Raw genomic sequence first — 41,843 nt, forward strand, 5'->3', positions numbered from 1 at the left:
CGGCGCTTCGCTTGGGGCCGGCGTGTCAGAGGGAGGGGCAGTCACATCCTGCGCAGGCGGGCTTGGCAAGGCCGCTACTTCGGCCTGCACGTCGGTATCTGGCAAAGGTGCCAAAGCCGACATGTCGGGCTGCGTTTCCGTGGGCGGTTCCGGCACGGCCTCGGGCGGCGTGCTTTCAGGTGCCGCCGCTTCTGGCGTGGGCGGTGTCGGCTCGTTTATCTCGGGTGCAGGCGGTGTGGGAAGCGTTGGTTGTTCAACCACGGCGGGCGTTGCCACCACAGTTTCGAACATCGCGTCGAACTCCTGAGCCGAGATCAGTGTCACGCCGGTCAACTCGAACGGCTCTTCCTCCGTGTCGGTGAACAGACTTCCCCCGATCAGTGCCCAGATGAGCACGCCGAAGTGAAGTCCGCTGGAGGCATAGAGCGCACGCCGCATTGGCCGTCACTCCCCATCCTGTGCATCTAGACGCGGGCCACCAGCATCCGTGACCAATCCGATTTCTCGGAAGCCGCCAGCGTTCAGAGCACCCATGACCTGCATGACATCCGCATAGGGAATGGCCCCATCCGCACGCAGGAAGATCTGGTTGCTGTCCCGTTCGGCGGCGATCCCCTGAAGGCGCGTCACCAGTTCCTCCATCGGGACTGGTGTGGTCTGGATCATCACCTGCCCGTCAGCCGTCAGCGTCACAGCAAGAGGTTCCTCCTCCTCCTCACCCGGCAAAGGCTCTGCTGCGGTTTCCGGCAGCTCAATCGGGACTCCCACGGTCATCAGCGGGGCCGAAACCATGAACACGATCAGTAGAACCAGCATAACGTCCACGAAGGGCGTGACGTTGATCTCTGACATTGCGGCGTGGCGGGACCGGCGGTTGCCACGCCTGCTGCGCCCGCCAGTTTGCCCTTGTTTTACTCCGGCACCCATGGATCAGTCCAATTGCCGCGACAGGAGGGTAGAGAATTCATCCGCAAAGCCCTCGTACCCCGCAACCAGCCGGTCGGCATCGGCAGAGAGCTTGTTATAAAGGATCACCGCAGGAATAGCTGCCAGAAGGCCAAGCCCGGTCGCCAGCAGCGCCTCTGCGATGCCCGGTGCCACGACCGCAAGCGAGGTGTTGCCCGACATCGCAATCTGTTGGAATGACCGCATGATCCCCCAGACCGTTCCGAAAAGCCCGATGAACGGCGCGGTCGCACCGGTCGTGGCAAGGAAGTTGAGCCCGGAAGTCAGCCGCTCCGCCTCTCGTCCGATCGCTACGTCCATCGACCGATCGACGCGTTGCTGAACGCCGGGGATCAGCGCCCCGTCATCGCGCAAACTGCGCTGCCATTCGGTCATGCCCGCAACGAACACCCGTTCAGAGGCCGACCGGGGCCGTTCGGCCACCTTGTCAAACAGCTCGTCCAGCGGCTCACCCGACCAGAAGGCCGCGTCGAACTGCGCGGCCCGGCGGCGCGACAGCCGGTAGGTAGAGAATTTCTGGAAGGCAATCGCCCAGACCCAGATCGACGCGGCGAACAGCATCACCATGACGAGCTGGACGACAAAGCTTGCGCGGAAGAACAGGGCCAGCAGCGAGAAATCCATCTCCTGCGCCATGCTCAGCGTTTCGGTTTCCATGAAGTGCGTATCCTATCTGCCCGGCCTCTAGTCGGATGCCATCTTGCTTGCGGCATCTCATTTGGAAGGGAATTTAGCAAAGAGGAAGAGCAAACACCATTGGCTTGCTTCACTGTCGGTTTCACTGCTGAAACGTAACCAGCTTTTGGCGGATATCCGCCGGAATCCGCACCGCACGGCCGGAATCCGTCAGGCAAACCACCTGAACAGTGGACGCATAGAGCCTGTCATTGCCCCGATATACCACCTGTTCGAGGTCGAAACTGGCTCCTTTGACACCAGTCAGACGGGTTTCGACCCTCAGATCATCCTCGAATCGGGCGGGTGCAATAAAATCCATCTCCATCCGCCGGACGGCAAAAACGATCCCCCGCTCGGCCTTCAGCATTGTTTGCGAAATCCCCGCCTCGCGCACCATCTCGGACCGGGCCCGTTCGATGAACTTGAGGTAATTGGCGTGATAGACGATGCCCGCCAGATCGGTGTCTTCATAATAGACGCGGGTGTGGAAAAGATGGGTCATGCGATTTCCTGCAACGTTAACGCCTGTGGCCATGTGGCGAGACATAGTACATTGCGGTAGGCAAAGGCGAGCGGCGCGTAATGCAGTGACGGAAGTCAGGCCTCAATCCGGTCTACTGGGCTTCGCGTATGGGAATGGATGCCATGTCGGGCACCCAGGGCAGGGCCGATTTGCACCATACCTGCACTTTCGGGGTCAGCACCGCGCGCTGCCGGATGGTGCCGACGCGTAGCCCGAAAAACGCTGTCGGGTCGTCTTCGGTGCAAGCGTGAATACGGGTGCCGCAGGTTGGGCAGAAACTGAGCTTTCGGATGCGCCCGCTTTCCGCGATCTTATTATACGACGCCAGTTCCCCGCACAGCAGCGTGAACGCGCCACCTACAACCCCTGCCACAAGACCGAACGCAGCGCCGGAATTCACCTGACAATCCTGGCAATGACAAATCGCCACCCGGTCGGCATCGATCTCAGCTTCGTAGCGGATGTATCCGCATAAGCATCCCCCATCCACCCGCATGGTGCCCCTCTCTGGCTCGATCTTGGGGATCAGGGTGGCACATTCAGGCTTTGAACGCGACGATTTCTTGGCGGATCACTCGGATCAGCCTCCATGGCCGAGCGCCCCTACCCGTGCCGCCAGTCGCAGCCCGTGGCTTGGGTCGTTGGCACACACCGGCATCACCGGGTCGTAGCCTGCGCGGATCACGTTGGCGATCTCGGGTTTCAGCACCGCAGGCTGGCCCGGCGCGGCAGCGAGGGGGGAGCTATCGGTAAAGGCGCTGTCTGACCAAAGCAGGATCACCTGAATAACCTGGCTGAGCGCGATGGTTTCCGCAGGGACTTTCGACATCTCCTCATCCATGCGGATAAAGACGAACGCCGCCTGAATGGCGCCGGTGTCATCGAAGCGGAAGCTGCGATACTGGTTGGCGTCCACCGCTTTTAGCCGGTCCACGGTGGCGGGCAGGTCGGGGATCAGCCGGTCGAGATTTGGCGTTGCCGTCAGTTCGTCCCAGTCCCGGAAGAAGAACACCATCAGGTTCGCGCCAAGTTCCGGGTCGGTTTCGGCCATCTTGTGGCCGGCCAGTGCCACCACCGCCTCGATCGCGCCTTTCAGGATGCTGACTGTCGCATCCTCCACCCCGAAAACCACCGGCACAATGGGCCTGCCCCACCGGGCAAAGAGGTATCGTCCGTCAGACCGGGTAAAAAGGCGCGTAACCGCGTCGGCATCCATTCCTGGGGCTCCTTACAGATTGTTTTCCGCCATCCAGCCCGCGAATACCGGATCATAAGCGGCAGGGCCATAGACCTGCGGGGCTGTGCCAGACTCGTAAATCGCCGCGGCGGCCGCCCCGTCAGAAATGCGGATGCCCCAGGCCCCCGCCGAGATATTGCACGCATGCGCCATGCAGCCCGCACCAAGCACCCAATCGCCGCGTTGGATGACGCTGTTGGCCGGGCCGATCCGGTCAGAAAGGTCACGGATCTGATCCTCGGTCATAATGGTCAGAAAGCGGGCACGTTCACCGGGATCGCGGAAGATGGAATAGGGGTGCTCGCCCACCCAACGGGTCGCATCCGCGCCGGGACCAGCGGGGGTGCCCGCGAAGGGTTGCTCGCCTGGCGTGGTTTCCATGCCGGCATCGCTGAACCGATAGGTGGTGAATTGCTGCCGCATTCCGTCAGCGAAAATATCCAGTTCCAGCGCGTCGGGCAGAACCCGCATATCGCTGACCGCGCCTTCACAAGCCCCAGTTTCGCCCATCACCTGGACCGTACCCTGCGCAACGCGGATCACAGTCACCCCCGGCCCACACATATTGCCGCCATGGTGATGCGTGGCCAGCAGCCAGTCATGATCCGCGCCCTCAAGGGCCCAGGCCCCGAGGATTTCCCACATATAATCCAGCTCAACCGGCAGGGTCGCGCCAGAGACCACCAGCCCTTGACTGGGGCGTTCGCCCACGACCGAGGCCGCGCCGAAACGGGTCTGGAACTGATCATAGCTGCCGAACTGGACATCGGCGCTTGCTGTGCTGGCCGACAGGGCAACAATGGCTGCACTGAGAAAACGGATCATGGCAATACTCCCGCAAGGGTCAGATCAGGCTGCCCTGTTCGGGGGGCACCGGGGCTGCAAGACCCAGATGCGACCAGCCTTTGGATGCCAGCATCCTTCCGCGCGGCGTGCGGGCAATCAAGCCCTGTTGAAGCAGAAAGGGCTCGATCACCTCCTCAATCGCGTCCCGGCTTTCCGACAGGGCGGCGGCCATGGTTTCCACACCCACGGGGCCACCACCGTAATTCTCTGCCATCAGCAACATGTAACGCCGGTCGGCCCCGTCGAGGCCGAGGTGATCCACCCCAAGCCGGGTCAGGGCGCTGTCGGCAATCTCTCTCGTCAGGCGACCGTCGCCTTCCACAAGCGCGAAATCCACCACCCTGCGCAGCAATCGGCCCGCGATGCGGGGGGTGCCGCGGGCGCGGCGGGCAATTTCCAACGCACCTTCGGGATCAGAAGGAATACCCAACATCCGAGAGCCGCGTGTCACGATCTCATGCAGTTCCGGTACCGTGTAGAACTGCAACCGGGTCGGAATGCCAAAGCGGTCGCGCAATGGGGTGGTCAATAGGCCAAGCCGGGTCGTCGCCCCGACCAGAGTAAACGGCTGCAACTCGATCCGAACCGTTCGCGCGGCGGGGCCTTCACCGATCACCAGATCAAGCTCGAAATCCTCAAGCGCCGGATAAAGCACTTCCTCCACCGCCGGGTTCAGCCGGTGAATCTCGTCGATGAACAGAACATCGCGCGCCTCCAGATTTGTCAGGATCGCAGCGAGGTCGCCAGCCTTGGCCAGAACGGGACCTGAAGTCATCCGAAAGTTCACGCCCAGTTCCCGTGCCATGATTTGCGCCAGTGTCGTCTTGCCAAGACCGGGGGGGCCGTGGAACAGCACATGGTCCATCGCCTCTTCCCGCCGCCGGGCGCTTTCGATGAACACCCGCAGATTGGCGCGCGCCTCTTCCTGGCCGATGAATTCCCTCAGTTCCTGCGGTCGCAGGGCGCGATCTGGGCTTTGATCCTCGGGCAAGGGCGTCGCGCGCAAGGTTGGGTCGGGGTCTGTCATCTCAATCCTTCGGGGCCAGCAGACGCAGAGCGGCGCGGATCACGGCTGGGGTTTCGGCAGCCGGGTCATCCCCTGCCGCCTGCGCCACCGCCATCGCGGCCTCTGCCGGGGCATAGCCCAGGTTCTTCAGCGCCGAAAGGGCCTCGGCCTGAGAGGATGAGGATGGGCGCGCCTTGGCCGGTGCGGTTATGTCGGGTTGTCCGGCGGGCGTCGCCGCGGGGGCATCGCCCAAAGCCTCCAGCACGTCACCGCCCATGGCCATGACACCTGGCGCCTTGTCCTTAAGCTCCATCACCACCCTTTGCGCCAGTTTTGGTCCGACACCCTGTGCGGCCTTGACCGCCGCCGCATCTCCCAATGAAATAGCGCGCGCCACACCTTCCGCACCCAATGTGCCCAGAATGGCCATCGCGGCCTTGGCCCCCACGCCCTGCACGGAGATCAGCAGCCGGTGCCATTCCCGGTCATAGAGCGTCGGAAAGCCGAAAAGCTGCAACAGATCCTCGCGGACCAGCAATTCGGTAAACAGCGCCGCGACCTCACCCCGCCCCGGCAGGCCCGCCAGCGTTCGGTCGGAACAATAGACGACATAGCCCACGCCATTCACATCCAGCAGCACGTGATCGCTGCCCTTGTAGTCCACCCGGCCTGTCAGTTTGCCGATCATCGCCCTGCCTCCACTGCCGCGGCCAAACGGCCCGCGGTCTGCGCATGAAAGGCATGACAGATGGCAATGGCAAGCGCATCCGCCGCATCGGGGCTGGAGGGGTTCGCACCGGGCAGTTGCATCTTCACCATATGCTCGACCTGCCGCTTTTCCGCGTGGCCCACGCCCACCACCGTCTTCTTGACCGCGTTCGGCGCATATTCAGCCACGCTGAGCCCCGCCTGCGCCGGAACCAACAGCGCAATCCCGCGTGCCTGCCCCAGTTTCAGCGTCGCCACCGCGTCGCGGTTCACGAAGGTCTGTTCCACGGCGGCCTGGTCCGGCTGCCAGCGGTCCAGCACCTCTGACAATTGCCGGTGCAGCGACAACAACCGCGCAGCAAGATCCTTGCCCTCGCTGTGACAGGTGCCATTCGCCACATGGCTGAGTCGCGATCCCCGCGACTCGATCACGCCCCAGCCCATGTTTCTAAGCCCTGGATCGATCCCGATGATCCTCATGCTGCCCGACCCCACAAAATTCTTGCGACTTTTTTGCAGCACTAGCACGAAACAAGAACATTGACCAGACAAAGTCGATTTTCGCCCTCTGCTAAAACAAATGCGACACGCGCTGGCGGTGATGTCGATTTCGGACAAATTGCTAATCCGGTTCCGACAGAAATAATGGCGAATTTTCGTCGAAATTTCATGCCGTTACGTCAGATTTCGACCTATGCAAAAACTGCATATGACCCATGCGAAAATCAGTATTGCTCAGTGCGGATCACCCTCCTAAGTGCCGCTTCAGAAAGCGAACACTTCGCAACTCAACCCCTTATCTGGAAGGAACATTCAGATGGCTACCGTGACCAACCGTACCGTTGACGCCGGCTTCAGCGTCGCCTCGATCCTCTCCGTTTTCGTGGGTCGGATTGCAGCCTGGAACGACGCCCGCGTGACCCGCAAAGCGCTGGAGGCTCTCTCCGATCGTGAACTGGACGATCTGGGCCTGCACCGTGGCGATATCGACGCGATTGCCACCGGCATCTATCGCTGAGATTTCTCTCTTTTCTCTCTCCGTCTGAAGCCGCTCCATATCGGGGCGGCTTCTTTCGTTTCGGGATCAGACCGGCGGACGGCCAAGCGTGTCTGTCAGGGCCATGCCGATCCAGCTGGACACCGGATCCATCGACAGAATCCAGGCCGCAGCCTGATGACCGGCGGTCTGATCAGAGAGATCCGCGAGACGCGCAGAATACTGAGCTTCACCCTGATGCCAGATCATGAACCCTTTTAGCAGAAAGCAGCAGATCACCGCCAATGCCAGGCTTCGCCACGGAAAAGACAGGCGGATCTGTCGCCGCCGCGGCACCACAAGACCATCAGGCAGAACGACAACGCCGCGATCATCGGCCAGCGACGAATGATCGAGCCTGCGAAGTCGTTCCTGAAACCGATTGTAGTTGGCATCCATGGGGCACCTCTTGCGCCGACCCCACCCACGCACGGATTATACATCAAATTAAGTCAAAACTGTGCCGATCAGCGCCGCAGGGTCAGCGTTGTCCATTCACCTAGCTCCGCCCGGTGCTCCAGGGTCAGTCCCTGGGCTTCGTAGGCCGCCACTACGTCATCACCCTGCTCATTCAGTAGCCCCGACAGAATGACATGCCCACCTTCGGCACAATGCGCGGCCACATCGGGGGCAAGTTCTACCAGAGGGCCCTTAAGGATATTGGCGAAGATCAGGTCAAAAGGCCCAGCTGCATGAAGCTCGGCATGATCAAATCCGGTCGCTTCCAGGCAGCGCACCCGACCGGCTTCACCATTGGCCGCGACATTGGCCTCGGCCACGTCAACCGCGACCTCGTCGATATCCGACGCCATCACCGGCGCGGGCCAGACCTTGGCCGCCGCCAGCGCAAGCACGGCAGTGCCACACCCGATATCGACGGTGTTCTGCTTGACCTCACCGGCCTGTATGAGCCGTTCCAGAGCCTCAAGGCAGCCTTTCGTCGTGCCATGATGCCCGGTTCCGAATGCCATCGCCGCCTCGATCAGCAAAGGCACGCAATCTTCCGGCACTTTGTCCGCATCATGGCTGCCATAGACAAAGAACCGCCCGGCCTCCACCGGATGCAATTCCCGCTTCACATGCGCGACCCAATCGGTCTCTGGCAGTTCCGACACGACGAAGGGTTTCGCGTCATGGGCCGCTGCCAGCAGCGCAAGCGCGACGTCATCCGGCGCTTCGGTGAAATAGGCCCCGACTTCCCACAGGCCCGATCCATCTTCCATCTCGAAGACCCCCACGCCGGTTGCTTCGGGCTCGATCTCCTCAAGCGCAAGGCCAAGGGCTTCGGCATTTTCGCGGGCTTTCAGGGTGGTCAGGGCGGTGAAGGTGGGCATTGGCGATCTCCTGGCGGTCGCCTCGACTTAGGCCCACGTCCGGCAAAACACAATCGCCCTTCTTCTTTGCGCAGATACTCACCACCGCCGTGGCGGCCAGCAAGGCCATCTCATTCCCGCACCAACCTCTCACCCATTCTGCGGCAGCACGGGGCGGCGAGGGCCCCCGGAAGGGGGCTTGAGCTGGCCCGTTCCCCGATCGGCGCCGTCAGGCGTCGAGACCGATGGGGCAGGTCACGCCCGTGCCACCAATCCCACAATAGCCCGACGGGTTCTTGGCCAGGTATTGCTGGTGATAATCCTCGGCAAAGTAGAACTCCGGCGCGGGCAGGATCTCGGTGGTGATCGCGCCGAACCCCGCTGCTTTCAGCCGCGCCTGCATGGCAGGCAGGCTGTCTGTGGCCGCCTGCTGCTGCGCCTCCGAAAACGTATAGATCCCGGACCGGTACTGGGTGCCCATATCATTGCCCTGCCGCATACCCTGGGTCGGGTCGTGGTTTTCCCAGAACACTTTCAGAAGGGCTTCATAGCTGATGACCGCGGGGTCATAGACCACCCGCACCACCTCGTTATGGCCGGTGCGCGCTGTGCAGACTTCTTCATAGGTTGCATTGGGCGTATGTCCGCCCGCATAGCCCACCATGGTCAGCCAGACACCATCGAGCTTCCAGAACATCCGCTCGACACCCCAGAAACAGCCCATGCCGAACATGGCAACGTCCATTCCCTCGGGCACCTTTGCTGTGAGCGGGCGACCGGACACGAAATGAGTCTCCGCGGTCGGGATCGCGGTTGCGCGTCCCGGCAGGGCCTCGGCAGCCGTGACCATTTCCATCTTTTTCGTTCTGAAACCGAACATCGCGCATCTCCCTTTCGCTTCGATCACCATGCATCCGTCCATAGATGGGGCGCAAGCCATCCCGCGACCAGATAGACCACTGCTTGCAATGGATCACGACACCGCGATCACGAAGATCATTGCAACCGCATCGTTTCGCTTCCCAATCCCCGAAACCACGCCTAACGTCCACGCCATGACGCCCGCCTCCACCCTCGACTCGCGCGCCTCCTGGCTGCGGCTTTCCATTTCACTGACCATCGGGCTGGTGGGCAATGTCGGTATGTGGGCGATCATCGTCATCCTTCCTGCCGTGCAAGCCGAATTCAATGTCGACCGGGGAGATGCGTCCCTGCCTTACACGCTGACCATGATCGGGTTCGCCCTTGGCAACTATTTCATCGGGCGGGCCGTGGACCGGTGGGGGATCACAACCTCGATGATCGCGGCGTCCGGTTTGATTGCAGCCGGGTTTGCCGGGGCGGCCATCGCCCCCAACATTGCCACGCTTTCAGCTTTGCAGCTGCTGATCGGGTTTGGCACTGCCACCTGTTTTGGACCGCTGATCGCCGATGTCTCGCACTGGTTCCTGCGCCGCAGGGGGATCGCCGTGGCCATCGCCGCATCCTCCAACTACCTTTCCGGTGCGATCTGGCCCCTGATCCTGGCCGATATCCTGGCCACCCAGGGCTGGCGCAGCGCCTATCTTGTGTTGGCCGTTGTGACGTTGGTCGTGATGATCCCCCTTTCGCTGCTTTTGCGCGCCCGCGTGCCCGAGGCCGCCCGCGCGGAGGCCGAACAGTCCGCTGCGTTGCGCGCCCGTGCAGTCAGCTTCTCGCCCAACACATTGACCCTGTTGCTGGCGATCGCGGGGATCGGCTGTTGCGTGGCAATGTCTATGCCCCAGGTTCATATCGTTGCCTACTGCACAGACCTTGGTTACGGGCCTGCCATCGGGGCCGAGATGCTGTCGCTTATGCTGTTTGGCGGTGTCGCCTCGCGGTTGGTCTCCGGGGCGCTGGCCGATTGGTTTGGCGGCGTGACGACGCTGCTTATTGGCTCTACCCTTCAATGCATCGCGCTGTTTCTTTACCTGCCGACATCTGGGCTTACTTCGCTGTATATCGTCAGCCTTGTGTTCGGGCTCAGCCAGGGTGGGATCGTGCCGAGCTACGCGATCATCGTGCGTGAATACCTGCCCCCGAGAGAGGCCGGTGCACGGGTCGGGCTGGTGATGATGTCGACCATCGGCGGGATGGCCATCGGCGGCTGGATGTCAGGCTGGATCTACGATGTCACCGGCAATTACCAATGGGCGTTCATAAATGGCATCGTTTTCAATGTCCTGAACATTGGCATAATGCTTCTGATCCTGCTGCAATCGCGCCCGCGCCGCACGGCTCCTGTAGCGGCCTGACGCCTGAGAAACGCGCCAGAGTCGACCGGAGCGGGAAATTCCGTTAACTTACTGTCACCAAAATTTGAAATGGCTACGCGACACCCACATCTTTGATGCGAGGGACCGGGCCTGACCGGCCCCTCCGAACAAACAGAGAAGAGACCGGTTTGATGTCGATACGAGAAGTCACCCGCGCCTACTGCGAGCGCAGCGACGCGCTTGCCTCGGCCAGTTATTTCGGCACCTTTGCCGTATATTTCCTGACACTCTACCTTGCCGTTTACTCTTATGATGCATGGGCACTGGTGGTCCCCTTGGTGGTCATCAACGCGCTCGCGGGTGTCCGGCTCTATGTGCTGCAGCACGATTGCGGGCACAGGTCGCTGTTCTCTCAAAGATGGATGAACGATTGGGCGGGCTATGGGCTGTCCACCTTCACACTGACGCCGTACCGTGCGATGCAGTACAATCATAATGAACACCACAAGTTTCTTGGCGATCTGGAAGAACGGCGGTCAGGCGAAATCCACACCATGACCTTGCGGGAATGGAACGAGGCGAATTGGAAATCCCGCCTGTTCTACCGGCTTTACCGCAACCCACTGATCCTGATCCCAATCGGGGGCATCTTCGTTTACGCTTTGCGCTATCGCTGGCCCAAGAACACCATGAAAGTGGGCCCTGCCGGTGTGCTTGTGCATGACGCCCTGCTACTGGGCTGGATCGGGCTGCTCTATTGGCTCGGCGGGACACCTGCCTTGATGGTCTATCTCGCAACCGTCTTCGTAGCGGCCTGTTCCGGGGTCTTCCTGGTCTATCTTCAGCATAATTTTGAAGACACCTACTGGGATCGCCGCCCCGATCTCCGCCATGACATGGCGGCGCTTCAAGGATCCTCGGCACTGGATCTTGGCTGCTGGTTTGACCTTGCAACAGGCAACATCGCCTATCATGACATCCACCATTTCAACGCCAATATCCCCAGCTACCGTCTGCGAAAATGCCATAGGGCGATCCGGGATCAGTTCGGGCTGCCGACGATCAACTGGCCCGAGGCGCTTCGGAGCTTTTCCCTGAAGCTGTGGGACGAGGACCAGGAAAGGCTTGTGCCGTTTCCGCGGAACCAACGATCCATCTGGCGGCTGTCGGAATGGATGCCTGGCTAGGCGGTATAGGCGGCGAGTGCGGCTTCGACGCCTTTCGCGCCAATCAGCTCCATCCAGCCCACAAATTCCGAGGCGAAACGCGCATCATTGGCCAGATCGCCATAGATCGCAGGCATTTCCAGCCAGGCCTGCGGTCGGGTTGCGGCTTCTTGCGCGCGGGCGGTCAGAGAGCTCCACTGCGGATCATTCGCGGCGATGACCGCACCCGCTTCAGTCACCCCAAGGCAGTAGCGGGCCCAAAGCGCCTCAGCCAGGGCAAGGCCCGAAAACTCTCCGCCAACGGCCAACGCATCGCGCAGCGAGGGCAGCACAAAGCCTGGATGGCGGCTGGAGCCGTCAAAAGCGACGCGCCGGGTGGTGTCGACAATGGAAGGGTTGGAGAAGCGGCGATTGATCAGGGTGATGTACTGCGCCGGGGTGAACTCGGCCACGGACGGCACATGAGGGGCGACCTCGGTGCTCAGCACCTTGTTCAGGAACGCTCCGACCGCCGGATGGGTCGTCGCCTCGGCGATCGTCTCCAATCCAAGCAGCGCACCTGCATTCGCAACCACCTGATGGCCTGCATTCAAGATGCGCAACTTCATCATCTCATAGTCATGAACCGAGTCCGAGAACGTCACGCCAGCCTGTTCCAGTGGCGGGCGTCCGGCACAGAAATCGTCCTCGATCACCCATTGCCGGAATGCTTCATGCGACACCGGAACAGCGTCACCAATTCCGAAGGCACGGGCGAAGTCCAGCTCGCGTTCGCCGGTCGCGGGCACGATGCAATCCACCATTGAATTGGGGAAACTGCACTGGTGCTCGATCCAGTCGGCCAAGGCCGGGTCAGACATCCGGGCCAGCCCCAGGACAACACGGCGAAGAATGGCGCCGTTGCCCTGAAGGTTGTCACAGCTTAACGCCGTAAACGGCCCGGCACCTGCATCACGTCGCAGACGCAGCGCCGCGATAATCGCGCCGAAGGCCGTGCGAGGCCGATTGGGATGGGTTGCGTCGTGGACAATGTCAGGATGACCGGTATCAAGACCTTCAGCCGTCTGGAAATACCCGCTTTCTGTCACCGTCATGGCAACGATGCGAATGGCAGGGTCGGCCATGGCCGCAACCAGAGGGGCGTTGTCTTCGGCCACAGGGACATAGTCGATCATCGACCCGATGACCTCTGCCGAGCGGTGATCTGCATCAAGCTCGATCAGCGTTGTCAGGCAATCCTGCGCCAACAGCTTATCCCGCATCGTCGCGTCGTAGGGTCGAACGCCAGCGCCAACAATCGCCCAATCCTGCGCCAGCCCCGCCTTCATAAGCCGGTTCAGATACCACGCCTGATGCGCACGGTGGAAATTGCCGACACCGATGTGAACGATCCCTGGCGACAGCGTGGATCGGTCAAAACCGGGACGCACCACGTTTTCTGGCAGATCAGACAGCGTCGCGTTTGACAGGGCCGTCAATCCCGATGTGGTCTTATGTACAGCGCTGGCCATGGCCGACCCCCTCAGCTCATCCAGTTGCCGCCGTCGACATTGTATGTCTGAGCGACGATATATTCGGCTTCGGCAGAGGCCAGGAAGATGGCCATGCCGGTCAGGTCTTCTGCGGTGCCCATGCGTCCAAAGGGGACGGCTTCGCCGACCTCTCGCTTTTTCTGGCCGGGCGCCTTGTTTTCATATTTGGCGAAGAAGGCATCGACGCCGTCCCAATGTTCACCATCCACGACACCGGGGGCGATGGAATTCACGTTGATCCCGTGCTCGATCAGGTTCAGTCCCGCCGATTGGGTCAGGCTGATGATGGCGGCCTTGGATGCGCAATAGACCCCGACAAGGGCCTCTCCGCGACGCCCCGCCTGGCTGGCCATGTTGATGATCCTGCCGCCCTGACCGCGCGCAATCATATGCTTTGCCACGGCCTGTAGGGTGAACAGCGCACCCGCGACGTTGATCTGAAACACCCGTTCATAGTCCGCCCGGGTGATGTCCACGATCGGCGCAGCGGTAAAGATCGCGGCGTTGTTGATCAGAATGTCGATCTTGCCAAGCGCCCCGACGGTTTCTGCAACGGCTGCTTCAATGCTGGACTGATCGGATAAATCCATCTTAACGGCAATCGCCGCATCACCGATCTCGGCAGCCGAGGCGTGCGCGCGCTCGATGTCGATATCGGCAATGGCCACCCGCGCGCCCTCAGCCACATAGGCCCTGGCAAATGCCAGACCGATGCCCCGCGCCGCGCCGGTGATCAACGCCGTCTTTCCTGCCAGTCGGGTCATGCGATGCGCAACCCCTGAGCATCAAACCTGTGGATCTGATCTTCCTGCGGGGTCAGCCAGACGGTGTCGCCGTGCTTGGCCCCGAACTCTCCGTCTACGCGGACGGTCATCGGATCGCCGCCAATGTCGCGATGGACATGCAGGAAAGTGTCTGACCCCAGATGTTCGGCAACGCCGACGGTTCCTTTCCAGGCCCCGTCCGTGGTCGAAATCGAGATATGTTCAGGCCGGACACCGATGGTCGTGGCGTTGCGCTTGGCGGCCTCTTCGCCGGTCAGGATGTTCATGCTCGGCGAGCCGATGAAGCCCGCCACAAACAGATTGCGTGGGGCACGATAGAGCTCCAGCGGGCTGCCAACCTGTTCGATGACACCGGCCTGAAGGACCACAATCTTGTCGGCCATGGTCATCGCTTCGACCTGGTCGTGGGTGACATAGATCATCGTGGTATCCAGCCGCTTGTGCAGCTCACTGATTTCCAGCCGCATTCCGTGGCGCAAGGCCGCGTCAAGGTTGGACAGCGGTTCATCAAAGAGGAAGGCCGCCGGTTCACGCACGATGGCGCGACCGATGGCGACGCGCTGGCGCTGACCGCCAGAAAGTTGACCAGGGCGGCGGTCCAGATAATCAGTGAGGTTCAGTGCCTTGGCAGCGGCCTCGATCCGACGCTCCTGTTCGTCCTGCGGCAGTCCCGCCATCTTCATCGGGAAGGCAATGTTCTTGCGCACCGACATATGCGGGTAAAGCGCGTAGGACTGGAACACCATGGCAAGACCGCGCTTGGCGGGCGGCACCATCGTGGCGTCTTCACCGTCGATACGGATTTGACCATCGGTGACGTCCTCCAGCCCCGCAATCAGGCGTAGAAGGGTGGACTTGCCGCAACCCGAGGGGCCGACGAAGACAACGAATTCACCGTCTTCAATAGTCAGGTCCAGCGGCGGGATGACTTCGACTTCGCCGAAGGCCTTGCGGACTTTATCAAGCGTAATGCGTCCCATGTTCTTGGTTCCTTATTTGACGGCGCCGAAGGTCAGGCCACGGACAAGTTGTTTCTGGCTGAACCAGCCAAGGATGAGGATCGGAGCGATGGCCATTGTGGACGCCGCACTCAGCTTGGCGAAGAACAGGCCTTCCGGGCTGGAATAGCTGGCGATGAAGGCCGTCAGCGGTGCCGCATCGACCGCGGTCAGGTTCAGCGTCCAGAACGCCTCATTCCAGGCCAGGATGAAGTTCAGCAGCAGGGTGGATGCGATACCCGGCACGGCCATGGGCGTCAGGACATAAAGGATTTCCTCTTTCAGAGAGGCTCCGTCCATCCGCGCGGCTTCGAGGATCTCGCCGGGGATTTCCTTAAAGTAGGTGTACAACATCCAAACGATGATCGGCAGGTTGATCAGCATCAGGATCACGACAAGCGCGAACCGGTTGTCCAGAACCCCAAGCTGAATGCACAACAGGTAGATCGGGTAAAGCACCCCAACAGCGGGCAGCATCTTGGTCGAAAGCATCCACATCAGGATGTCCTTGGTCCTCCTCGAGGGCACGAAAGCCATGGACCAGGCCGCCGGAACCGCAATGATCACCCCAAGGATGGTCGAGCCACCCGCAATGAACACAGAGTTCCACAGGAAGCGCATGTAGTTCGACCGCTCCTGCACGACGGCATAGTTTTCCAGCGTCCAGTCGAAGGCCAGGAAGACCGGCGGGTTCGCGATGGCCTCTGCCTCTGTTTTGAAGCTGGTCAGGATGGTCCACAGGATCGGGAAGAAGATCAGCAGACCGATACCCCAGGCGATTGCGGTGTTCAGCGCCTTGCGCGGATTGGAAACGGCACGTGCCATGGTCAGGTCCTCCTCAGGCGTCCAGGTTCTTGCCGACGATGCGCATCAGGAACAGCGCAACGATATTGGCGAGGATGATGGCGTAGACACCACCGGCACTGCCGAGACCCACATTCTGGCTTTCCAGCACACGCTGGTAGATCAGGTAGGTCAGGGTCCGCGATCCAAAGGCCCCGCCTGTCGTCACGAAGATTTCCGCGAAGATCGACAGCAGGAAGATCGTCTGGATCAGGATGACAATGGTGATGGCGCGGCTCATATGCGGCAAGATGATGTAGCCGAAGCGGGACAGGCGCCCTGCACCATCCATCTCGGCGGCTTCCAGTTGTTCGCTGTCGAGCGACTGGATCGCGGTCAGCAGAATGAGCGTCGCGAAGGGCAACCATTGCCAGGACACGATCAGGATGATGGAAAACAGGGGCGCATCGCTAAGCCAGACCACCGGATCGGCCCCGAACGCGCGCCACAGATGGGCAAACAGGCCATTCGTCGGGTCCATGAACATGTTCTTCCAGACCAGGGCAGATACGGTCGGCATCACAAAGAAAGGCGCAATCACGAGGATCCGGACAACCCCCTGCCCCCACATCGGCTGATCCAGCAGCAGCGCCAGAAGAATGCCGAAGACGACAGAGATCAGCAGGATGCCACCGACGATGATCAGCGTTGTCTGAACCGAAGGCCAGAAGGCACTGGAAGAGATGAAGCGGGTGTAGTTCTCGAACCAGACAAATCCCTGGTCGCCGCCGCGAAGCGGAAGGAAACGCCGCATCGAGAACCAGAGGGTCATCGACAGCGGGACAAGCATCCAGACCAGAAGCAGGAAAACCGCAGGGGCCATCATCAGTCGGGCGGCGGAGCGGGAATGCTGGGTAGCCATGACGGGATCCTCTCTTTCTGACCGTGCGCGATGCGTCTTCGGTTCAGAATGCCAAGGGGAATGGAGGTCGGCCAGTCGCGCGCCGACAATTCGGGAAAGAAGGGGTTGGGGGGCGGATGAGGGCCGCCCCCCAGGGAGGAAGTAACCGGCCTTAGTAGCCCGCAGCTTCCATTGCTTCGCTGGTGATCGCCTGTGCGTTCGCAAGGGCTTCTTCGACGGTCTGCTGACCGGCGTAGAAGGCCGAGAACTCTTGGCTCACCTCAGAGGCAATGCCTGCAAATTCCGGGATCGCCGCGAACTGGATGCCGACATACGGGCTGGGTTCAACGGTGGAGTTGTTCGGATCAGCCGACAGGATCGAGTCCAGCGTCATTTGCGCGAAAGGAACCGAGATGTAGTTCGGGTTTTCATAGAGCGAGGTGCGTGCACCCGGCGGGACATTCGCCCAACCTTCGTTCTCGGCAACCAGTTCGATGTAGTCGGCCGAGGTGGCCCATTCGATGAACTGAAGCGCCGCATCCGCCTGCTGCGTACCGGCGGGGATCGCCAGCGCCCAGGCCCACAGCCAGTTGGACCGCACACCCAGACCGTTATCGGGCGCCAGCGCGAAGCCGACGGAGTCCGCGACTTCCGAGTCGTTGGGATTGGTCACAAAGGACGCTGCAACGGTGGCGTCGATCCACATGCCGCACAGACCCTGCTGGAACAGCGACAGGTTCTCGTTAAACCCATTGGTGGCATAACCGGCAGGGCCGCTTTCGCTCATCATGCCTTCGAAGAAGGTCAGCGTGTCGAGCCAGGGCTGCGTGTCGAACTGGGCGTTCCAGTCCATGTCGAACCAACGGGCCCCGAAAGAGTTGGACATCGCGGTGATGAAGGCACCGCCCTCACCCCAACCGGGCTTGCCGCGCAGGCAGATCCCGTTCACGTCATTCTCGCGGTCGGTCATTGCAGCCGCAGCTTCGCGGATGAATTCCCAGGTCGGTGCCTCGGGCATCTCAAGGCCAGCAGCCTCCATCAGGTCAGTGCGGTACATGACCATTGAGCTTTCGCCGTAGAAGGGCGCAGCATAGAGGGTGCCTTCATGGCTCAGACCGCCGCGCATGGCGGGCAGAATGTCGTCGACGTTGTATTCTTCCGACAGGCCATCCAGCGGCACGAGCCAACCATTGGCACCCCAGATCGGGGTTTCGTACATGCCGATGGTCATGATGTCGAACTGACCGCCATTGGTGGTGATGTCTGTGGTCACACGCTGGCGAAGAACGTTTTCTTCCAGCGTCACCCATTCAACCGCGATACCGGTCGCTTCGGTGAACTGGTCGGTGTAGCCCTGCATACGGATCATGTCACCGTTGTTCACGGTGGCGATGGTGATGGTCGCGCCATGACCATCTGCCAGGGCCGCAGACGCGGTCAGGCAAAGCGAAAGCGCACTGGTGGCGCGAATAAGAGTCTTCAAAGACATCCTGTCCTCCCTTGATGGATGTAATGCGCTGCACCATGAGAGAGAATCATACGCGCGTCAACATAAATTTTACGCGCGTAAATTTTTGACTGATCAGGCAGACGCCCGGACAACCAAATGTGCGGAAAACAATCTTTCCCTTCGGGTCGCAAACCGGCCCCCACTATCGATCAGCTCCAAGAGAGTCTCGACGCTATTGCCCGCAACATTGGCATAGTCATGCGCCGCCGTGGTCAAAGCCGGGCAGGTAAACCGGGAAAACGGATGGTCATCATGGGATGCAACCCGCAGGTCGCAATCCGCGCCGCGCCCCACTTTCAGCCCCCGTTCATAGCAGGCTGACAAAACTCCAATGGCCAGTCGGTCGTTCGAGCACAGGATGGTATCGGTTCTGAAATCTCCGGCCGAAATGGCCGCATGAGTCCCCTGCCGCCCGATTTCTTCAAAGGCCCAACCATCGCCTTCGATCCCGACCACAACCGGTTCCTGGCCGTGCCGCTCCATGGCGGCGATATATGCAATTCGGCGTTTGTTGGCGTTCGGGTTTGCCGGGGTGCGCATTTCCAGAAAACAGGGCGGTGAGCCGCTGCGCATCAGATAATCAACGGTCTGATTGACGAAACTGACATTGTCGGACCCAACAAAAGCCTCGCCCATTCCTTCGATATTACTGTCGAACAGGACCGTCGGCACATCTTTGCAGAACCGCTCGATCGTGGACTTGTCCGACGCCCGACCAAGCGGAGCTAAAAGGACACCGGCAGGTTTCAACGACCGGAGACTGTCCAGATTATCGATCTCTTGGGACCGTTCCCCGTGCGAGCTGAGAAGGATCGGTCGAAACCCGGCCTCGATGCACAGTGTTTCGATATTGCGGGCGATCTCTGCAAAGAACGGGTCGGCCAGGTAGGGCACTACGATTCCGAGGTTCTTGGTCAGTCGACGGTTCTGATTGATGGCATAGACATTTGGGCGGTAGTCATACTGCTCCAGCGCCGCCTCGATCCGGGCGCGCGTGGTCTGACGAACGCTGTCAGGATCGTTGAAATACTTGGAAACGGTTGGCCGCGAGATGCCACTGACGGCGGCGAACTCTTCCATATTCCTGATCTTGCGGTCACTCATTCGCCGGTATTTCCCTTTAAACCCAAGCCGGGCTCCAGACCCCAGGTTCATGCAGACAGCAGAGCATCAAACATGCCGCGCGTAAAAATTTCTGCTAATTAAGGTAGGCAGCCCCGCCATGAAACGTCAAGCTGGTGCGCGCGATTTGCTCACCAATGCGGGGGCTTCTGGTCGGCCAGTGGCACAGTGCCGCCCTGATCCAGCTCCCGCTCCGCCTCGCGGTTCATCAGCATCTCGACCCGGCGGGTCAGCACGGCAATCTCGCGGTCCTGCCGGGCAATGACGTCAGACAGGTCCTCGACCTGACGGGTCAGGTGGGCCAGTGTTTCTTCAAGATGTGTTGTGTCGCTCATATGCTCTTCCTACAGGGTTTTAGCCGAAAGGCCAGCCCGCCGCCTTGCCCCCAAGCGCCCCCCAAGCTAAACGCCCGGTGAACCCCGGATCCGAACGGATGGCAGACATGGCCAAGCAAAAGAAACAGCCCCGCCCCAAGGCAGAGACGCCCAAGGGATTCCGCGACTATTTCGGCGCGGAAGTGACCGAGCGCAACCAGATGCTGAACGCAATCGCCGAGGTCTATCATCGCTACGGTTTCGATCCGCTGGAAACCTCTGCCGTGGAAACCGTGGAAGCGCTTGGCAAGTTCCTGCCCGACGTGGATCGCCCCAATGCGGGCGTGTTCGCGTGGCAAGAGGAAGACGACGGAAAATGGCTGGCGCTGCGCTATGACATGACCGCGCCCCTGGCCCGCGTTGCCGCGCAGTTCCGCAACGACCTGCCCGCGCCCTACCGCCGCTTCACCATGGGGCCGGTGTGGCGGAATGAGAAACCGGGGCCGGGCCGTTTCCGCCAGTTCTACCAATGCGACGCGGATACCGTGGGCGCGCCCTCCGTCGCCGCCGACGCCGAGATCTGCGCGATGCTCGCCGACACGCTGGAGGCCGTGGGCATCCCGCGCGGGGATTACATCGTGCGGGTGAACAACCGGAAGGTTCTGACCGGTGTGCTGGAAACCATGGGCGTGGGGGATGAAGAAGACACTCGCAACAACGTTCTGCGCACCATTGATAAGTTCGATAAGGTGGGTGAAGCAGGCGTCCGGGAACTGCTTGGCAAGGGTCGGCTCGATGCGTCGGGCGCTTATATCGACGGTGTGGGGCTGAGCGACGAACAGGCTGAACCGGTGATCGCGTTCCTGACATCTAAGGGAGCAAACGCAGAGGAAACTCTGGCAAATCTCCGTGCCGCAATCGGTGAGTCCACCACCGGCGCCGAAGGCGTCGAGGAGCTCGAAACCATCGCCTCCCTGCTCGACGCCCAAGGCTACGGCCCCGACCGCATCGTCATCGACCCCTCGGTCGTGCGTGGGCTCGGCTATTACACCGGCCCGGTCTACGAGGCGGAGCTGACCTTCGAGGTGCTCGACGACAAGGGCCGCCCGCGCCAGTTCGGCAGCGTTGCAGGCGGCGGGCGCTATGACGATCTGGTCAAGCGCTTCACCGGGCAGGCGGTGCCTGCGACGGGTGTCTCCATCGGGGTCGACCGGCTGCTGGCCGCGCTGCGCGAAAAGGGCCGGATCGGCGGCACCGCGCAAGGCCCCGTGGTCGTGACCGTGATGGATCGCGACCGGATGGCGGAATATCAGCGCATGGCGACCGAGTTGCGCAATGCGGGCATCCGGGCCGAGGTCTATCTGGGCAACCCCAAGAATTTCGGCAACCAGTTGAAATACGCGGACAAACGCGAAAGCCCGGTGGCGGTTATCCAAGGCTCGGACGAGGCGGCGCGTGGCGTCGTGCAGATCAAGGACCTGATCCTTGGCGCACAGATCGCACAGGAAGCCAGCCTTGAGGAATGGAAATCCCAACCCGCGCAGCGGGAGGTTCCGCGCGAGGATCTCGTCATGGAAGTCCGCGCCATTCTGGACCGGGGCAAATGACCGATAAGATCACCGTCCGGGCCGAAGCTGAGCGGCTCTTTGCATTCTTCAAAGCGTCCGGTGCAATGCCGGTCGACGCTGATCTGCTGCAACCGGCGGATACGCTGCTGGACCTTTATGGCGAGGACATCCGCGCGCGGGCCTATGTCACCCAAGACCCCAACCGGGGCGAGATGATGCTGCGCCCCGACTTCACGGTGCCGGTGGTGCAGACCCATATGGAACATGGCGGTGAACCGGCGCGCTACACCTATCTGGGCGAGGTCTTCCGCAAACAGCAGGCCGATTCTGGTCGCGCCTCCGAGTATCTCCAAGTGGGATACGAGCTTTTCGACCGCGAAGACCCCGAACGCGCGGATGCCGAGGTGTTTTCGCTGTTCAACGAAGTGCTGTCGCCTCTCGGGCTGCGCCCCGCGACCGGCGATATCGGCATTCTGAAAGCTGCCGTCGAAACCCTGACCACAACCGAACGCCGCAAGGGTGCATTGATGCGCCATATCTGGCGGCCGCGCCGCTTCCGTGCATTGTTGGACCGGTTCACCGGCCGGGTCGATATGGACGCTGCCCGCAAGACGCTGTTGGATCGCGTCACCGAAAACGGGGCCGAAGCCAGTATCGATGGGGCTGGCCCCGAAATCGGCTTGCGCAGTCGCGACGACGTGCTCGCTCGTATCGCCCATCTTCAAGCCGATGCCGCAGAGCCGCCTATCAGCCGCAGTGAGGCAGAAGTCCTCGACGTCATCCTCGGCCTTCGGGAAACCCTGCCGAACGCGCACCAACATCTGCGGGACATCACTGTCGATCTGCCGGGCATGGCCCCGTCCGTAGATCGCATGGCGCGACGCATGGATGCGCTTGCGGTTGCCGGGATCAGCATCGAGGATCTGCCCTTCGAGGCAAGCTTCGGTCGCACGACACTGGAATATTATGACGGCTTTGTCTTTGGCTTCATCGCCGAGGGCCGCCCCGACCTGCCCCCTGTTGCCACCGGCGGGCGCTATGACGCGCTGACGCGCGTGCTTGGGCGCGGGCAGGAAATCCCGGCAGTCGGCGGCGTCATCCGTCCTGAACTGGTGCAGCAATTGCGGGAGGGTCTGGCATGACCCTGAAACTCGGGGTGCCTTCCAAGGGCCGACTGATGGAAAAGACCTTCGACTGGTTCGCGGACCGGGGCATAGAGATGCGCCGCAGCGGATCGGACCGGGAATATGCGGCGCAGGTCGAAGGGGCGGATGTGGATCTCGTGCTGCTCAGCGCCGGTGAAATCCCACGCGAATTGCAGGCAGGGCGCATTCACCTGGGCGTCACTGGCAGCGACCTCGTGCGCGAACGCATCCCGGCTTGGCAGGATGTGGTGAAGGAATTGCAGCCGTTGGGCTTCGGCTATGCCGACCTGATCATCGCGGTGCCGGCCTTCTGGGTGGATGTAAACTCGCTCGACGATCTCGATGCGGCGGCCGCAGATTTCCGCCGCCGTCACGGTCACCGCCTGCGAATCGCCACCAAGTACCACCGGCTGGTGAGAGAGTTCCTGCGCGATGCGGGGGTGGCGGACTACCAGCTTGTCGACAGCCAGGGCGCAACCGAAGGCACCGTCAAGAACCTGACGGCCGAGGCCATCGCAGACATCACTTCGACCGGCGAAACCCTTCGCGCCAATCACCTGAAGATCCTGCCTGGCGGGTTGATCCATCGCAGCCAGGCCGTGCTGTTCAAGTCGCGCATGGCAGATTGGTCCAACGGAAACAAAGAGATACTGGAAGAGCTGGTGGGCCACCTGCACGGGTGAAGCAATCAGCTGCAGCACCGCCTGCAGACCAGTCACGCTCTTTCTCAGCTTTGATCAGCGCTCTCACATCGGGAGCGCTTTTTTATTTGAGTTTTCTCTCGAGCGCTCTAGTTGAAATCAGTTTGCAACACATCCGAGAGAAACATGGGCTCGTTTGCGCGGAAGTGTATCAATTAGTTTGTTGCCAGTGTTAACTTTGGTTAACGGGGTTATTCGGCCTCGTGCTCTGAGGGGACATGGACGGCAATTATCGCCCCTGCCCAGAAGTTCCCCTTATTTTGGAAAGGAAGCACCAATGAGCATTCGCACCCTGCTCGCCACCGCCGCCATCATCGCCCTTCCTGGCGCTGCCCTGGCTCAGAGCGCACCGACCATGAGTTCTACAATCACCTTGGGCTTTTCCAGCACGTCGTTGGATGCACTCGGAACGGGCATTGACCTGACCACGACGACCCTTGACGTGGATTCCGACATCGCCTTTGGCCCGAACGTGAATGTTGCCCTCGACTTCGGCATCTCGATGACAGACGTGGACACGCCCTTGCCGATCGGCATCGAGGCCGATCTGATGAGCTTCGCCTTCGAACCGTCCTATCACTTTGGCAACGGTGCCTATGTCGGCGCCTATTATCGCATGGGGGATCTGGATATTTCGGTCTCACTGCTGCCGATCACGCTTGGCGTGGATACCCGTCAGGTCGGGATCTTCGCAGGCTAAGAGAGCGGGCCCGTCTGGGTTGAAGTCTTCTATGGTACGTCCGACACGTCGCCAGGTCTGCCCGGCGGCATAGACATTACAGACTACGGTCTGGCGGCCTCTTATGACGTGATGCCAAACCTGGAACTGTTCGGCAGCTACACACGCACCGATATCAGCGCGGGTGGCACTGGCATCGACCTGAGCCTGCTGGCCATCGGCGTGGACTATGACTTCGGTAACGGACTGTCGCTGTATGGTTCCGTGGGACACCTTGATGTGGGAACGCCCCTCCCGATCACAATTGACGCCACTCAGGTGTCGCTCGGCTTGTCCTACGACCTGTCGCAGTCAGGCGGCGGCTTCCCCGGCATCATTGCGCTGGAAGTGTCTAGCACCGATTTCGGTCTTGGGCCGATCTCGGCGGATGCCACTTCGGTTGGCCTGAGCTTGACCATCCCGCTTGGCAACAATGCATCGGCCACACCGCTCAACTCCTCGACCCAGATTGCACGCGGATCCTACCGCTCGGCGATCGCGGGCGGGCTTGCTGCGCTGCGCTAAGCGCGAACAGGTTGAAACAAAATTGGCCGGGTGCATCAGCGCCCGGCCTTTTTCGTTGCACCGACGAGTCACAAGTCAGGCTACCGCACCCCGATATCGGCAAGGGCGTTTTGCAGATCGAGCGGCAATGCTTCTTCATGCGCGCGGGCGGCAGACAAATCACGAGGGGCATCTGTTGGCGCAAGATAGCGCCAGCCCTGAAAGGCGCGCTTGGGCGTCGCTTCGACCCGGATCAGCGCCTTGTCCAATACGATGCCACAGCGGCGAATGCCGTCCTGCCCAATCACCTCGTCCAGACGCAGCACCTTCTGACGCGCCTGGATGAAACCCTTGATCACCCAATAGATCGACCCGCCGTCCAGAACCTCTGCCTCACGTTTGGGCCACATGCGGGTGACGTGGCGGGGCTGTCCGTCGGGCCAGCTTTCATGGGCCGTGGCTTGCCATGCGGCCAGATCCTCGACGCTTTCCGTGCCAACACTAAGCTTGATGAGATGGGTGAATTTGGTTGCCATTGTGTCTCCCTGAGGAGGACAATTTAGGACGTGGAAACCGGAAAGCCAACGTTGACCCGAGCAGGTCTTGTGGGTATCTTCCTTCGTCCCCCCTACCAATATGGATATTGACCAATGAGCCGCTTCTCCGCCCCGATTGCCGAAGCCATCTGGGACATGAAATACCGGCTCAAACAGGCCGATGGCACGCCCAGTGACCAATCCATCGAGGATACATGGCGCCGAATCGCGCGCGCGCTGTCAGAGGTCGAAAGTGACCCTGCCCTATGGGAAGACCGGTTCTATGCCGCGCTTGAGGATTTCAAATACTTGCCAGCCGGCCGCATCACCGCTGGCGCGGGCACCGGGCGCAACGTCACCCTGTTCAACTGCTTTGTCATGGGAACCATCCCTGACAGCCTGGCGGGCATTTTCGAAAGCCTGAAAGAGGCGGCCCTGACCATGCAACAGGGCGGCGGGATCGGATATGATTTCTCGACCATTCGCCCCAAGGGCGCGGATGTGCATGGCGTGGCGGCCGATGCCTCGGGCCCGCTCAGCTTCATGGATGTCTGGGATGCGATGTGCCGCACGATCATGTCAGCTGGCAGCCGCCGGGGCGCGATGATGGCCACCATGCGCTGCGACCATCCGGATATCGAGGCATTCATCACCGCTAAATCCGACCCCGCCCGCCTTCGCATGTTCAACATGTCGGTGCTTGTGACCGACCCGTTCATGGAGGCTGTTAAGGCCAATGGCCCCTGGGAACTGACCTTTGGTGGCAAGATCTATCAGACCGTGCAGGCGCGCGATCTGTGGAACAAGATCATGCAGTCGACCTATGATTATGCCGAACCCGGCGTGATCTTCATCGACCGCATCAACGATGCCAATAACCTTGGATACGCTGAAACCATCGCGGCGACCAACCCCTGTGGCGAACAGCCCCTGCCCCCCTACGGCGCCTGCCTGCTTGGCTCAATCAACCTGGCGAAGCTGATCTGGCATCCCTTCGACGCGGAAAAGGCGCATCTGTGTAATACGCAGCTAACCGAACTGGTCACCACTGCGGTCCGCATGATGGACAACGTCGTCGATGCCAGCCGCTTCCCGCTAGAGGCGCAGGCGCAGGAAGCCGCTGCCAAGCGCCGGATCGGGCTTGGGGTGACGGGGCTTGCCGATGCGCTGTTGATGCTGGGGCTGCGCTATGGGTCGGACGAGGCCGCCGCACAAACCAAGGAATGGATGAAGCAGATCGCCCATGTGGCCTATCGCGCTTCTGTGGATCTGGCGAAGGAACGCGGGGCCTTCCCACTGTTCGACGCAGACGCCTTCCTGGCATCCGGCAATATGAAGAACATGGACGAGGACCTGCGCGCCGACATCCGCGAGCACGGCATCCGCAACGCGCTTTTGACATCCATCGCGCCGACGGGGACCATTTCCCTCTATGCAGGCAATGTCAGCTCAGGCATCGAGCCGGTCTTTGCCTATGCCTATACCCGCAAGGTGCTGCAACGCGACGGCAGCCGGACGGAAGAGGAAGTGGTGGATTACGCCGTCAAGCTGTGGCGCGACCTGAAAGGCGATGCACCCCTGCCCGACTATTTCGTCAACGCCCAGACCCTGCCGCCCGCCGATCACGTCAAGATGCAGGCCGCCGCGCAGAAGTGGGTGGATTCGAGCATCTCCAAGACGATCAACTGCCCCGAAGATATCAGCTTTGAGGCGTTCAAGGACGTCTACATGCAGGCCTGGGACACGGGCTGTAAGGGTTGCACAACCTACCGCCCCAATGACGTGACGGGGTCTGTTCTGAGTGTGTCAGAGACCGAAGCCAAGCCGGCGGCTGAGCAACCCGACGCAGATGGCGATGTTGTCTATATCGCAGAACCGCTCGACCGCCCGCAGGAGCTGGAAGGCCATACCTACAAGCTCAAATGGCCGGATTCGAACCACGCGATCTACATCACCATCAACGATATCGTCATTGCGGGCCACCGCCGCCCGTTCGAGATTTTCATCAACTCCAAGAACATGGAACATTTCGCCTGGACCGTGGCGCTGACCCGGATGATTTCGGCGGTGTTCCGGCGCGGGGGGGATGTGTCCTTTGTGGTGGAAGAACTGAAGGCCGTCTTCGACCCGCGCGGGGGGGCATGGATGCAGGGCAAATACGTGCCCTCCATTCTGGCCGCCATCGGCGGGGTGATCGAGAAGCACCTGATTGCCATCGGATTCATCGGCGGCGAAGGCATGGGGCTGAAAACCGATCCGCAGGCCAAGGTCATGGCTATGGGAACCCCCGGATCGCGCGGCGCGGCCTGCCCGTCCTGCGGTGAATACGGAATGCGCATGGTCGAGGGCTGTATGACCTGCCCAAGCTGTGGCCATTCCAAATGCGCCTGAGCCTAGCCCTGTCCCCGATGCTGTGATAGTTTTGCCCTAATTCGACAGTAGACCGGGGCAAAACCGGTCACGGATAAGAGGCAGTACAATGTGGCAGGCAGTATGCCGGGCAGGAGCTATCCTGTGTGCAATTACACTTTTCACCCCGACGGCATCGGCCCAGGGCTATTTCGACGGGCGTGAAACGCTTGGCCAGGCACGGCTATTCACTAACGATCTGATCGGCGACGGGCGCGACCGCTGGCGGTCCGGGGCTTATGGCATCAGCACCGTGCGCGGTCCGGGCTGGTCCGGCCAGTTGCCTCTGCGCATGGGCGAGATCATGGAATACAGGTTTCGCGGCGAAGTGATCGCGCCAGCCAGCATCAGCAACCCCGCCCCCGGCGACCGGCTCTATGCTGGTGTGCTGTCGGTCGGCGCGCATACGCATTTCAGTTGGAGCGGCTTCGAAGTAGCCCTTGGCGCCGATATCGTGGCCATGGGCGAACAGACCGGCATCCGCCACCTGCAAGAGGTGGTGCATGACACCTTCAGCCTGCAAACCAGCCGGGTAGAAAGCTTTCAGGTCAATAACGGGTTCTACCTTCACGGCACCGCCGAAATTGGGCGCGAGTTTTCATTCGGCTCCGGACAGGTGCGCCCCTTTGTGGAGCTTCAGGCCGGGGTGGAAACGCTCGCCCGCGTCGGCTTAGACATGACATTCGGCGGCTACGGTCAGGGCGGGTTGCGGCTGCGCGATGTGACCACCGGCAACCGGATCAGCGCCATCGACAGCCCGGATGATCACGGATTTTCCCTGTTGCTTGGCGGCGACTACGCCTGGGTGGACAGCTCGCAGTATTTGCCATCCGATCGGGGCTATACTCCACAGGACACCCGCTACCGCCTGCGCGCCGGGGTGAACTATGCGTTTGGCCATTCCAACATCTTCTACGGGCTGACCTATCTGTCAGAGGAATTCGTGGGCCAAAGCGAAGGCCAGACCATCGGATCCGTTACCGTCGCATTGGAATTCTGAGACCCCGATTCGGACTTTTTTCGAATCGCAGGCGAATCACCCCCTTCCCAAGGTGATTCGCCTCTGCTAGATTCGGTCTACAGGGTGAGAAGCACTAATAAATACAGGCAGAATACTATGAGCACGGGCTATCGGGGCCTGACCATGATCGCGTGGTCGCAAACCCTGATCGACGGCGTACCGGCAGAAAATAACAATGAACTGGCCGAAGGAATGTCCTGGCGCTGGCAGGGCCGCGCTCTTCCTCTGGAAGGCGATGGCGCCGCGCTACTTCTGGGAGTCAGCGAGGATCACGCCGAGCTTCGTGTACGGGCCGCGCGGGTGGTGCGCAAATTGCTGCACCACCCCGCGCCCACCCCAAAACAAGACGCGGCGCTTGATGCCGACCCGCTGTTCGGCGATGCCTTCATGGTGGCTGATGGACCGCGCTTTTACACCATTGTGCCAGTGGCAACGGGCAAGGGACGCCTGCCGATCCTGATTTTCCCCGAGGCCATCCCGCCCGCAAATCGCGATCTGACCATCATTCGCGTGAACCAGCCGCGCCCGATGGCCGCCGTCGAAAGCGCCTCGGTCATTTGTTTCACCCCTGGAACACGACTGCGCACTGAACAAGGCGACGTAGCGATCGAAGACCTTGGTCCTGGCGACCGGGTGCTGACCAGCGACGACGGCCCGCAAGAGGTGGTGTGGACCGGTCAGCGCCGCATGTCGGGCGCGCGGCTGTTTGCCATGCCCGATCAAAGGCCCATCCGTATCCGTGAAGGCGCGCTCGGGCTGTACCGGCCTGACGCCGACCTTGTGGTTTCCCCAGAACACCGCGTCATCGTAAAGGGCGCCGTCGCCCGCGACCTGTGGGGCGAGCCAGAGGTTCTGGTCTCGGCTCGCGATCTGGTCAGCGACCGGCTGGTGACCGTCGATCACTCTATGCGGGAAACCTGGTATGTGCATCTGATGCTGGAACGCCATCAGGTTGTATGGGCCAACGGGCTTGAGGTTGAGACCTTCCATCCAGGATTTATGGGCCTGGACAATCTGGAGGGCAGTCAGCGGCGCAGCATGTTGTCGCTTTTCCCCGATCTGGCGGATGACCCGTTCAACTATGGCGCGCCGGCGCGGCGGATGCTGGACCGGGCAGAGGCTGCCATTCTTATGCACGGGTTCCGAAAGACCGCCGCCAGGCATTGACACCCCATACCGCATGTGTAAAACGCGCGCATCCCGGCAACCCGCTTGCCGGGGTTTTCATTGGTGTTGGTGGCCCCCGCAAGGGGATGCCTGTCGGGCCTCGGCCAAAGGACAACGCCCTTCGACACGTTAAGAAGGAGATCAGACGGTGACCAAACGCACCTCTGCCAAGTACAAAATCGACCGCCGGATGGGCGAAAACATCTGGGGTCGTCCGAAATCCCCGGTCAACCGCCGCGAATATGGCCCCGGCCAGCACGGCCAGCGCCGCAAGGGCAAGCTGTCTGACTTCGGTCTGCAGCTGCGCGCCAAGCAGAAGCTGAAAGGCTACTACGGCGACCTGACCGAAAAGCAATTCCGCCGCATCTTCGCAGACGCCGAGCGTCGCAAGGGCGACACCGGTGAAAACCTGATCGGCCTGCTGGAAAGCCGTCTGGACGCCGTCGTGTATCGCGCCAAGTTCGTCCCGACCGTCTTCGCCGCCCGCCAGTTCGTGAACCACGGCCACGTCACCGTGAACGGCAAGCGCGTCAACATCCCCTCCTACCGCGTGAAAGAGGGTGACATTGTTGAAGTGCGTGACAAGTCCAAGCAGCTGGCCGTCCTTCTGGAAGCTGTGCAACTGGCCGAGCGTGACGTTCCTGACTACATCGACGCCGACCATTCCAAGATGAAGGCCACCTTCGTCCGCACCCCCGGCCTGGGCGACGTGCCCTACCCGGTGATGATGGAACCGAACCTGGTCATCGAATACTACGCTCAGAACTAAGCGTCTGACGCGTCAAAATTACGGGGCCGCGCCGAAATCCGGTGCGGCCCTTTTTGCGTTCTGCCCCCGGAAAGAAGGATCCGCCGGACATGACCTACCCAGTTTACGCCCGCATCGATGGCCCCATTGTGATGATCGGTTTCGGCTCGATCGGCAAAGGCACCTGGCCACTCATCGAACGTCATTTCGACTATGACGCCGACAAGTTCACAGTGATCGAGCCTGACGAGGGGCAAGCCAACTTCCTTCGCCAGCACAAGCTGAACCACGTGCAGACCGCGATCACACCGGAAAACTACCGCGAGGTTCTGGGCGAGCTGCTGGAGCCGGGCAAGGGCTTCTGCGTCAATCTCAGCGTCGACACCTCCTCGCTCGATCTCATGCGATTCTGCCGCGAAATCGGGGTGCCTTATATCGACACTGTGGTTGAACCCTGGGCAGGCTATTACTTCGGCACCACCGACAATGCCGCGCGCACCAACTACGCATTGCGCCAGAAGGTGCGGGATGAGAAAGCCGCCAATCCCGGCGGCACCACCGCCGTCAGCTGCTGCGGGGCGAACCCCGGCATGGTCAGCTGGTTCGTGAAAGAGGCGCTTCTGACGCTCGCAAAGGATACCGGCCGCGAGGTGGAGGCTCCTGCCGATCGCGCCGGGTGGGGCAAGCTGATGCAGAGCCTTGGCGTGCAAGGTGTCCATATCGCGGAGCGTGACACCCAAGCCCGCCGCGTCCCCCGCCCGCGCGGGGTCTTCGTTAACACCTGGTCCGTCGAGGGCTTCATTTCTGAAGGCTTTCAGCCCGCTGAACTGGGTTGGGGCACGCATGAACCGTGGTTCCCCGAGAACGGTCATAGCCATGAATCAGGCTGCATGGCAGGCATTTGGCTGGATCGCCCCGGCGCAATCACACGTGTGCACACATGGTGCCCTACCCCGGGCCCGCAGTTTGGTTTCCTCGTCACCCATAACGAAGCGATCTCGATCTCGGACTATTACACCGTAGGCGACGCTGCCGCACCCGAGTATCGCCCGACCTGCCACTATGCTTACCATCCCTGCGATGACGCGGTTCTGTCGCTGCACGAGATGTTCGGATCCGGCCGCCAGCAAACCAAGCACCACATCCTGACCGAGGACGAAATCGTCGAGGGGATCGACGAACTTGGTGTGTTGCTCTACGGGCACGAAAAGAATGCGCTGTGGTTCGGCTCTCGTCTGTCGAATGAGGAAACCCGTGATCTGGCACCCTACCAAAACGCGACCGGGCTTCAGGTGACTTCTGCCGTTCTGGCCGGGATGGTCTGGGCTTTGGAAAACCCCAATGCCGGAATCGTGGAAGCCGACGAGATGGACCACGCCCGCTGTCTGGAAGTGCAGCGCCCCTACCTTGGCCCGGTCGAAGCGCATTACACCGACTGGACGCCCTTGCAAGATCGGTGGGAACTGTTCCCTGAGGATATCGATGAAAGCGAACCTTGGGCCTTCCGCAACGTTCTGGCCAGCTAAGCTTGGAAACAAGAAAAGCCGCCCCCGTAAGGGCGGCTTTTTCTTTACGGGCAGCTCTCAGGCCATGCGGCGATGCGACAGCTCTGCCGTGCGGTTTGCGCGGTGCTCCAGCCGCAGCACGATGCGATAGAGCACATCCGCCGCAATGGCACACAAGCGGCAGTGAAGTGTCGGGGTTCCGGATGTCATACGCTGTTCAAACTCGGCCTCGGTCCGGCCTCCGGCGCTGATGATCATGTGGTCGAGGGGCGTAATCTGGTTGGGGTTTGCATGGCGTGTCATCGGTGTGTTCCTTCGTGGCTGATCTCTGACACCGAAGCTATCCGGGCGGGCACCACACCGGCAAACGAGCGTTTCTCACGGGATGTGTTAGAATACCTAACCCATGATCGGAATCGCCCATGTCTCGCCGCCTACCCAACCTGAACCAATTGCGTGCATTCGAGGCCGCTGCAAGACGGCTCAGCTTCAAAGACGCCGCCGATGAGCTGAACGTCACGCACGCCGCGATCAGCCACCAGATCAAGGCGTTGGAGGCCGATCTTGGCCTGAAACTGTTCCACCGCATGACGCGCCGCGTAGAACTGACGGACCCGGCCCGAGATCTTGCCGCACGTCTGTCACGCGCTTTTGCCGAGATCCGCGCCGCCACAGAGGCCGCGACGGCCAAGGATCTGACAGGTGAGATCCGCATCTCGATGGCGCCCTATTTCGCGAACCGGGTCATCCTGCCCTACCTTGCGGATTTCCACGATCTCTATCCCGGTCTGCGCGTAATCCCAGAGATGTCCAGTGACGTGATCGACCTGCGTGGATCCGACTGTGATGCAGCAGTACGCTATGGCAATGGCGACTGGCCGGGCATGACCATAGTCAAGCTCTACGACGACATGCTTAGCGCGGTTGCGGCCCCTTCCCTGGTTTCGGGGCGGACTTTGCCGCTGACCTTGGAGGAGATTGCCAGGATGGTACTTGGGGACAACGCCTTGATGCCAGAGAAATGGCCCGAATATTTCGAGGCTGGTGGACTGACCGATCCCGGCCAATTGACCGTTGTCAGCTACCCCGACCGCGCCCGTGTAAATGACATGGCCATTTCCGGCGCTGGTGTTGCTCTGGTCGACCGGCATCTCTTTGCCGCAGATGTACAGGCAGGGCGCTTGCTGCAACTGAACCCGTTAGAGATTCAGTCAGAAAAGTCGATGTATGTGGTCTTTGCAGAAACCGAATATCCCGACCGGCGGGTATTGGCGTTTGCCAACTGGCTGAAGGGGCGCTTCAACGCTTAGGCCGGTTGTGCCAGGGTTCCGCCTTGGTTCAGCAGCCAACTCGTCACCATACCGCCCACCCACATGCACAACAGCGCCAGCCAAGCGGTTCCGACAAAGATCGACCCGCCAGTCACCCCGGCCCCAATGGCGCATCCGCCTGCCAGCATACCGCCCATCCCCATCAGCGCCGCGCCGATCAGCGCGCGGCTCATGTTGGCTGCCCCATCAAATCCCTGCAGCTTGAGCTCTCGCCCCCATGCCGCCGACAGAAATGCGCCAAGGAACACGCCGGGCACGAGGCCGATATCGAACTCCAGCGCCGGGCTGGAAGTGAGGAAGAACATCAAAGTGTGTGCCGAAGGGCCGGTAAAGGTCGCACTTTCTACCTGAACTGGGTCAAACGCTACCTGGCTCAGCGCAAAGGTCAGAACCCAGCCCGTCGCCACCGCAAATCCCACGCCAGAGGCGGTGAACAGAACGCGCAAGCTGACCCGGTTCTTACGCGCCAGCCACAGCGCGGCCAAGGCGAAGGCCAGACCGATCAGAAAGCCCGAGACCGGCGGTAGGTGCAGCGACGTCAACAGGTTGAAATTGGCACCCCCGGGGGTGATCCACAGGCCCGCGATCCAGTTGCGCACGGGCGCCAACCAGCCCTGCAAGGCCATTTGGGCCACCACGGCGAACACCAGCCCTGACACGAGCGACCGCATGTTCCCCGTCGCGGCGAGCACCAGCAACCGGCCAGAGCACCCGCGCGCCATGATCATGCCCACCCCAAACAGCAATCCGCCCACCACAGCACCCGAGACGGAGCCCGGCACAGCCATCATCCGCGCGTCCTCCGCGCGCATCAATCCCGACAGATCCGCCAGCTGCGTCCAGAACACTGCCGTTGAGAAAGCCAGCAACCAGACCGCCATGCGGCTGCCAAGCTGCCCTTTTGCGAACTCCACGACCGAAGCGCGCAAACAGAAGGATGACCGCTGCGCCGCGATCCCGAAAATCACGCCGGTGATCAACCCGAAGAAAGCAGCGGTCTGGGGTTCCCCGATCTGGTCGATGAGTGGGACGATATCCATGGTGGTCTCCTGCAACTTGGCCGCGGTGTGGCCGATTGCGGGGCGCACGGCCTTGACCTATGTCACATTCAAAGGTCGGAATGCGTTTTTTCCTCTCGTCAGCCCTGAAAAAACGGCCTAAGGCGGGGATATGACCCGTCCGTCACCTTTCCGCAGGATGTCCCTCGAAGACGCCAAGACCTTGCCCGTCTGGCGCCAACCGATTGGCCTTCTCGTGGTGATGGCCTTAGCAATGCCGATCGCCTTTGCCACATGGTCGGCGCTTCTGAACAACTTCGTCATCGAGGTTGCACAATTCGACGGGTCGGATATCGGATGGCTGCATACTGTCAGGGAGATACCAGGCTTCCTCGCCATCGGTGTGATCGCCCTGATCATGGTGATCCGCGAACAGGTGCTTGGGCTTCTGTCGCTGGCGCTACTCGGGATCGCAACGGCGATCACGGCGCAATTTCCCAGCTTCGGGGGAATCCTGATGGTGACGCTGCTCAGCTCCATCGGATTCCACTATTACGAAACGGTTAACCAGTCCCTCCAACTGCAATGGCTTGACAAGAAACGTGCACCGCAGACGCTTGGCTGGCTGGTCGCGGTGGCCTCTGGCGGGACGCTTGCTGCCTATGGGCTCATCATCCTCACATGGCGCGCCTATGACCTGAGCTTTTCCATCGTCTATTGGGTTGCGGGCGGGTTCACCCTGCTGATCGCATTGGCCTGCCTGGTGATCTTTCCACAATTCGAGGCCCCGAACCCACAGCGCAAGCAGTTCATCCTGCGCCGCCGCTACTGGCTCTATTATGCGCTACAGTTCATGTCTGGTGCACGGCGCCAGATATTCGTGGTCTTCGCCGGCTTCATGATGGTGGAGCGGTTCGGCTTCGACGTGCACGAGATCACCGCACTGTTCATGATTACCCTGGTCCTGAACATGATCTTCGCGCCACTTTTGGGCAAGATGGTCAGCCTGTTCGGGGAACGCGCCGCGCTGGTCATCGAATATGTCGGGTTGACCGGGGTCTTCCTGCTCTATGCCGGGATCTATTTCTTCGATTGGGGCGTGACGCTAGCGCTTGTGCTTTACGTGGTAGACCACCTGTTCTTCTCGCTGGCATTGGCGATCAAAACCTATTTCCAGAAGATCGCCGATCCCGGCGACATTGCCCCCACGGCGGCCGTGGCATTCACCATCAACCATATTGCGGCGGTGTTCTTGCCTGCCTCGCTCGGCTATCTGTGGCTGGTCTATCCCGGCGCGGTCTTCTCATTGGCCGCAGGCATGGCGATGGTGTCGACGCTGCTGGCCCTTCTCATCCCGCGGCACCCAGAAGCGGGCAATGAAACCATACTAAAGGCCCGCCAGCCCGCCCCGGCAGAATGATCAGGGTGCAGCCCGCGACGCGAGTCTTTTAGGTCCGCGCTTTCTCGAACGCGGTCCAGGCGGCCTCAAAGGCGTCGAAATCGAACCCTTCCGCGCGGGCTGGCTCAAGCACCAGTTTCTCGGTGTCCTGCATCTTCATGATGGCCGCTGCCAGCTGATCGACCACCTCCGGCGGGATCACCACTGCCCCGTGGCGATCGGCATGGATCAGATCACCCGGACGCACCTCCATCCCCATGATTTGAACGGGTTCGTTGATGCTGCGAACATGCACAAAACCATGGCTCGGCCCAATGCTACCAGCGACAACAGGAAAGTCGGGTGCCATATCGCCAAGGTCGCGCATGACGCCGTTGGTCAGTGCGCCAGACATGCCGAAGCCCTCGTGAATCGTGGTATTCACCTCGCCCCAATAGGCCCCTATTGCATTGGGGTAATCGAGATCTTCCACAACCGCGACGGACGGTTTCGGCCCCTCTGCCATCGCCTTGTAATAGGCCATGCGGCGGGCACGGATGGTGGCGGGGTCTTCGGCGGGGGGGGCGACCGCTGCAATCTGGGCGGTTACGGCATAGCCCACCATCACACCCGCGGGGTCATTTGTAAGCATCGTGCCCCGGGTGAAGGCGTTGAAGCCGCGCTTGCCTTGCGCCACTTCAATGGCGTTGCAGACCGTGGGGGTATCGACGCTGCGGAGCAGGGTCAGAAGAGCGTTGTCCATCAATCCTCCAGCCAGCGGATCAGGGCCGCCGTGGTTTTCTCAGGTTGTTCCAGCGTGGGCAGATGGCCCGCGTCTTCGATGATCTCGAGGCAGCTGTGTTGCAGCAAGCCATGCATCAACTCGTGGCGTTCCACAGGGCAGAGCGCATCATGACGGCCGCAAAGCACAAGCGCTTTTCCTGCGTAATTGCGTAAGGTTTCCTGCTGGTCCGGCCTATCGCGCAAGGCAATGGATTGATTGATAAAAACCTGCGGGCCAAGATCCAGCGCCATGTCCATGCAGAGATCGAGGATCTCTTGCTTTCGCGGGCTGTCGACGAGGTAGTTGGGCTTCATCTCGTCACGCATCACTTCGCGCAGGCGGCCCTCTTTCACGGCCGTCATCTGGGGGCCACGGCGCGCCTTCACCTCGTCAAGTTCAGCGCGGGGGTTCGTGTCCAGCAGGGCCAGCCGCTCGACACGATCAGGCGCTCGTCGCAACACCTCCATGGCGAGGATACCGCCCATGGACAACCCCGCCAAAGCAAATCTCGGCGGCGCGTTTTCCAGAACTTCTCGCGCAAGATCGGCCATGTTGCCGGCCCCACCCATCGGAGCCACCATCACGGCGCGTTGTCCTGAAAGCGCTGATATCTGTGGGAAAAACAGCCGGGCATCACACATCATGCCCGGCAAGAGCAGCAGTGGTAGCGTCATTGGCCCGCCAGCGCCGCACCGTCGGAGAGCGCCTTCAACTTGGCGTAAGCGATTTCCGGGTCAACCGCACCGAACCCCGCGAAGGTGCCGAAGCCGCAATCGCTGCCCGCGATCACCCGATCCGTGCCAACGATATCGGTAAAGCGTTGAATTCGCTGCGAAACAAGTTCCGGATGTTCCACGAAATTGGTCGTCGTATCGACCACGCCGGGCACAAGGATCTTGTCCTCGGGGATATCTGCCTTTCGGTCACGGAACACGGTCCATTCATGGCCATGGCGGGGGTTCGAAGTTTCGAACAGGACATAGCGCGATTTAGTCGACATCAGCGTGTCGAACATCTTCGACATCGGAATGTCGCAGCAATGGGGCCCTTCGTAATTTCCCCAGCAAATATGGACCCTTACGCGATCCTGCGGGACATCCTGAAGGGCATGGTTCAACGCTTCCACATGCATGTTGGCGACCTTCAGGAACTCATCATCCGACAAATCCGTAAACAACATATGTCTGGAGAGCGCGAGGTCCGGGCAATCGAGCTGCAAATCCAGGCCAGCGGCCACGATGGTCTCATATTCCGCTTTCATCGCATCGGCGAGCGCGGCCAGGTAAGCCTCCCTCGTTTTGTAGAAATCATTTTGTAAAAACAGGGAGATAACGCCGGGGCTGGCAGCGTTCATAAAACCGCGCGACACCCCGTGTTCCGCCATCGCGGCCTTGAGATTGGCGATGTCCTTTTCCAACTCGCCCTGCCCTTTTGACCGCACCTCACCGGTGCACATTGGCCGGGCATATTGAGGTGTGCCGCCATCGTCGGCTAAGCGCTTGAGAAAGCTGGGAAACATCTTCAGATCGGCAGGGGCGTTGCGCGGGCTGTCGCCGGAGAAGCCGGTGTAGCGATCCTTCACATAGGTCGCGTAGGAGATCTTTGACGTCTCACCGTCGGACACGATGTCGATCCCCGCATCCTTTTGTTTTTTAACGGTTTCAGAGACAGCCGACGTCATGCAGGCGTCAAAGGCTGCTTCCTCGTATGGCTCTTCCCGCTCTCGGGCGAAGATGAAGTCCACCACCTCCTGTGTGCGTGGTAGGCTGCCCACATGGGTCGTCAGAATCCGGGTCATTTGTTGTCTCCTCCCTGTCGAAAACAGAGGGGTGCCATGCGTACACCCCCTGTACACCCCCCCTGCAGACAGAACCGTGTCTTGCGGGTGGGTGGGATTGAAGCGGCCTCCAACGGGGCCACTCCTCAGATCGTTATTTGCCCGCCCAGGTCAGCCCCGCGGGATCGCCCGTAGCGACGATGTGGTACATCGCGGCCTCGCCCGTCATCGAGGGCACCGCGCTATGCGCCAGTCCTTCCGGTACGCTCATCGTGTCACCGGGAGCGAGCGTGGCGCTGCCGCCGTCCCAGTTCACCCGCCAATGGCCTTTCACCGGCATCAGAACAGAGGGCTTGTCGTGGCTGTGTTTGGCGTCGGTTGCCGAGCCACGCGTGATGAAATCGACCTCGAACCCCGGTTTGTCGCGCAAAAGCCCGATCTCGCCGATCACCTTGCAGGGTTTGCGGTCCGCCAGCGCCACCATGTCCCAGTAGCGGGCCACGTGGTTGGGCAGGACCTCTGCCGTGGTGGGTTCGGCCCGCTTCGCCAGATCCTCGGCGGACATAAGCGGCATGGGCTTCACGTCTTCGGGCAGCGCCTCACCTTTCTTGGTGTCATAAAGCTTGCCGGTTTCCGCCAGCACCAGCCCGTGGTCGGCAGCGTCCTCGATCACCTGCGGGGCCCACATGACCCCGCCGCCGGCATCGTCACCGCCCAGAATGGCCATGATCATCCCGTAATCGGTGCCGATATTCTCGAACCCGCGGAAAACGCCGGTGGGGATGTTGAAGATGTCACCCTCTTCCAGCGTCACCTCACCCGCCGTGCCATAGCGGCCCCAGAAGAAGCGCCAGCGCCCTGAGAGCACGAAGAACGCCTCTGCCGTGCGGTGATCATGCAAGCTGTTGCGGCATTTGGGTGGCTGGCCCGCCGCACCGATATTGAAGCCGTGCGGGATGGTGATGTGCACATGCTGATCGTGGCTTTCCGAGACGCCACCGCCGATGATTGTGAAGTTCTCCTTCTGGTCACTACCGGGCGTATGGGCGTCGATGAAGGCGGTCTTGCAGGGTTTGAGCTCGCCATAGCGGACGATGCGGGCTTCCATCTCTTGCGGGGTCATTTTGTTATCCTTTTTGAAACTGCGGGGTGGGTGAGGGCGCGGGTCAGCCCGTTCTCGGTGGCCGCAGGTTCAGACGCCTTGCGCGGCGGCTGGCGAGAAAGCCGTGAAGGCGCCTGAGCGCCAGAGTGGGGCGCAGCCTTGTCATTCGGCAGCCCCGGTGTGCAGCAGGATCTGCTTCCAGATCGCGGTTTCGTCGAACAGAGTGCATTCGCGGCGGATGCCATAAGGGCCGAATTCGGCGTGGCTGATCCCAAGCACATAGATCTCGGCCCCGGTCGGTTTGCCGAAACTGCCCCAGCCTTCGTGTTTGCCATGAAGCGCCCAGCGGATCGCGGCGCGGGGCGGCATCAGGGGGTCGTCCCGTCCGATCTGGTGGTCGATGGTAAAGCTTGCATTTGGCAGCGCCGCGCGCAGGCCCATCCAGAAGCCATCAGCCGAGTCCCAGGAATGCCCTGTTACGCCGCCGGGATATTCGGTCTGCACTGCACGGTCGTATTCACGCGGGATCGCGGCCATGTCAGCGCCCATGATCCGGGTCAGGATATCGGCGTAACGCTGACCCCATTCACTGTCATTTCCGCGCCCCTTGTAAGGGCCTGCCACATCATTGGCGGGGGACAGCGGTTGGACGGCCTGCTCTGGCCCGCCCTCGGACTTGATCAGCGCGCGGGCGTATTTCTTGGGCGTCCAGCCCATCTGGCGCACGATTGCGCCCTGATCGCGGACCAGCCATTCGTCATTGATCTGGTTGTTGATCGCGTGGCAGTCGGCGATGACCCGGTAGAAAAGCTTGCGGCCAGTTGCCTTGCCATAAACACCGTCACACGCATGGGTGGCCATGGTCAGAATGCGGTGCGAAGACAGCATCCCCTCCTCGGGCGTGCCAGACCAGATCACGTCCTCGCCCAGAAGCTGCCGGTCGGGAAATTCCGCCAAGGTCGCCATGGTCGCGCCAATCACGCCCTGATTGCCAATGACGACCGATCCGGGGCTGCGCACCACGATGTCCTGTGCGTAGTAGTCATGCAGCGTGGCGATGCCGCGACTTTCCCAGATCTCGTGCGTGATGCCGAGGATGTAGTCGGGGAAGTCAGCAAACTTGGGGTCAAACCCTTTCATGAAGTCCATCCTTCGGGAATGCGGGCCGAGCCGCGAATGATAAGCGGGCCGTCGATGGCGACCCGGCGAGCGGGCATATTGGGCGTTTCGATCCGGGCCAGCATTGTGCGTACGGTTTCCTCCACCATCCGGTTAGCGGGCTGGCGCAGGGTGGTCAGGTCATAGCTGGGCCAGGCAGAGATGATCACGTCGTCATAGCCGACGACCGAAACGTCCTCGGGGATGCGAAGCTTCAATTCAAAGCGCAGAACATCCATCACGGCGAAGGCCATATGATCATTTGCGACGAAGACCGCGTCGGGGCGATCGTCGGTGTCGAACAGCAGCCGCGCGGCGGCCTGCGCCTGATCGGTGTGGAAATTGCCCTCGGCCCGGGAATGGAGCGCAAGGCCCGCAGCCGCCAGCCCCTCAAGGAATCCCTTTTCGCGGTCGCGCTGAGTAGAGGCCCCTTCCCAGCCCGCGATATGGGCAATCTTGCGATGGCCGCCCGCGACGAGGAACTCAGCCAGCTTGCGCCCGCCGGCCACGTTGTCGGAAGCCACGCCGGACAGCGTTTCATCATCCTGCAAACGGTTGAACAGCACGACCGGAACGCCAGCCGCCTCGCATCGGCGCGTCAGGTCGGACGACATGGCAACCGAGGCGAGGATGATGCCGTCGACCTGGTAGTCGAGAATCTCATCCATCACGCTGTCGATATTGTCGGCGGTATTGGACGCCATGAAGATCAGCACGTGATACCCCTGCGCCTGAAGCGCATTAGACAGCTTTTCCAGAACTTCCGGATAAAAGTGGTTTTCCAGATAGGCCACCACCAGCCCGATGATGCGGGACCGGCCGGTGATCATTGCGCGGGCCAGAATATTGGGGCGGTAGCCCAATTCACGCGCCGCGGTGCGCACCTTCTCAGCCGTTTTGGCGGAAACCGACGCGCCGGGCGTGAAGACACGGCTGACCGCGCTTTGGCTGACGCCCGCGCGTTCCGCGACTTGCAGGGATGTGATCTTTTCCGCCATCAGTCTGCCGTCCACCCACCGTCCACCATCAACGCCGAGCCGGTGATAAGCGCCGAGGCGTCAGAGGCCAGAAAGACCACCGCGCCCATGATATCCTCGACCTCGCCCGGACGGCCCAGTTTGATCTTGTCCCGGATCCACGCCGCCCGTTCAGGATTGTCGAAGGTCGCTTGTGTCAGGGGTGTCAGAATGAAGGTCGGGCAGATCGTGTTGACGCGGATGCTGTGTGGCCCCCATTCGATCGCCATCGACTTGGTAAAGCCCTCGACCGCGTGTTTGGTGGCCGAGTAAACGGTGCGGTCGATGCCGCCCACATGGCCCATCTGCGAGGAGATATTGATCAGCGAGCCGGGGCGACCCGCCTCGATCAGCCCTCGCGCCACAGCACGGGTCAGGAAATAGGCGCCCTTGATATTGATGCCCGAGACCGCATCGAACCGGTCCTCGGTCGTGTCGAGCGCCGCTGCGGGCAAGCCCATCCCGGCGGAGTTCACCAGCACATCGAAGGGGCCGTGCCGGGCCACCAGCGCCTCGGTCGCGGCAACGTCCGCAACGTCCATTTCCAACGCCTCGGCGCTGTGCCCCGCGCTGGTCATTTCGGCAACCAGATCGGCCAGTTTGCCCGCCGACCGCG

General features: G+C 61.2%; 44 protein-coding genes and 2 pseudogenes. 15 read left to right on the top strand and 31 right to left on the bottom strand.

The window, feature by feature from the left end; genetic code table 11:
• The 10 genes and pseudogenes from ACROHD_RS16575 to ruvC form a co-directional block, all read right to left on the bottom strand.
• A pseudogene (locus tag ACROHD_RS16575) lies at nucleotides 1–438 on the bottom strand (hypothetical protein); the annotation flags it as partial.
• A 6-nt stretch (nucleotides 439–444) separates the two neighbouring features.
• Nucleotides 445–927 (bottom strand): ExbD/TolR family protein, encoded by a 483-nt coding sequence (locus ACROHD_RS16580; protein WP_432679460.1) that lies wholly within the window; start codon nucleotides 925–927, stop codon nucleotides 445–447.
• A 3-nt stretch (nucleotides 928–930) separates the two neighbouring features.
• Nucleotides 931–1,623, bottom strand: a complete 693-nt coding sequence (tolQ, locus tag ACROHD_RS16585; protein ID WP_432679462.1) for a protein TolQ — start codon at nucleotides 1,621–1,623, stop codon at nucleotides 931–933.
• A 121-nt stretch (nucleotides 1,624–1,744) separates the two neighbouring features.
• Nucleotides 1,745–2,146, bottom strand: a complete 402-nt coding sequence (gene ybgC, locus ACROHD_RS16590; RefSeq protein ID WP_432679464.1) for a tol-pal system-associated acyl-CoA thioesterase — start codon at nucleotides 2,144–2,146, stop codon at nucleotides 1,745–1,747.
• 112 nt (nucleotides 2,147–2,258) lie between these two features.
• On the bottom strand, nucleotides 2,259–2,663 hold the full coding sequence (locus tag ACROHD_RS16595) for a GFA family protein (protein ID WP_432679465.1): 405 nt from the start codon (nucleotides 2,661–2,663) through the stop codon (nucleotides 2,259–2,261).
• 84 nt (nucleotides 2,664–2,747) lie between these two features.
• On the bottom strand, nucleotides 2,748–3,383 hold the full coding sequence (locus ACROHD_RS16600; protein ID WP_432679466.1) for a hypothetical protein: 636 nt from the start codon (nucleotides 3,381–3,383) through the stop codon (nucleotides 2,748–2,750).
• Nucleotides 3,384–3,395: 12 nt separating this feature from the next.
• Nucleotides 3,396–4,229, bottom strand: coding sequence for an Ivy family c-type lysozyme inhibitor (locus ACROHD_RS16605; RefSeq protein ID WP_432679467.1), 834 nt, complete (start codon nucleotides 4,227–4,229; stop codon nucleotides 3,396–3,398).
• 19 nt (nucleotides 4,230–4,248) lie between these two features.
• On the bottom strand, nucleotides 4,249–5,277 hold the full coding sequence (gene ruvB / locus ACROHD_RS16610; RefSeq protein ID WP_432679468.1) for a Holliday junction branch migration DNA helicase RuvB: 1,029 nt from the start codon (nucleotides 5,275–5,277) through the stop codon (nucleotides 4,249–4,251).
• Between the two features lies 1 nt (nucleotide 5,278).
• Entirely contained in the window at nucleotides 5,279–5,944 is a 666-nt protein-coding gene (gene ruvA, locus ACROHD_RS16615; protein ID WP_432679469.1) for a Holliday junction branch migration protein RuvA, read from the bottom strand.
• On the bottom strand, nucleotides 5,941–6,444 hold the full coding sequence (gene ruvC, locus ACROHD_RS16620; protein WP_432679470.1) for a crossover junction endodeoxyribonuclease RuvC: 504 nt from the start codon (nucleotides 6,442–6,444) through the stop codon (nucleotides 5,941–5,943). Before ruvC ends, ruvA begins: the two co-directional genes overlap by 4 nt.
• A gap of 337 nt (nucleotides 6,445–6,781) precedes the next feature.
• Between ruvC and ACROHD_RS16625 the strand changes: the two genes are divergently transcribed.
• Nucleotides 6,782–6,982, top strand: coding sequence for a DUF1127 domain-containing protein (locus ACROHD_RS16625; protein WP_432679471.1), 201 nt, complete (start codon nucleotides 6,782–6,784; stop codon nucleotides 6,980–6,982).
• Nucleotides 6,983–7,048: 66 nt separating this feature from the next.
• On the opposite strand, the gene ACROHD_RS16630 is transcribed toward ACROHD_RS16625, so the two are convergent.
• The 3 genes from ACROHD_RS16630 to msrA form a co-directional block, all read right to left on the bottom strand.
• A complete protein-coding gene (locus tag ACROHD_RS16630; RefSeq protein ID WP_432679472.1) occupies nucleotides 7,049–7,399 on the bottom strand; it encodes a hypothetical protein in 351 nt (116 codons plus the stop codon).
• 68 nt (nucleotides 7,400–7,467) lie between these two features.
• Nucleotides 7,468–8,334 carry a 50S ribosomal protein L11 methyltransferase gene (locus tag ACROHD_RS16635; protein WP_432679474.1) on the bottom strand — a complete coding sequence of 289 codons (867 nt, stop codon included), beginning with the start codon at nucleotides 8,332–8,334 and terminating at the stop codon, nucleotides 7,468–7,470.
• 208 nt (nucleotides 8,335–8,542) lie between these two features.
• A complete protein-coding gene (gene msrA / locus ACROHD_RS16640; protein WP_432679475.1) occupies nucleotides 8,543–9,193 on the bottom strand; it encodes a peptide-methionine (S)-S-oxide reductase MsrA in 651 nt (216 codons plus the stop codon).
• 175 nt (nucleotides 9,194–9,368) lie between these two features.
• Between msrA and ACROHD_RS16645 the strand changes: the two genes are divergently transcribed.
• Both ACROHD_RS16645 and ACROHD_RS16650 read left to right on the top strand, forming a co-directional pair.
• The gene (locus ACROHD_RS16645) at nucleotides 9,369–10,589 is read left to right on the top strand and encodes an MFS transporter (RefSeq protein WP_432679518.1); all 1,221 of its coding nucleotides are present in this window, start codon (nucleotides 9,369–9,371) and stop codon (nucleotides 10,587–10,589) included.
• A 152-nt stretch (nucleotides 10,590–10,741) separates the two neighbouring features.
• A complete protein-coding gene (locus tag ACROHD_RS16650; protein WP_432679477.1) occupies nucleotides 10,742–11,737 on the top strand; it encodes a fatty acid desaturase in 996 nt (331 codons plus the stop codon).
• On the opposite strand, the gene ACROHD_RS16655 is transcribed toward ACROHD_RS16650, so the two are convergent.
• The 8 genes from ACROHD_RS16655 to ACROHD_RS16690 all read right to left on the bottom strand — a co-directional run bounded on the left by ACROHD_RS16655 (nucleotide 11,734) and on the right by ACROHD_RS16690 (nucleotide 19,682).
• The gene (locus ACROHD_RS16655; RefSeq protein ID WP_432679478.1) at nucleotides 11,734–13,227 is read right to left on the bottom strand and encodes a mannitol dehydrogenase family protein; all 1,494 of its coding nucleotides are present in this window, start codon (nucleotides 13,225–13,227) and stop codon (nucleotides 11,734–11,736) included. The two genes, ACROHD_RS16650 and ACROHD_RS16655, sit on opposite strands and share 4 nt — an antisense overlap.
• A gap of 11 nt (nucleotides 13,228–13,238) precedes the next feature.
• Nucleotides 13,239–14,012: an L-iditol 2-dehydrogenase gene (locus ACROHD_RS16660; RefSeq protein WP_432679479.1), complete on the bottom strand. Its 774-nt coding sequence runs from the start codon at nucleotides 14,010–14,012 to the stop codon at nucleotides 13,239–13,241.
• Complete coding sequence (locus ACROHD_RS16665) at nucleotides 14,009–15,013, bottom strand: ABC transporter ATP-binding protein (RefSeq protein ID WP_432679480.1); 1,005 nt, start codon at nucleotides 15,011–15,013, stop codon at nucleotides 14,009–14,011. Before ACROHD_RS16665 ends, ACROHD_RS16660 begins: the two co-directional genes overlap by 4 nt.
• Before the next feature lie 12 nt (nucleotides 15,014–15,025).
• Complete coding sequence (locus ACROHD_RS16670; protein ID WP_432679482.1) at nucleotides 15,026–15,856, bottom strand: carbohydrate ABC transporter permease; 831 nt, start codon at nucleotides 15,854–15,856, stop codon at nucleotides 15,026–15,028.
• A gap of 13 nt (nucleotides 15,857–15,869) precedes the next feature.
• On the bottom strand, nucleotides 15,870–16,736 hold the full coding sequence (locus ACROHD_RS16675; protein WP_432679483.1) for a carbohydrate ABC transporter permease: 867 nt from the start codon (nucleotides 16,734–16,736) through the stop codon (nucleotides 15,870–15,872).
• 151 nt (nucleotides 16,737–16,887) lie between these two features.
• Nucleotides 16,888–18,204, bottom strand: coding sequence for an ABC transporter substrate-binding protein (locus ACROHD_RS16680; RefSeq protein ID WP_432679485.1), 1,317 nt, complete (start codon nucleotides 18,202–18,204; stop codon nucleotides 16,888–16,890).
• A 93-nt stretch (nucleotides 18,205–18,297) separates the two neighbouring features.
• Entirely contained in the window at nucleotides 18,298–19,329 is a 1,032-nt protein-coding gene (locus ACROHD_RS16685) for a LacI family DNA-binding transcriptional regulator (RefSeq protein ID WP_432679486.1), read from the bottom strand.
• 149 nt (nucleotides 19,330–19,478) lie between these two features.
• Entirely contained in the window at nucleotides 19,479–19,682 is a 204-nt protein-coding gene (locus ACROHD_RS16690) for a SlyX family protein (protein ID WP_127558310.1), read from the bottom strand.
• A gap of 107 nt (nucleotides 19,683–19,789) precedes the next feature.
• Here ACROHD_RS16690 and hisS point away from each other — a divergent pair, with 107 nt between their 5' ends.
• From hisS to ACROHD_RS16715, 5 genes and pseudogenes are all read left to right on the top strand, one after another.
• The gene (hisS, locus tag ACROHD_RS16695; protein ID WP_432679487.1) at nucleotides 19,790–21,268 is read left to right on the top strand and encodes a histidine--tRNA ligase; all 1,479 of its coding nucleotides are present in this window, start codon (nucleotides 19,790–19,792) and stop codon (nucleotides 21,266–21,268) included.
• Nucleotides 21,265–22,371, top strand: a complete 1,107-nt coding sequence (locus tag ACROHD_RS16700) for an ATP phosphoribosyltransferase regulatory subunit (RefSeq protein ID WP_432679489.1) — start codon at nucleotides 21,265–21,267, stop codon at nucleotides 22,369–22,371. The genes hisS and ACROHD_RS16700 overlap by 4 nt, the downstream gene beginning before the upstream one ends.
• Nucleotides 22,368–23,057, top strand: a complete 690-nt coding sequence (hisG, locus tag ACROHD_RS16705; protein ID WP_432679490.1) for an ATP phosphoribosyltransferase — start codon at nucleotides 22,368–22,370, stop codon at nucleotides 23,055–23,057. The genes ACROHD_RS16700 and hisG overlap by 4 nt, the downstream gene beginning before the upstream one ends.
• A 295-nt stretch (nucleotides 23,058–23,352) precedes the next feature.
• Nucleotides 23,353–23,775, top strand: coding sequence for a hypothetical protein (locus tag ACROHD_RS16710; protein ID WP_432679491.1), 423 nt, complete (start codon nucleotides 23,353–23,355; stop codon nucleotides 23,773–23,775).
• 21 nt (nucleotides 23,776–23,796) lie between these two features.
• Nucleotides 23,797–24,318: pseudogene (locus tag ACROHD_RS16715) on the top strand (porin); the annotation flags it as partial.
• 80 nt (nucleotides 24,319–24,398) lie between these two features.
• Here the strand turns inward: ACROHD_RS16715 and ACROHD_RS16720 are convergent.
• Entirely contained in the window at nucleotides 24,399–24,833 is a 435-nt protein-coding gene (locus tag ACROHD_RS16720) for a DUF1489 family protein (protein ID WP_432679492.1), read from the bottom strand.
• Nucleotides 24,834–24,947: 114 nt separating this feature from the next.
• On the opposite strand from ACROHD_RS16720, the gene ACROHD_RS16725 reads away from it, so the two are divergent.
• The 5 genes from ACROHD_RS16725 (at nucleotide 24,948) to ACROHD_RS16745 (ending at nucleotide 31,704) form a co-directional block, all read left to right on the top strand.
• Nucleotides 24,948–27,224 (top strand): adenosylcobalamin-dependent ribonucleoside-diphosphate reductase, encoded by a 2,277-nt coding sequence (locus ACROHD_RS16725; RefSeq protein ID WP_432679494.1) that lies wholly within the window; start codon nucleotides 24,948–24,950, stop codon nucleotides 27,222–27,224.
• A gap of 88 nt (nucleotides 27,225–27,312) precedes the next feature.
• Complete coding sequence (locus tag ACROHD_RS16730) at nucleotides 27,313–28,242, top strand: lipid A-modifier LpxR family protein (protein WP_432679495.1); 930 nt, start codon at nucleotides 27,313–27,315, stop codon at nucleotides 28,240–28,242.
• Nucleotides 28,243–28,359: 117 nt separating this feature from the next.
• On the top strand, nucleotides 28,360–29,430 hold the full coding sequence (locus ACROHD_RS16735) for a Hint domain-containing protein (protein ID WP_432679497.1): 1,071 nt from the start codon (nucleotides 28,360–28,362) through the stop codon (nucleotides 29,428–29,430).
• A gap of 148 nt (nucleotides 29,431–29,578) precedes the next feature.
• Complete coding sequence (gene rpsD / locus ACROHD_RS16740) at nucleotides 29,579–30,199, top strand: 30S ribosomal protein S4 (RefSeq protein WP_432679498.1); 621 nt, start codon at nucleotides 29,579–29,581, stop codon at nucleotides 30,197–30,199.
• 89 nt (nucleotides 30,200–30,288) lie between these two features.
• Nucleotides 30,289–31,704 (top strand): homospermidine synthase, encoded by a 1,416-nt coding sequence (locus tag ACROHD_RS16745; RefSeq protein WP_432679500.1) that lies wholly within the window; start codon nucleotides 30,289–30,291, stop codon nucleotides 31,702–31,704.
• A 57-nt stretch (nucleotides 31,705–31,761) separates the two neighbouring features.
• Here the strand turns inward: ACROHD_RS16745 and ACROHD_RS16750 are convergent, their stop codons facing one another.
• Nucleotides 31,762–31,986, bottom strand: a complete 225-nt coding sequence (locus ACROHD_RS16750; protein WP_432679502.1) for a hypothetical protein — start codon at nucleotides 31,984–31,986, stop codon at nucleotides 31,762–31,764.
• A 119-nt stretch (nucleotides 31,987–32,105) separates the two neighbouring features.
• Here ACROHD_RS16750 and ACROHD_RS16755 point away from each other — a divergent pair, with 119 nt between their 5' ends.
• On the top strand, nucleotides 32,106–32,993 hold the full coding sequence (locus tag ACROHD_RS16755) for a LysR substrate-binding domain-containing protein (RefSeq protein ID WP_432679503.1): 888 nt from the start codon (nucleotides 32,106–32,108) through the stop codon (nucleotides 32,991–32,993).
• Here ACROHD_RS16755 and ACROHD_RS16760 read toward each other — a convergent pair.
• A complete protein-coding gene (locus tag ACROHD_RS16760) occupies nucleotides 32,990–34,054 on the bottom strand; it encodes a YeeE/YedE family protein (protein ID WP_432679505.1) in 1,065 nt (354 codons plus the stop codon). The genes ACROHD_RS16755 and ACROHD_RS16760 overlap by 4 nt on opposite strands.
• A 157-nt stretch (nucleotides 34,055–34,211) precedes the next feature.
• Between ACROHD_RS16760 and ACROHD_RS16765 the strand changes: the two genes are divergently transcribed.
• Nucleotides 34,212–35,432 (top strand): MFS transporter, encoded by a 1,221-nt coding sequence (locus tag ACROHD_RS16765; RefSeq protein ID WP_432679506.1) that lies wholly within the window; start codon nucleotides 34,212–34,214, stop codon nucleotides 35,430–35,432.
• A gap of 28 nt (nucleotides 35,433–35,460) precedes the next feature.
• Here the strand turns inward: ACROHD_RS16765 and ACROHD_RS16770 are convergent, their stop codons facing one another.
• The 7 genes from ACROHD_RS16770 to ACROHD_RS16800 form a co-directional block, all read right to left on the bottom strand.
• Nucleotides 35,461–36,153: an RraA family protein gene (locus ACROHD_RS16770; RefSeq protein ID WP_432679508.1), complete on the bottom strand. Its 693-nt coding sequence runs from the start codon at nucleotides 36,151–36,153 to the stop codon at nucleotides 35,461–35,463.
• Nucleotides 36,153–36,848, bottom strand: coding sequence for an alpha/beta fold hydrolase (locus ACROHD_RS16775; protein WP_432679510.1), 696 nt, complete (start codon nucleotides 36,846–36,848; stop codon nucleotides 36,153–36,155). Before ACROHD_RS16775 ends, ACROHD_RS16770 begins: the two co-directional genes overlap by 1 nt.
• Entirely contained in the window at nucleotides 36,845–37,972 is a 1,128-nt protein-coding gene (locus tag ACROHD_RS16780; protein WP_432679511.1) for a cobalamin-independent methionine synthase II family protein, read from the bottom strand. Before ACROHD_RS16780 ends, ACROHD_RS16775 begins: the two co-directional genes overlap by 4 nt.
• Before the next feature lie 133 nt (nucleotides 37,973–38,105).
• Nucleotides 38,106–39,074 carry a cupin domain-containing protein gene (locus ACROHD_RS16785; RefSeq protein ID WP_432679512.1) on the bottom strand — a complete coding sequence of 323 codons (969 nt, stop codon included), beginning with the start codon at nucleotides 39,072–39,074 and terminating at the stop codon, nucleotides 38,106–38,108.
• A 141-nt stretch (nucleotides 39,075–39,215) separates the two neighbouring features.
• Nucleotides 39,216–40,193 carry a nuclear transport factor 2 family protein gene (locus ACROHD_RS16790; RefSeq protein ID WP_432679513.1) on the bottom strand — a complete coding sequence of 326 codons (978 nt, stop codon included), beginning with the start codon at nucleotides 40,191–40,193 and terminating at the stop codon, nucleotides 39,216–39,218.
• Complete coding sequence (locus ACROHD_RS16795; RefSeq protein WP_432679515.1) at nucleotides 40,190–41,209, bottom strand: LacI family DNA-binding transcriptional regulator; 1,020 nt, start codon at nucleotides 41,207–41,209, stop codon at nucleotides 40,190–40,192. Before ACROHD_RS16795 ends, ACROHD_RS16790 begins: the two co-directional genes overlap by 4 nt.
• The coding region (locus tag ACROHD_RS16800; RefSeq protein ID WP_432679516.1) for an SDR family NAD(P)-dependent oxidoreductase at nucleotides 41,209–41,843 on the bottom strand (635 nt) is incomplete at its 5' end. The genes ACROHD_RS16800 and ACROHD_RS16795, both read right to left, overlap by 1 nt.

This window comes from Nioella aestuarii, from assembly GCF_050896395.1.
GTDB classification, from domain to species: Bacteria; Pseudomonadota; Alphaproteobacteria; order Rhodobacterales; family Rhodobacteraceae; genus Nioella; species Nioella aestuarii.

Bases quoted from the DNA above. Each gene is read 5' to 3' on its own strand.
- ACROHD_RS16635 (WP_432679474.1), bottom strand. From the start codon at position 8,334: ATGCCCACCTTCACCGCCCTGACCACCCTGAAAGCCCGCGAAAATGCC.
- ACROHD_RS16625 (WP_432679471.1), top strand. From the start codon at position 6,782: ATGGCTACCGTGACCAACCGTACCGTTGACGCCGGCTTCAGCGTCGCC.
- ACROHD_RS16600 (WP_432679466.1), bottom strand. From the start codon at position 3,383: ATGGATGCCGACGCGGTTACGCGCCTTTTTACCCGGTCTGACGGACGA.
- ACROHD_RS16665 (WP_432679480.1), bottom strand. From the start codon at position 15,013: ATGGGACGCATTACGCTTGATAAAGTCCGCAAGGCCTTCGGCGAAGTC.
- ACROHD_RS16755 (WP_432679503.1), top strand. From the start codon at position 32,106: ATGTCTCGCCGCCTACCCAACCTGAACCAATTGCGTGCATTCGAGGCC.
- msrA (WP_432679475.1), bottom strand. From the start codon at position 9,193: ATGTTCGGTTTCAGAACGAAAAAGATGGAAATGGTCACGGCTGCCGAG.
- ACROHD_RS16720 (WP_432679492.1), bottom strand. From the start codon at position 24,833: ATGGCAACCAAATTCACCCATCTCATCAAGCTTAGTGTTGGCACGGAA.
- ACROHD_RS16685 (WP_432679486.1), bottom strand. From the start codon at position 19,329: ATGAGTGACCGCAAGATCAGGAATATGGAAGAGTTCGCCGCCGTCAGT.
- ACROHD_RS16780 (WP_432679511.1), bottom strand. From the start codon at position 37,972: ATGACCCGGATTCTGACGACCCATGTGGGCAGCCTACCACGCACACAG.
- ACROHD_RS16690 (WP_127558310.1), bottom strand. From the start codon at position 19,682: ATGAGCGACACAACACATCTTGAAGAAACACTGGCCCACCTGACCCGT.
- ACROHD_RS16730 (WP_432679495.1), top strand. From the start codon at position 27,313: ATGTGGCAGGCAGTATGCCGGGCAGGAGCTATCCTGTGTGCAATTACA.
- ruvB (WP_432679468.1), bottom strand. From the start codon at position 5,277: ATGACAGACCCCGACCCAACCTTGCGCGCGACGCCCTTGCCCGAGGAT.
- ACROHD_RS16595 (WP_432679465.1), bottom strand. From the start codon at position 2,663: ATGCGGGTGGATGGGGGATGCTTATGCGGATACATCCGCTACGAAGCT.
- ACROHD_RS16770 (WP_432679508.1), bottom strand. From the start codon at position 36,153: ATGGACAACGCTCTTCTGACCCTGCTCCGCAGCGTCGATACCCCCACG.
- ACROHD_RS16655 (WP_432679478.1), bottom strand. From the start codon at position 13,227: ATGGCCAGCGCTGTACATAAGACCACATCGGGATTGACGGCCCTGTCA.
- hisG (WP_432679490.1), top strand. From the start codon at position 22,368: ATGACCCTGAAACTCGGGGTGCCTTCCAAGGGCCGACTGATGGAAAAG.
- ACROHD_RS16650 (WP_432679477.1), top strand. From the start codon at position 10,742: ATGTCGATACGAGAAGTCACCCGCGCCTACTGCGAGCGCAGCGACGCG.
- ybgC (WP_432679464.1), bottom strand. From the start codon at position 2,146: ATGACCCATCTTTTCCACACCCGCGTCTATTATGAAGACACCGATCTG.
- tolQ (WP_432679462.1), bottom strand. From the start codon at position 1,623: ATGGAAACCGAAACGCTGAGCATGGCGCAGGAGATGGATTTCTCGCTG.
- ACROHD_RS16725 (WP_432679494.1), top strand. From the start codon at position 24,948: ATGAGCCGCTTCTCCGCCCCGATTGCCGAAGCCATCTGGGACATGAAA.
- ACROHD_RS16670 (WP_432679482.1), bottom strand. From the start codon at position 15,856: ATGGCACGTGCCGTTTCCAATCCGCGCAAGGCGCTGAACACCGCAATC.
- ACROHD_RS16675 (WP_432679483.1), bottom strand. From the start codon at position 16,736: ATGGCTACCCAGCATTCCCGCTCCGCCGCCCGACTGATGATGGCCCCT.
- ACROHD_RS16630 (WP_432679472.1), bottom strand. From the start codon at position 7,399: ATGGATGCCAACTACAATCGGTTTCAGGAACGACTTCGCAGGCTCGAT.
- ACROHD_RS16795 (WP_432679515.1), bottom strand. From the start codon at position 41,209: ATGGCGGAAAAGATCACATCCCTGCAAGTCGCGGAACGCGCGGGCGTC.
- ACROHD_RS16580 (WP_432679460.1), bottom strand. From the start codon at position 927: ATGGGTGCCGGAGTAAAACAAGGGCAAACTGGCGGGCGCAGCAGGCGT.
- ACROHD_RS16660 (WP_432679479.1), bottom strand. From the start codon at position 14,012: ATGACCCGACTGGCAGGAAAGACGGCGTTGATCACCGGCGCGGCGCGG.
- ACROHD_RS16745 (WP_432679500.1), top strand. From the start codon at position 30,289: ATGACCTACCCAGTTTACGCCCGCATCGATGGCCCCATTGTGATGATC.
- hisS (WP_432679487.1), top strand. From the start codon at position 19,790: ATGGCCAAGCAAAAGAAACAGCCCCGCCCCAAGGCAGAGACGCCCAAG.
- ruvC (WP_432679470.1), bottom strand. From the start codon at position 6,444: ATGAGGATCATCGGGATCGATCCAGGGCTTAGAAACATGGGCTGGGGC.
- ACROHD_RS16710 (WP_432679491.1), top strand. From the start codon at position 23,353: ATGAGCATTCGCACCCTGCTCGCCACCGCCGCCATCATCGCCCTTCCT.
- ACROHD_RS16785 (WP_432679512.1), bottom strand. From the start codon at position 39,074: ATGACCCCGCAAGAGATGGAAGCCCGCATCGTCCGCTATGGCGAGCTC.
- ruvA (WP_432679469.1), bottom strand. From the start codon at position 5,944: ATGATCGGCAAACTGACAGGCCGGGTGGACTACAAGGGCAGCGATCAC.
- ACROHD_RS16760 (WP_432679505.1), bottom strand. From the start codon at position 34,054: ATGGATATCGTCCCACTCATCGACCAGATCGGGGAACCCCAGACCGCT.
- ACROHD_RS16700 (WP_432679489.1), top strand. From the start codon at position 21,265: ATGACCGATAAGATCACCGTCCGGGCCGAAGCTGAGCGGCTCTTTGCA.
- ACROHD_RS16790 (WP_432679513.1), bottom strand. From the start codon at position 40,193: ATGAAAGGGTTTGACCCCAAGTTTGCTGACTTCCCCGACTACATCCTC.
- ACROHD_RS16775 (WP_432679510.1), bottom strand. From the start codon at position 36,848: ATGACGCTACCACTGCTGCTCTTGCCGGGCATGATGTGTGATGCCCGG.
- ACROHD_RS16750 (WP_432679502.1), bottom strand. From the start codon at position 31,986: ATGACACGCCATGCAAACCCCAACCAGATTACGCCCCTCGACCACATG.
- ACROHD_RS16645 (WP_432679518.1), top strand. From the start codon at position 9,369: ATGACGCCCGCCTCCACCCTCGACTCGCGCGCCTCCTGGCTGCGGCTT.
- ACROHD_RS16680 (WP_432679485.1), bottom strand. From the start codon at position 18,204: ATGTCTTTGAAGACTCTTATTCGCGCCACCAGTGCGCTTTCGCTTTGC.
- ACROHD_RS16765 (WP_432679506.1), top strand. From the start codon at position 34,212: ATGTCCCTCGAAGACGCCAAGACCTTGCCCGTCTGGCGCCAACCGATT.
- ACROHD_RS16605 (WP_432679467.1), bottom strand. From the start codon at position 4,229: ATGATCCGTTTTCTCAGTGCAGCCATTGTTGCCCTGTCGGCCAGCACA.
- ACROHD_RS16735 (WP_432679497.1), top strand. From the start codon at position 28,360: ATGAGCACGGGCTATCGGGGCCTGACCATGATCGCGTGGTCGCAAACC.